Source organism: Roseovarius halophilus (ex Wu et al. 2025), assembly GCF_047086965.1.
On record NZ_JBKOTX010000023.1, the window covers coordinates 1 to 47,972 of the forward strand.

General features: G+C 64.7%; 42 protein-coding genes and 1 pseudogene. 30 read left to right on the top strand and 13 right to left on the bottom strand.

Features of this window, described 5'->3' with window-relative positions; all coding sequences use genetic code 11:
* From ACH107_RS06825 to ACH107_RS06870, 10 genes are all read left to right on the top strand, one after another.
* Positions 1–2,755 (top strand): indolepyruvate ferredoxin oxidoreductase family protein (locus ACH107_RS06825; RefSeq protein WP_412505201.1); only part of this gene is annotated, 2,755 nt, incomplete at its 5' end.
* 80 nt (positions 2,756–2,835) lie between these two features.
* Positions 2,836–3,699 carry a lysophospholipid acyltransferase family protein gene (locus tag ACH107_RS06830; protein WP_412505202.1) on the top strand — a complete coding sequence of 288 codons (864 nt, stop codon included), beginning with the start codon at positions 2,836–2,838 and terminating at the stop codon, positions 3,697–3,699.
* A 21-nt stretch (positions 3,700–3,720) separates the two neighbouring features.
* Positions 3,721–4,533: a glutamate racemase gene (locus ACH107_RS06835; protein WP_412505203.1), complete on the top strand. Its 813-nt coding sequence runs from the start codon at positions 3,721–3,723 to the stop codon at positions 4,531–4,533.
* A gap of 107 nt (positions 4,534–4,640) precedes the next feature.
* On the top strand, positions 4,641–5,669 hold the full coding sequence (gene argC, locus ACH107_RS06840) for an N-acetyl-gamma-glutamyl-phosphate reductase (protein WP_412505204.1): 1,029 nt from the start codon (positions 4,641–4,643) through the stop codon (positions 5,667–5,669).
* Between the two features lie 18 nt (positions 5,670–5,687).
* Positions 5,688–6,134, top strand: a complete 447-nt coding sequence (ccmE, locus tag ACH107_RS06845) for a cytochrome c maturation protein CcmE (RefSeq protein ID WP_412505205.1) — start codon at positions 5,688–5,690, stop codon at positions 6,132–6,134.
* A gap of 67 nt (positions 6,135–6,201) precedes the next feature.
* Positions 6,202–6,810, top strand: a complete 609-nt coding sequence (locus ACH107_RS06850; protein ID WP_412505206.1) for a holin-associated N-acetylmuramidase — start codon at positions 6,202–6,204, stop codon at positions 6,808–6,810.
* Positions 6,804–7,373, top strand: coding sequence for a holin family protein (locus ACH107_RS06855; protein ID WP_412505207.1), 570 nt, complete (start codon positions 6,804–6,806; stop codon positions 7,371–7,373). Before ACH107_RS06850 ends, ACH107_RS06855 begins: the two co-directional genes overlap by 7 nt.
* Before the next feature lie 81 nt (positions 7,374–7,454).
* Complete coding sequence (locus ACH107_RS06860) at positions 7,455–9,425, top strand: heme lyase CcmF/NrfE family subunit (RefSeq protein ID WP_412505208.1); 1,971 nt, start codon at positions 7,455–7,457, stop codon at positions 9,423–9,425.
* Entirely contained in the window at positions 9,422–9,880 is a 459-nt protein-coding gene (locus ACH107_RS06865) for a cytochrome c-type biogenesis protein CcmH (protein WP_412505209.1), read from the top strand. The genes ACH107_RS06860 and ACH107_RS06865 overlap by 4 nt, the downstream gene beginning before the upstream one ends.
* A gap of 95 nt (positions 9,881–9,975) precedes the next feature.
* A complete protein-coding gene (locus tag ACH107_RS06870) occupies positions 9,976–10,755 on the top strand; it encodes an enoyl-CoA hydratase-related protein (RefSeq protein WP_412505210.1) in 780 nt (259 codons plus the stop codon).
* A 124-nt stretch (positions 10,756–10,879) separates the two neighbouring features.
* On the opposite strand, the gene gltA is transcribed toward ACH107_RS06870, so the two are convergent.
* A complete protein-coding gene (gltA, locus tag ACH107_RS06875; protein ID WP_412505211.1) occupies positions 10,880–12,175 on the bottom strand; it encodes a citrate synthase in 1,296 nt (431 codons plus the stop codon).
* A 75-nt stretch (positions 12,176–12,250) separates the two neighbouring features.
* Complete coding sequence (gene gltX, locus ACH107_RS06880) at positions 12,251–13,660, bottom strand: glutamate--tRNA ligase (protein WP_412505212.1); 1,410 nt, start codon at positions 13,658–13,660, stop codon at positions 12,251–12,253.
* Positions 13,661–13,842: 182 nt separating this feature from the next.
* On the opposite strand from gltX, the gene ACH107_RS06885 reads away from it, so the two are divergent.
* Positions 13,843–15,744 carry a ComEC/Rec2 family competence protein gene (locus tag ACH107_RS06885; protein ID WP_412505213.1) on the top strand — a complete coding sequence of 634 codons (1,902 nt, stop codon included), beginning with the start codon at positions 13,843–13,845 and terminating at the stop codon, positions 15,742–15,744.
* Here the strand turns inward: ACH107_RS06885 and lexA are convergent.
* Positions 15,738–16,439, bottom strand: coding sequence for a transcriptional repressor LexA (gene lexA, locus ACH107_RS06890; RefSeq protein WP_412505214.1), 702 nt, complete (start codon positions 16,437–16,439; stop codon positions 15,738–15,740). The genes ACH107_RS06885 and lexA overlap by 7 nt on opposite strands.
* A gap of 168 nt (positions 16,440–16,607) precedes the next feature.
* On the opposite strand from lexA, the gene ACH107_RS06895 reads away from it, so the two are divergent.
* Positions 16,608–17,816 carry a hypothetical protein gene (locus ACH107_RS06895; RefSeq protein WP_412505215.1) on the top strand — a complete coding sequence of 403 codons (1,209 nt, stop codon included), beginning with the start codon at positions 16,608–16,610 and terminating at the stop codon, positions 17,814–17,816.
* The gene (locus tag ACH107_RS06900; protein WP_412505216.1) at positions 17,813–19,177 is read left to right on the top strand and encodes a cytochrome P450; all 1,365 of its coding nucleotides are present in this window, start codon (positions 17,813–17,815) and stop codon (positions 19,175–19,177) included. The genes ACH107_RS06895 and ACH107_RS06900 overlap by 4 nt, the downstream gene beginning before the upstream one ends.
* 7 nt (positions 19,178–19,184) lie before the next feature.
* Here ACH107_RS06900 and tyrS read toward each other — a convergent pair whose 3' ends face one another.
* On the bottom strand, positions 19,185–20,438 hold the full coding sequence (gene tyrS / locus ACH107_RS06905; RefSeq protein ID WP_412505217.1) for a tyrosine--tRNA ligase: 1,254 nt from the start codon (positions 20,436–20,438) through the stop codon (positions 19,185–19,187).
* Between the two features lie 63 nt (positions 20,439–20,501).
* Between tyrS and ACH107_RS06910 the strand changes: the two genes are divergently transcribed.
* From ACH107_RS06910 to ACH107_RS06930, 5 genes are all read left to right on the top strand, one after another.
* Positions 20,502–21,617: an anhydro-N-acetylmuramic acid kinase gene (locus tag ACH107_RS06910; RefSeq protein WP_412505218.1), complete on the top strand. Its 1,116-nt coding sequence runs from the start codon at positions 20,502–20,504 to the stop codon at positions 21,615–21,617.
* Positions 21,614–22,357: an aspartate/glutamate racemase family protein gene (locus ACH107_RS06915; protein WP_412505219.1), complete on the top strand. Its 744-nt coding sequence runs from the start codon at positions 21,614–21,616 to the stop codon at positions 22,355–22,357. Before ACH107_RS06910 ends, ACH107_RS06915 begins: the two co-directional genes overlap by 4 nt.
* Entirely contained in the window at positions 22,350–23,498 is a 1,149-nt protein-coding gene (locus tag ACH107_RS06920) for a trans-sulfuration enzyme family protein (protein ID WP_412505220.1), read from the top strand. Before ACH107_RS06915 ends, ACH107_RS06920 begins: the two co-directional genes overlap by 8 nt.
* 128 nt (positions 23,499–23,626) lie before the next feature.
* Positions 23,627–24,262, top strand: coding sequence for a DUF6778 family protein (locus ACH107_RS06925; protein ID WP_412505221.1), 636 nt, complete (start codon positions 23,627–23,629; stop codon positions 24,260–24,262).
* Between the two features lie 144 nt (positions 24,263–24,406).
* Positions 24,407–24,955: an RSP_2648 family PIN domain-containing protein gene (locus tag ACH107_RS06930; RefSeq protein ID WP_412505222.1), complete on the top strand. Its 549-nt coding sequence runs from the start codon at positions 24,407–24,409 to the stop codon at positions 24,953–24,955.
* Between the two features lie 368 nt (positions 24,956–25,323).
* Here ACH107_RS06930 and sucD read toward each other — a convergent pair whose 3' ends face one another.
* The 6 genes from sucD to ACH107_RS06960 form a co-directional block, all read right to left on the bottom strand.
* Positions 25,324–26,205, bottom strand: a complete 882-nt coding sequence (gene sucD, locus ACH107_RS06935; protein WP_412505223.1) for a succinate--CoA ligase subunit alpha — start codon at positions 26,203–26,205, stop codon at positions 25,324–25,326.
* A complete protein-coding gene (locus tag ACH107_RS06940; RefSeq protein ID WP_412505224.1) occupies positions 26,205–27,392 on the bottom strand; it encodes a malate--CoA ligase subunit beta in 1,188 nt (395 codons plus the stop codon). The genes sucD and ACH107_RS06940 overlap by 1 nt, the downstream gene beginning before the upstream one ends.
* An 11-nt stretch (positions 27,393–27,403) precedes the next feature.
* Positions 27,404–28,345: an HpcH/HpaI aldolase/citrate lyase family protein gene (locus tag ACH107_RS06945; RefSeq protein ID WP_412505225.1), complete on the bottom strand. Its 942-nt coding sequence runs from the start codon at positions 28,343–28,345 to the stop codon at positions 27,404–27,406.
* Between the two features lie 390 nt (positions 28,346–28,735).
* The gene (locus ACH107_RS06950; protein WP_412505226.1) at positions 28,736–28,963 is read right to left on the bottom strand and encodes an N-(5'-phosphoribosyl)anthranilate isomerase; all 228 of its coding nucleotides are present in this window, start codon (positions 28,961–28,963) and stop codon (positions 28,736–28,738) included.
* Between the two features lie 38 nt (positions 28,964–29,001).
* Positions 29,002–29,970, bottom strand: a complete 969-nt coding sequence (locus ACH107_RS06955; protein ID WP_412505227.1) for a 2-hydroxyacid dehydrogenase — start codon at positions 29,968–29,970, stop codon at positions 29,002–29,004.
* Positions 29,967–31,172 carry an aminotransferase class V-fold PLP-dependent enzyme gene (locus ACH107_RS06960; protein WP_412505228.1) on the bottom strand — a complete coding sequence of 402 codons (1,206 nt, stop codon included), beginning with the start codon at positions 31,170–31,172 and terminating at the stop codon, positions 29,967–29,969. The genes ACH107_RS06955 and ACH107_RS06960 overlap by 4 nt, the downstream gene beginning before the upstream one ends.
* Before the next feature lie 261 nt (positions 31,173–31,433).
* Between ACH107_RS06960 and ACH107_RS06965 the strand changes: the two genes are divergently transcribed.
* The 3 genes from ACH107_RS06965 (at position 31,434) to ACH107_RS06975 (ending at position 36,611) form a co-directional block, all read left to right on the top strand.
* Positions 31,434–32,090 (top strand): LuxR C-terminal-related transcriptional regulator, encoded by a 657-nt coding sequence (locus ACH107_RS06965; protein ID WP_412505229.1) that lies wholly within the window; start codon positions 31,434–31,436, stop codon positions 32,088–32,090.
* A 252-nt stretch (positions 32,091–32,342) separates the two neighbouring features.
* Entirely contained in the window at positions 32,343–33,482 is a 1,140-nt protein-coding gene (locus tag ACH107_RS06970; RefSeq protein ID WP_412505230.1) for an efflux RND transporter periplasmic adaptor subunit, read from the top strand.
* Positions 33,483–33,506: 24 nt separating this feature from the next.
* A complete protein-coding gene (locus tag ACH107_RS06975) occupies positions 33,507–36,611 on the top strand; it encodes an efflux RND transporter permease subunit (protein ID WP_412505231.1) in 3,105 nt (1,034 codons plus the stop codon).
* A gap of 30 nt (positions 36,612–36,641) precedes the next feature.
* Here ACH107_RS06975 and ACH107_RS06980 read toward each other — a convergent pair whose 3' ends face one another.
* Positions 36,642–39,434 carry an Ig-like domain-containing protein gene (locus ACH107_RS06980; RefSeq protein WP_412505232.1) on the bottom strand — a complete coding sequence of 931 codons (2,793 nt, stop codon included), beginning with the start codon at positions 39,432–39,434 and terminating at the stop codon, positions 36,642–36,644.
* A 272-nt stretch (positions 39,435–39,706) separates the two neighbouring features.
* Between ACH107_RS06980 and ACH107_RS06985 the strand changes: the two genes are divergently transcribed.
* The 6 genes from ACH107_RS06985 to ACH107_RS07010 are packed head-to-tail and all read left to right on the top strand — an operon-like array spanning position 39,707 to position 45,672.
* A complete protein-coding gene (locus ACH107_RS06985; RefSeq protein ID WP_412505233.1) occupies positions 39,707–42,571 on the top strand; it encodes a monovalent cation/H+ antiporter subunit A in 2,865 nt (954 codons plus the stop codon).
* A gap of 1 nt (position 42,572) precedes the next feature.
* Positions 42,573–42,968 carry a Na+/H+ antiporter subunit C gene (locus ACH107_RS06990; RefSeq protein ID WP_412505234.1) on the top strand — a complete coding sequence of 132 codons (396 nt, stop codon included), beginning with the start codon at positions 42,573–42,575 and terminating at the stop codon, positions 42,966–42,968.
* Entirely contained in the window at positions 42,965–44,521 is a 1,557-nt protein-coding gene (locus ACH107_RS06995; RefSeq protein ID WP_412505235.1) for a monovalent cation/H+ antiporter subunit D, read from the top strand. The genes ACH107_RS06990 and ACH107_RS06995 overlap by 4 nt, the downstream gene beginning before the upstream one ends.
* Positions 44,522–44,524: 3 nt before the next feature.
* Entirely contained in the window at positions 44,525–45,016 is a 492-nt protein-coding gene (locus tag ACH107_RS07000) for a Na+/H+ antiporter subunit E (protein ID WP_412505236.1), read from the top strand.
* The gene (locus ACH107_RS07005) at positions 45,013–45,282 is read left to right on the top strand and encodes a K+/H+ antiporter subunit F (RefSeq protein ID WP_412505237.1); all 270 of its coding nucleotides are present in this window, start codon (positions 45,013–45,015) and stop codon (positions 45,280–45,282) included. Before ACH107_RS07000 ends, ACH107_RS07005 begins: the two co-directional genes overlap by 4 nt.
* A 9-nt stretch (positions 45,283–45,291) precedes the next feature.
* Positions 45,292–45,672 (top strand): Na+/H+ antiporter subunit G, encoded by a 381-nt coding sequence (locus ACH107_RS07010; RefSeq protein ID WP_412505238.1) that lies wholly within the window; start codon positions 45,292–45,294, stop codon positions 45,670–45,672.
* 11 nt (positions 45,673–45,683) lie between these two features.
* Here ACH107_RS07010 and ACH107_RS07015 read toward each other — a convergent pair whose 3' ends face one another.
* Together ACH107_RS07015 and hpt are read right to left on the bottom strand one after the other, a co-directional pair.
* Entirely contained in the window at positions 45,684–45,839 is a 156-nt protein-coding gene (locus ACH107_RS07015) for a hypothetical protein (protein ID WP_412505239.1), read from the bottom strand.
* Positions 45,840–45,859: 20 nt separating this feature from the next.
* Positions 45,860–46,402, bottom strand: a complete 543-nt coding sequence (gene hpt / locus ACH107_RS07020; RefSeq protein WP_412505240.1) for a hypoxanthine phosphoribosyltransferase — start codon at positions 46,400–46,402, stop codon at positions 45,860–45,862.
* A 73-nt stretch (positions 46,403–46,475) separates the two neighbouring features.
* On the opposite strand from hpt, the gene ACH107_RS07025 reads away from it, so the two are divergent.
* The 3 genes and pseudogenes from ACH107_RS07025 to ACH107_RS07035 all read left to right on the top strand — a co-directional run.
* A complete protein-coding gene (locus ACH107_RS07025) occupies positions 46,476–46,922 on the top strand; it encodes a type II toxin-antitoxin system RatA family toxin (RefSeq protein ID WP_412505241.1) in 447 nt (148 codons plus the stop codon).
* On the top strand, positions 46,915–47,076 hold the full coding sequence (locus tag ACH107_RS07030; RefSeq protein ID WP_412505242.1) for a hypothetical protein: 162 nt from the start codon (positions 46,915–46,917) through the stop codon (positions 47,074–47,076). The genes ACH107_RS07025 and ACH107_RS07030 overlap by 8 nt, the downstream gene beginning before the upstream one ends.
* A gap of 380 nt (positions 47,077–47,456) precedes the next feature.
* A pseudogene (locus ACH107_RS07035) lies at positions 47,457–47,972 on the top strand (AAA family ATPase); the annotation flags it as partial.

Here is a 47,972-nt window from a genome sequence, read left to right on the forward strand (position 1 = left end):
CCTGCCGGACTTCGACATGCCCGATGGCGGGTTGAACATCCGGTTGAACGACCACTGGGTTCCGCAGGAAGCGCGAATGATCGACTACAAGAGGTTCGCCGCTGAAGCCTTTGCCCATGCGAATAAAATAGACAAGCGAATATGGGGCAAGCCGGGCGCCCGGATCGGTCTTGTCGCCGCCGGCAAGAACTGGCTCGACCTGTCCCACGCGCTTGACCTGCTGGGCATTGATGCGAGTGAGGCGGAAAGGCTTGGGGTCACGACGTACAAGATCGGTCAGACCTTCCCCATGGACATGAAGGGCTTCCATGACTGGGCCGAGGGGCTGGACCTGATCATCGTGGTCGAGGAAAAGCGCAAGCTGATCGAGGTGCAGATCAAGGAGGCGATCTTCGACGACCGACGGGGCCGTCGCGTCTATGGCGCGTACAAGGGTGGTGCGGGGTCGCTGCATCTCGAAGAGCTGTTCCCGGCCCGCATGGCGCTCGATCCCGTGATGATCGCCGAGAAGATCGCGCACATCCTGATCGAGGAAGGTCGCGGCACCGATGCCATCAAGGCCGGTCTTCGGGATATCCAAGACGCAAGAAAGCAGGATGACGAAAGCGATATCGCGGCGCGCTTGCCCTATTTCTGCGCCGGCTGTCCGCACAACAGCTCGACAAAGCTGCCGGACGGGGCGCGTGCCTATGCCGGGATAGGTTGCCACATCATGGCGCTGTGGATGGACCGGGAAACCTCGGGCTACACGCATATGGGCGGGGAAGGCGCGAACTGGGTCGGCGAGGCGCCTTTCTCCGGCCGGCAGCACGTTTTCCAGAACATCGGCGACGGCACCTACAATCATTCCGGCATCATGGCTATCCGTGCGGCGCTGGCGGCAGGCACCAACATTACCTACAAGATCCTGTACAACGACGCCGTCGCGATGACCGGCGGCCAAGGCAACGACGGCGCGCTGACACCCGATCGGATCGCTCGCGAACTGCTGGCGATGGGCGTCAGGGAGGTGGCCGTTGTCTTCGACCCCAAGGAAGAACCCGATCGCGCCCAATTCCCGGCGGATGTTGGTTGGCACGAACGCTCGGAACTGCCGAGTGTTCAGGAAAAGTTTCAGCAGATCAAAGGTGTATCCGCCATAATTTACGTTCAGACCTGCGCCGCCGAGAAACGGCGCCGGCGCAAGCGCGGCACCTTCCCGGACCCTGACAAACGTGTCTTCATCAATACCGACGTCTGCGAAGGCTGCGGCGATTGCGGCATCCAGTCGAACTGCGTGGCCATCGTGCCGGTCGAGACCGAGTTCGGCCGCAAGCGGGCCGTCGACCAATCGAGCTGCAACAAGGATTTCAGTTGCCTCAAGGGGTTCTGTCCGTCCTTCATGACGCTGGAAGGGGCAACGCCGCGCAAGGAGGCGGCCGAGGACCTTGAGCTGCCGGCACTGCCCATCCCGGACTTGCCGCGGATCCGCGGCACACACAACGTGGTCATTACCGGTGTCGGCGGCACGGGCGTCGTCACGATCGGGGCGGTGATCGCGCAGGCCGCGCAACTGGATGGCAAGGGCGCAGGCATGATGGAAATGGCCGGGCTCGCACAAAAAGGCGGTGCGGTGCACATTCATTGCCGATTGTCCGAAAAGCCCGCCGATATCAGCGCGATCCGTGTGGCTCTCGGCGAAGCCGACGTGCTGATCGGCGGTGACCTCGTGGTCAGTGCGGGGGCCGCCACGCTTGGATTGACCCGTCCGGGCCGGACCGGCGCGGTCGTGAACAACCATGAAACGATGACGGGCGAGTTCACCCGCGATACCGAGTTCAAACTGCCCAAGGAGGGTCTGGAACTAACCCTCGAACGGCGTCTCGGTGACGGGTTGCTGTGCTTCGACGCCAACGAGCTGGCGAAATCGACGATGGGTGACTCGATCTTTTCCAACATGATCGTGTTCGGCGCGGCATGGCAGCGCGGCTTGATCCCGCTGAGCCGTGAAGCCATTGCCGGGGCGATCGAGATGAACGGGGCGGCGGTGCAGAAGAACCTGCGTGCCTTCGACGTGGGACGCTGGGCGGCGGCCTTTCCGGAGCAGGCCGAGAGACGCCTCGCCCCGAGCAGTGCCAAGCTGCCGAAATCACTGGACGAAAAGATCGCCGATCGCGCCGATCACCTGACGGCTTACCAGGGCCCACGCCTTGCCAAGCGGTACCGGGCGATGGTGGACAGCATTGATGACCCCGACATCAAGGGCGCCATCGCCGAAGGGTACCACAAGCTGTTGTCCTACAAGGACGAATATGAGGTGGCCCGCCTTCTGCTGACCAGCCGCGACAAGGCGCGGGAGGAATTCGGGGGCGATTTCCGGATGAGCTTCCACCTCGCCCCGCCGCTTCTGGCGCGCGAGGGGCCCGACGGGCGCCCGCAGAAGCGGGCGTTCGGACCGTGGCTCGAGCGGCCGCTCCGGGTGCTTGCCCGCTTGCGAGGGCTGCGGGGAACGCCGTTCGACCCCTTCGGATATACGGCCGAGCGGCGGATGGAGCGCGCCTTGATCCGCCAATACGAAAAGGACATGGCCGAAGTTCTGCCCACGCTGGATGCCGCCACGCGCGAACCGATCAGGGCGCTGGCCGAACTGCCGCTTGCCATTCGCGGTTTCGGTCCGGTGAAACAGGCCAACGCGGCGCAGGCGGCGCGGCGGCGCGGGGAGCTTATGGCAACGATCCGCGCGGGTGGTCCGCAGGTGACCCGCGTGGCCGAGTGAGCGTCATGAAACCTTCATCCTCGCTGGTCACAAGCATCGGACAGGCTCGGTAAACTCGCGAATCGGATGAGGTTTTGACAATGCTGCAGGAACGCCAGATCGCGCGTGACATAAGTTATGCGTATTCGGCACAGACACGCGGCGGGCGGGCGGTGATCCGTACCATGGAGAATCTGACCGGCCGGATGCGGCTGATCAATAGGGCACAGGGCTACGAACGCGAGATCGCGGACGGGCGTGACTTCTGGCAGGTGATGGTCGAACGCTACGGCCTGACGCTCGACGTGATCGGCGGAAGCCTCGCGAACATTCCGCGAGACAGGCCGCTCATCCTCATCGCCAACCATCCCTACGGTATTCTGGACGGGCTCATGATGGGCCACATCCTCAGTGAGGCGCGCGGCGATTTCCGGATCCTCGCGCATCAGGTCTTCCGAAAAGCCGAGGACCTGAACCGGATAATCCTGCCGATCAGTTTCGATGAAACGCGCGAAGCACGGGCGCTCAACCTGCAGACCCGCCGGACCGCGCTGGAGTATCTGGGGCAGGGCGGCGCGATCGGCATTTTTCCCGGCGGCACCGTCAGTACGGCGGTCAAACCCTTTGACCAGCCGCTCGATCCGGGCTGGCGGGGCTTCACGGCGCGCATGGTGGCGAAATCCGAAGCGACCGTCGTGCCGGTTTTTTTCGATGGTCACACGAGCCGTCTTTTCCAGCTTGCCAGCCATCTGCACTACACCTTGCGCATGGGCCTGATGCTCAAGGAATTCGGCAAGCGCGTCGATACCTCCGTTCGGGTCGTGATCGGCGACCCGATACGGCGTGACGCGCTAAATGCGCTCCGGGGAGATCCGAAATCGCTGATGGCATTTCTGCGCCACAAGACGTATGAACTGTCCCCGAGGCCGGTCGACCCGGCCGAGACCGGATTTGAATTCGAGTAAGGGCGTCAAGCGCAAAAGCCGATGGCAGTTGGACTCTTCGACAGCGGGCTGGGCGGGCTGACCGTCTGGAGGGCGATCCGCGAGCAGTTGCCCGACGTGCCGCTCGTCTATCTGGGCGACAATGCGCACGCACCCTACGGCGTACGTGATGCCGAGAACATCCACGACCTGACACGGCGACATGTCCACACGCTTTGGGATGCGGGGTGCGACCTCGTGATTCTCGCCTGCAATACCGCCTCGGCGGCGGCGCTGCGCCGGATGCAGGAGGACGGCGTGCCGCCCGGCAAACGGGTTCTGGGCGTTTTCGTGCCGTTGATCGAAGCGGTGACCGAACGGCAGTGGGGCGACAATTCCCCGCCGCGCGAGGTTGCCGTCAACCATGTCGCGCTGTTCGCCACGCCGGCCACGGTCAGCAGCCGTGCCTTCCAACGCGAGCTTGCCTTCCGCGCCATCGGCGTGGATGTCGAGGCGCAGGCCTGCGGTGGCGTTGTGGACGCCATCGAGGACGGCGACATGATCCTGGCCGAGGCGCTGGTGCGTTCCCATGTCGATGCGCTCAAACGCAAGATGCCCCGGCCCCAAGTGGCCGTTCTGGGCTGCACCCATTACCCGCTGGTGCAGGAGGCTTTCCAGGCCGCGCTCGGAAACGACGTCAAGGTTTTTTCGCAGCCTGATCTGGTCGCCGCCTCTCTGGCGGATTACCTCAATCGCCATCCGGGGATGAAGGGAAGCGGCGCCGAGATGCGGTTCCTGACAACGGGCGACCCGGGCCGAGTGTCAGACCGGGCGACGCAATTCTTGCGACGCGAAATCAGCTTCACGGCGCTTTAGACACCCATCCGGGTCTGATCCCCCGCGTGGCTGAGCAACAGGGTCGCATTGCGGCATGTGCTGATTCCACCTACACAACTCCGAGACAGCAACGAAAGAGGTCTCGCATGACCCAGAAAATCGCCATTCTCGGGGCATCGGGCTACACGGGCGCCGAACTGGTCAGGCTGATCGTCACGCATCCCGGAATGGAGATCGCGGCGCTTGGCGCCAATTCGAAGGCCGGGCAGCAAATGGCACAGGTCTTTCCCCATTTGCGCCATCTCGACCTGCCCACGCTGGTCAAGATAGATCAGATCAATTTCGGCGCCGTTGACCTCTGTTTCTGCGCCTTGCCGCACAAGACCAGCCAGGAGGTCATCAGCGCCCTGCCGAACGACCTCCGCATCGTGGACCTTTCCGCCGATTTCCGCCTGCGTGACCCGGCGGAATACGAGAAATGGTACGGCAACCCGCACGGCGCCGTGGACTTGCAGAAGCAGGCTGTCTACGGGCTCACCGAATTCTACCGCAACGAGATTCGCAATGCGCGGCTGGTGGCCGGCACCGGCTGCAATGCCGCGACGGGGCAATACGTGCTGCGCCCGCTGATCGCGTCGGCCGTGATCGGCCTCGACGATATCGTTCTCGATCTGAAGTGCGGTGTTTCCGGGGCCGGTCGGTCGCTCAAGGAGAACCTGCTTCATGCCGAGCTTTCGGAAGGCTACCATGCCTATGCCGTGGGCAGCACGCACCGGCATCTGGGCGAGTTCGATCAGGAATTCTCGGCGGTTGCGGGGCGCGATGTGCGTATCCAGTTCACGCCGCATCTGGTACCGGCCAACCGGGGCATCCTCGCTACCGGCTATGTGTCGGGCGAGGCTGACAGGATCCACGCAGTGCTGAAAGACGCCTACGCCGCCGAACCATTCGTGGAGGTTCTGCCCTTCGGCGAGGTGCCAAGTACGCGCCACGTGCGCGGCAGCAATTTCTGCCATGTCGGTGTGGTCGCGGACCGTCTGCCGGGGCGCGCCATCGTCATTGGCGCGCTTGACAACCTGACCAAGGGCAGCAGTGGCCAGGCGTTGCAGAACGCGAACCTGATGCTTAATTTTGACGAAACCGAGGGCCTCATGCTGGCCCCCGTTTTCCCGTGACAGGATGGGGACACCATCATGAGATCCTTGAAGAAGAAAAGACGCGTCCAGATCATTTCGCTGGCGGCAGTGGCGTTGGTGATCTCGACCGGGCTAATCGGGTATGCGATGCGCGACGGTATCAATTTCTTCCGCTCGCCCAGCCAGATCGCGTCAGAACCGCCGCCACCGTCCGAAGTTTTCCGCATTGGCGGTCTGGTCGAGGAAGGCAGCTTGATACGCGGTGACGGCGAAGTGGTCAGGTTCAAAGTCACCGATGGCGGTGCGGCGATTCCCGTCACGTACAAGGGCGTCCTGCCGGACCTGTTCGAGGAAAACCAAGGCATGGTGGGCACCGGAACATACGAAGGCGGGATATTCAGGGCCACGGAAATCCTCGCAAAGCACGACGAGGATTACATGCCCAAGGAAGTCGTCGACAGCTTGAAAGAACAGGGCGTTTACGAGGCGCCGGGCGGCAGTTAAGGCACCTGTTAACGGCGATCAAAATTAAATCCGACCTCGCAGTCATATCTTGTCAAGAGGTCGGAAAATGTTGTCCGTAACTGAAATCGCATCTGAAATAGTCGGGCGCGAAGGCGGGTTCGTTAACGATCCCGATGATCCGGGCGGTCCCACCAAGCACGGGGTCACGCTGTCCACGTTGCGGCGTCTCGGGCTTGACCTGACCGGCGACGGCGAAATTGACATGACGGATTTGCGCGGCCTCTCGCGCAGGCAGGCGCGGGACCTGTTCGTGCGCCACTATTTCCATGCGCCGCGCCTGCACGAACTGCCCGATGCATTGCAGGCAAGCGTGTTCGACATGTACGTCAATTCCGGGGCGAACGCGGTACGTATCCTGCAACGCTTGCTGCGACAGATGGGTCAGGACATCACCGTCGATGGAATCGTGGGGCCGCAAACCATCGCCGCGGCCGCGGCCGCGTGCCGGGCCGCACCCGACCACATCGAGGACGCGTACGGCATCGCCCGTCGCAATTACTATTTCCGCCTCGCCGATGACAAGCCATCACTGCGAAAATTCGCCCGAAGCCGGACCGGTAAGAAGGGGGGGTGGATCAAGCGCGCGGAGGAATTCATCTCTCCGCGGTTCCACATGGGCGATGTCGAATTTAATGAAAGGGTTTCCGCATGGTGATCGATTTTCTCAAGATGCTGTTCGGCGGTGGGCGCAATGCCGTCGCGGATACGGCCGAGGTTTTCCGGGTGAATGCCGAGGCACGCGACTCGCGCGATGTCGCGTTGCGGCGCGATGCAATGGCCCAGCTTGCCGCGGAATTCGCAAGGCCGCCACAAGGCCCGTATGACCGCTTCATAGATGCCGTCAATCGCGTACCACGTCCTGCCATGGCACTTGGCACCCTGGCGCTTTTCGTCATGGCCATGCGGGACCCTGTCTGGTTCGGGGAACGGATGCAGGGCCTGCTCCTCGTGCCCGAACCGCTTTGGTGGCTCCTCGGGGCGGTCGTCAGTTTCTATTTCGGGGCGCGGCATCAGGCGAAAGGGCACGAATTCCGCCGGTCGCTCGCGGCTGTCATGGCCCGCGCACCCGAGGCCGTTGACAATATCGCGGCGCTGCGAAACCTCGATGCCCTGTCGCCCGGGGTGTCTGACACCGGCGCAGCCGCCAAGCTGACACTCGACGCCAACAGGCCCGGCGACAACCCGGCGCTGCAGGAGTGGCGAGGGCAATCGCGATAGAGAACCTGCCGCGACATTCTGATCGTTCGCGATGTTCGATTTCCATTGGCTTGGGCAAGGCTGGAAATTATACTCTTGTCCATGATTACAGAACTCGGCCACTTCGCGGTGATCCTCGCATTTCTCGTAGCCTGCTTTCAGGCTGTGGTTCCTCTTGTCGGCGCGCACAAGCGATGGCCGGGCTGGATGGCGGTGGCCGAGCCCGCCGCGACGCTACAATTCCTTCTGACAGCGCTCGCCTTCGCGGCGCTGACTTGGGCCTTCGTTACCTCAGACTTCTCGGTGCGCCTCGTCTGGGCAAACAGCCACTCCGCCAAACCCATGCTTTACAAGATAACGGGCGTTTGGGGGAATCACGAAGGCTCGATGCTGTTATGGGTATTGATCGTCACTTTGTTCGGTGGTTTTGCCGCGTGGTTCGGTGGCAATCTGCCGCCCACGCTCAGGGCGCGAGTGCTGAGTGTTCAGGCCATGATCGGCGCGGCTTTCTTCGCCTTCATCCTGTTCACGTCCAACCCTTTCCTGCGCATGGATGTGCCGCCATTCGACGGGCAGGATCTCAACCCGCTTCTGCAGGATCCGGGCCTCGCCTTCCATCCGCCGTTTCTTTACCTCGGGTATGTCGGGCTCTCGATGACCTTTTCTTTCGCAGTCGCCGCCCTGATCGAGGGGCGGGTCGATGCCGCATGGGGTCGCTGGGTCCGCCCGTACACCTTGGCCGCATGGATCTTCCTGACCATCGGCATCGGCCTTGGCAGCTGGTGGGCGTATTACGAACTGGGCTGGGGCGGTTTCTGGTTCTGGGACCCTGTCGAGAACGCGTCGTTCATGCCGTGGCTGATCGCCGCCGCCCTGCTGCACTCGGCCATCGTCGTCGAAAAACGCGAAAGCCTGAAAAGCTGGACAGTCCTGCTGGCGATCATAGCCTTCGGTTTCTCGATGATCGGGGCGTTCATCACGCGATCCGGCGTCATCACCTCGGTCCACGCATTCGCCAGCGACCCTGAACGCGGGGTCTTCCTGCTGCTGATTCTGGCCGTGTTCATGATGCTGGGGCTCACGCTATTTGCGGCCCGTGCCGGGGTCATGAAATCCAAGGGGGTTTTCGCGCTCGCGAGCCGCGAGTCGGTTCTGGTCGTGAACAACATCCTGTTGGGCGTCAGCGCGTTCGTGGTTTTCGTGGGCACCATTTGGCCCTTGGTGAGCGAGATGTTCTTTGACCGGAAGCTCAGCGTCGGGGCGCCCTTTTTCGATATGGCGTTCACGCCGTTCATGGTCGCGCTCGGCCTGCTGTTGCCCGTTGGTGCCATGCTGCCTTGGAAGCGCGCCAGGGTGGGCCGGGCCTTGCGGCAGCTTCGGTATGCCTTCGTGCTGGCGCTGGCCGTGGGCGCGCTCACATGGGCCCTGCAAAGCGGGCGGTCGGCGCTGGCACCCGTCGGGCTCTTCCTCGGCGCGTGGCTCGTCAGTGGCGCGGCAGTCGATCTTTGGGGGCGAACAGGGCGGGGTCGCGGCCGCATCCGCCGACTTTTAAGGGTTGCGCGGGCCGATTGGGGCAAGGCTGTCGCGCATGGTGGTCTCGGCGTGGTCATGGCCGGGATCGCCGCGATCACCGCTTGGGAGGTCGAGGATATCCGCGTTGTTCAGACGGGCGAAAGTTTTGATGTAGGGGGCTACACGTTGCACCTTGACGGTGTTCGGGAGGTGCAGGGGCCCAATTACATCTCGACCACGGGTGACTTCACCCTGTCGCGGGACGGGCGCGAAATCGGGCAGATGCACCCCGAAAAGCGCATCTACCCTGTCGCGAACATGCCCACGACCGAGGCGGCGCTTGATAACGGCTTCCTGCGCGACGTCTACGTCGTGATCGGTGATCCGCAGGACAATGGCGGGTGGGCCGTTCGCAGTTACGTGAAGCCGCTGGCAAACTGGATCTGGGGCGGTGCGATCCTGATGGCGATTGGCGGTGCTCTCTCGCTCAGTGACAGGCGCTACCGTATCGCCGCAGGCGCGCGGCACAGCACGACGCCGGCCGGGGTTCCCGCGGAATGAAACACCTGCTCGCCTGTCTCTGTATTTGCCTCTTCGCGCTGCCTGCGCTTGCCGTCCAGCCGGACGAAATCCTTGACGATCCGGTCCTCGAGGAGCGCGCGCGCGAAATATCATCCGGCCTGCGGTGCCTTGTCTGCCGCAACGAAAGCATCGATGACTCCAATGCAGAGCTTGCGCGGGATTTGCGGTTGCTGGTGCGCGAAAGACTGGTCGCCGGCGACAGCAACGAGGAAGTCGTGGACTTCATCGTTGATCGCTTCGGTGAATACGTGTTGTTGAAGCCGCGCACCGGCGGCAGCAACCTGATCCTCTGGCTGGCGGGGCCCTTGATGCTGCTGATCGGGGCCGGCATCGCACTGATCTACATAAGGGGGCGGTCAAACGCTCAAAGCAAGGCCGAGACGACGCTGACCGAGGCGGAAGCCGAGCGGCTGCGTGAAATCATGAACGAGTGACTCATCGGCAGTTGATGTCGACTTGACGCCCCGTTTCCCCTGGAACCGCGGCTTGGTCACGCTTTGAACCAGCCACCCAAGCAAGGGGCATTTTAATGAAAGAGTACCAAACAGTCACGTTGGACATCGCCGATGATATCGCGACACTGCGCCTTGACCGTCCTGACCGGATGAACGCGCTTAATACCCTCATGCGGGCCGAGATAACGGATGCAGCTGTCCATGCGGGGCGCGAAGCACGGGTTCTGGTTCTGACGGGCAACGGATCGGCGTTCTGTTCGGGGCAGGACCTGTCGGATGGTGGCAATGCCGCGGAGCTTGATCTGGAAAGGGTGCTGCGTGACGAATATGTGCCGATGGTGCGTGCCATCGGTGAATGCCCGGTTCCCACGATCAGCGCGGTCAACGGGCCGGCGGCTGGGGCAGGGGCCAACCTTGCACTGGCCGCGGATGTCGTGATCGCGACGGAAAGTGCCTATTTCCTGCAGGCGTTCACCCGGATCGGCCTCATACCCGACGCCGGGGGCACGTACTGGTTGCCGCGTCAGATGGGCGGTGCCAAGGCTATGGGCGCAGCCCTGTTCGCCGAGCCCATCACCGCAAGGCAAGCCGACGATTGGGGCATGATCTGGGAGTCCGTTTCCGACGCGGAATTCGACGCGCACTGGAAGGCCCGGGCGATGCAATTGGCAAAGGGCCCCACGATTGCGTATCGCCATCTGAAAACCGCGATCCGCCAAAGCTGGGAAAACGGGCTTGACGCGCAACTGAACCTCGAAGCGCGGCTGCAAGGGGCCTGCGGCACCTCGCGAGACCTCAAGGAAGGCGTGATCGCATTTCTGGAAAAAAGACCGGCCGGTTTCGAAGGGCGGTGACCGTCGGACGTTAATGCCGCATCCCGGCCGACGGGTGGATGACCGGGCAGCGTTGCGGGGATTATAGCGGCGGAGCCGGAAAATGGCGCTGCATGCAGCGCCATTTCCGATTGGCCCGTGGGCGTCAGCGGTCCTCGATATCCACGTAATTGCGCAGGGTTTCGCCGTGGTAAAGCTGCCGCGGACGCCCGATCTTCAGCTGCGGATCGGAAATCATTTCCTTCCATTGCGAAATCCAGCCGACAGTCCGGCTTACCGCGAAGATCGGCGTGAACATCGAGGTCGGAAAGCCCATGGCCTCAAGGATGATCCCGGAATAGAAATCAACGTTCGGAAACAGTTTCTTGTCGGTGAAATAGGCATCCGCAAGGGCGGCTTTTTCAAGCTCCTTGGCGACTTGCAGGGTCGGGTTGTCCTCGACGCCCAGAAGTTCGAGCACCTCGTCGGCAGACTGTTTCATGACCTTCGCCCGGGGGTCGAAATTCTTGTAGACGCGGTGGCCGAAGCCCATCAGGCGGAAATCATCGTCCTTGTCCTTTGCGCGCGCGATGTATTCCGGGATACGGTCCGGCGTTCCGATCTCGCGCAGCATTTCCAGACAAGCCTGATTGGCGCCCCCGTGTGCCGGCCCCCATAGGCAGGCGATACCGGCGGCAATGCAGGCAAAGGGATTCGCGCCGGAGCTTGACGCCAGACGCACGGTCGAGGTCGAGGCGTTCTGCTCGTGATCCGCGTGAAGCGTGAAAATGCGGTCCATCGCGCGGCTCAGGATCGGGTTGACCTCGTAATCTTCGGCGGGGACGGCAAAACACATCCGCAGGAAGTTCGAGGCATAGTCGATATCGTTGCGCGGATAGACGAAGGGCTGGCCGATGGAATACTTGTAGGCCATTGCCGCGATCGTCGGCAACTTGGCAATCATGCGGATCGACGCGACCTCGCGCTGCCACGGATCTGAAATGTCGGTGCTGTCATGGTAGAACGCGCTCAGCGCACCCACGACCCCGACCATGATCGCCATCGGATGCGCGTCCCGACGGAAGCCGCGGAACAGGAAATGCATTTGTTCGTGCAGCATCGTGTGGTTCGTGACGCGGCTTTCGAAGTCTTCCAACTGCGCGGCCGACGGCAACTCACCGTAAAGCAGCAGGTAACACACCTCTAGAAAATGGGATTTTTCCGCAAGCTGATCGATGGGGTACCCGCGATGCAGCAGTTCGCCCTTGCCCCCGTCGATAAACGTGATCGTGCTGTCGCAACTTGCTGTGGATGTGAACCCAGGATCATAGGTGAAGACCCCTGTCTGCGCGTACAGCTTGCGAATATCGATGACTTCGGGGCCGGCGGTCGGTGTGAAGATCGGCAGCTCGAAGCTGTTGCCGTCTATCTCAAGCTTGGCCTTCTTGTCGGACTCTGCCATGGGGTTCCTCGCTCATCATCTGGCCCGCTTTCGTTTCAGGTCGGGCCGCACGTTACGGTCAGCCTTTCGAGACGGTCAACCATTCTCGCAGGCGGCATCGTCGAGCCGGGCGAGGCTTTCGTCCCGCCCGAGCACCAGCATCATGTCGAACACGCTCGGTGTCGCGGTCCGGCCGGCCAACGCAGCCCGCATCGGGCCGGCCAGCTTGCCGAATTTCATGCCGTGGTTTTCGGCAAACTGCATCGCAGCGGCCTCAAGCCCTTCCCGTGTCCATTTAGCATTTTGCAACTGCGGCGTCAATTCGTTCAGTATACCGCGGGATACAGTGTCGAGCATCCCCGCCGCCCTTTCGTCGGGCGCGACGGGTCGGTCGGAAAGGATAAAATTCGCCTTTTCAAGGAGTTCCGGATATGTCTTGGCCCGCTCCTTGAGGCAGTACATCCCCTTTTCAAGCAATTTCACAGTCGTGTCCGACACTGGCGGCTCCCCGGTGAATTCCATGTATGCCAAGACATCATGCAGCAGCGCAGCATCAGGCGTGGCGGCAATGTGCTGGCCGCAAATATTTCCCAGTTTCTTGAAATCGAAGCGTGCCGGAGATTTCCCGATCCCGTCAAGCCCGAACCAGTCACGCGCCTGCGCGTCGCTGAAGAACTCGTCGTCACCGTGACTCCAGCCCAGACGGGCGAGGTAATTCCGTATCCCGGCGGCGGGATATCCCATCCGGCGGTACTCGTCCACGCCAAGGGCGCCGTGACGCTTGCTCAGCTTCTTGCCATCCGGCCCGTGAATGAGCGGGATGTGGGCGTGGACGGGCACCGGCCATCCCATCGCGTCGTAGACCAGCATCTGCCGCGCCGCGTTGTTGAGGTGGTCGTCGCCCCGGATCACGTGCGTCACGCCCATGTCGTGGTCGTCCACGGCAACGGCCAGCATGTAGACCGGGCTGCCGTCACCGCGCAGCAGGACCATGTCATCCAGTTGATCGTTGCGGATGCGCACATCGCCCTGAACGGCGTCGCGGATCACCGTCTCGCCCTCCAGCGGGGCCTTGATCCGCACGACGTACGGCCTGTCGGGGTGCTTGTCCTCGGTCGCGTCGCGCCACGGGCTGCGGAAAATGGTGGAACGTCCCTCTGCCTTGGCCGTATCCCTGAAGGTCTGGATTTCATCCTGTGTCGAGAAACACTTGTATGCCGTTCCATCAGACAGCATCTGTAACGCCACCTCCCGGTGGCGCTCCGCGCGCGCCGCCTGGCTTACCACCTCGCCGTCATGATCGAGCCCGAGCCAGCCCAGACCGTCAAGGATCGCCTGTGTCGCCTCGGGGCTTGATCTCTCGCGGTCGGTGTCCTCGATCCTCAGCAGGAAGACACCGTCACGACCCCGTGCGAAGAGCCAGTTGAACAGTGCGGTACGGGCCCCGCCGATGTGCAAAAAGCCCGTGGGCGAGGGGGCAAAACGGGTCACGACCTTCTGGGACATGGCAAACCTTAACCTTCTGGTAACCTTGCGGGGGATAAGACTAGCGCCTCTCTATCGGCCCTCAACAGGGGAGACAAGCCTTGGGGCTCTTGCGGCACCTCCAGGCCGCGTGGTTGTACCAGAGCGGGCATCTTTTCCCTTGGGTGCCGGTCTTTCTCGGTTTGGGCATCGGGATCTACTTCATGCTGCCGTCGGAGCCCGGGCGGATGGCCATCGCCGGTAGTTGTGGGGGCACCCTGCTGCTCGCAGCGCTGGCTGCGCGGGGCGGCGGCGTCACAGGGCCGGTGCTGGCGGCGGCGATGCTGGTGGCGGCGGGCTTCAGCCTTGCCAGCTTGCGCGCCCACTACGTTGAGGCCCCCGTGCTTGGCTGGCGTTACTATGGCCCGGTCGAAGGCCGTATTGTCGGCATTGACAGGTCGACCTCGGATGCGGTGCGCCTGACGCTGGATCGTGTCGTGCTCGACGACGTGCCGCCCGACCGCACGCCGGCGCACGTGCGTGTCTCGCTGCACGGGGAACAGGGGTTCGTTACGCCCGAACCGGGCCTGACAGTCATCCTCACGGCCCACCTCGTGCCGCCCGGCGGCCCCGTGGAACCGGGCGGTTTCGATTTTCAGCGCCACGCGTGGTTCCAGCAACTCGGGGCGGTCGGCTATACGCGGACACCGGTCCTAGCGTGGGCACCTCCCGGCCAGGGCCAAGCGCTGTTCAAGGCACGGATGGCGCTTTCGCGTCATGTGCAGGACAGGCTGCCGGGCGATACCGGTGGCTTTGCCGCCGTGATCATGACGGGGGACCGCTCCAACATCGCGCAGGATACCCTGCAGGCCTTGCGCGTGGCAAACCTCGCGCATCTTCTTGCCATCTCGGGGTTGCACATGGGATTGCTGGCCGGGTTCGTCTTCGCCCTGTGCCGGGTCGGGCTGGCGGCCGTTCCCTATCTCGGGTTGCGCCTGCAGACCAAGAAGTTGTCGGCGGTGCTCGCCATCGTCGTCGCGGCCGGATATCTGGCGCTGTCGGGCGGCAACGTGGCAACGGAAAGGGCGTTCGTGATGGTGGGCGTCATGCTGGTCGCCATTCTGTTTGACCGGCGGGCGCTCAGCTTGCGCGCCGTGGCCGTCGCGGCAGTGATCGTGCTCTGCCTGCGTCCCGAGGCGATGCTGGGCCCGGGTTTCCAGATGTCCTTCGCGGCCACCACCGCCCTCGTGGCCGTCTTCGGTGCGCTCCGCGACACCAAGGCCAATCTCGGCCCGAAATGGGCGCGTCCGGTCGTGACCGTCATCATCTCCTCGGCCGTGGCCGGGGCGGCGACCGCGCCGATCGCGGCGGCCCATTTCAACCAGATCGCGCATTTCGGTCTTCTTGCGAACCTGCTCAGCGTGCCGCTGATGGGGGCGCTGGTCATGCCGGCGGCGGTTCTGGCCGCATGCCTGCTGCCGGTCGGGCTGGACTGGATAGCACTTCGCGTCATGGGCGCCGGTCTGGACTGGATACTTGGCGTGGCGCACTGGGTTTCTGGCCTCGACGGGGCGCGGGGTGCGGTGCTCAGCCCGGGCCCGGCGGTGATGCCGTTATTCGCCCTCGGGGCGCTCTTCGTGGTTCTCTGGCAGGGGCGCGCGGCCTGGGCCGGGGTCATTCCCGTGGCACTCGCCTTCGTGATCTGGGGCAGATCGGAGCGGCCGGATGTTCTTGTCTCCGATACCGGGCAACTGGTCGGCATCATGACGGAACAGGGCCGGGCGCTTTCCCGATCGCGCGGCGCCGGCTTCGTGGCAAGCAACTGGCTTGAAAATGATGGCGACACGGCTGATCAGGAAAAAGCCGCACAAAGATGGGCGCTTGTCGAACCATCTGTGCGTATATTCCCGATCCGGGGAAAACGCGCGGCCCGCAACCTCAGCGGCTGCGACCCCGACGATTGGATCGTTATGAATGTCGACCTGCCCAGGCCGCTGCCATGCAATGTCCTGCATCCCGGTACCTTGCGTGACACCGGTGCCGTGGCGCTGTTTTCCGGCGCCGACGGATACAGGGTTGTCACCGCGCGTGATATGTCCGGCAACCGGATATGGAACTCTCAGTAGGTCCGGATCAGCCCGACGAGCCTGCCTTGCACCCGAACCTTTTCTTCCGGCAGGACACGTGTTTCGTAGGCGGGGTTCGCCGCTTCGAGGGCAATCGCGTTGCCGCGGCGATAGAACTTCTTGAGCGTGGCTTCCTGATCCTCGATCAGGGCGACCACGATATCGCCGTTGTCGGCGCTCGATGTTTCCCGGATCACCACGACGTCGCCGTCGTTGATGCCGGCGTCGATCATCGAGTCGCCTTTGACTTCCAGCGCGTAATGTTCACCTTGTCCGCTCAGCATCGTGCCCGGCACGCCCACGTTGTGGCTGGCATGGGCGATCGCCTCGATGGGAACGCCTGCGGCGATCCGGCCCATCAGCGGCAGGTGCTCCGTCTGCGCTGTCTCGATGGCGCGCGCGCCGTCAGGTCTTTCTTGCCGGGACGCGCCGCCGTCGATCACCTCGGGCACGAACCCGCCGTCGGCCTGCGTGTTCAGGCTGTCGGGCAGTTTCACGATTTCCAGTGCGCGTGCGCGATGCGCAAGCCGCCGGATGAAGCCGCGTTCCTCGAGCGCGGTGATGAGACGGTGGATACCCGACTTCGAACGCAGGTTGAGCGCCTCTTTCATCTCGTCGAAACTTGGCGGCACACCGTCACGGGCGATGCGCCGGTTGATGAAATCGAGCAGGTCATACTGCTTCTGTGTCAGCATCTGGCGATCCTCCATCCGGGTTTTGTCCTGTATTGTTCTTAACATGTTCTTGGTTTGTGTCAACCGTCGCGCTTGGGCGGCCTGCCGGTTTCGACGCATCCGGTGGCATCCTATCGCCTTACTGTTGCCCAAGAAACCGGCTAGGGTGGTCGCATCAAGAGGTGAGGCATGGGCAGCAATACCGACGGTGCCGTATACGAGCGGCGCGTATTCTACATTCCGGGGTACGATCCGTTCCACCCACGGCGCTACCGCGAGCTTTATCGCAAGGAGAGCGCCGCGCAGGCGGACGTGTCGAGGTACGAGATCGCGCTGTCGCCCCGGCAGGGTACGGGGCGTTACGGCTGGCATGTGCACGCCACGATCGACGGGCAGCCAACGGAAACCGATTTCAGCGTTCTGGTCTGGTCGGACATCGTGCGTGACAGCATGGCGGCCGGGATTGTGGGCACCTACCTGCAACTGGCGCAGACCGCCCTTGCCTACATCGGCTCCGGGGCGCTTTTCCGGCTGGCCCGGCTGCGCAAGGGGCCGGTGATCGCGGCGCTTTACCCGGTGGGGTTCCTGTTGGTGCAACTGGCGGTGGCGTTGTTGCTGGCATGGGGGCTCGGCCGGCTGCTGGCGCTGATCGTCCCGGCGCTTTTCTGGGCCGGCTTCGCGGTCGTTCCCGTTGTGCTGGACTGGTTCCGTCGGCAGGATAACCGGTTCTTCGCCTATTACCTGATGCACGATTATGCCTATTCGGCACAGCACCGCGGCGCGAACCCGGCCGAGCTGGAGGCGCGCATGGCCGATTTCGCCGACGATATCGCCGCGGCGATGGCGCAGGACTGCGACGAGGTGCTGATCGTCGGCCATTCCTCGGGCGCGCATCTGGGCGTGTCCATCCTTGCCGACCTGATCCGGCAGGACCGGGTGCCCGCCGACGGGCCGGTCCTGTCGTTCCTGTCTCTGGGGCAGGTGGTGCCGATGGTGTCGTTCCTGCCACGCGCGCACAGGCTGCGGGCCGATCTGGCCTACCTGTCGCAACGGACAGAGCTGACATGGGTCGATGTCACGGCGCCCGGGGATGGCTGCGCCTTTGCCCTGTGCGACCCGGTGGCGGTGTCCGGCGTCGCGCCCGCGGGCAAGCGCTGGCCGCTGGTGATCTCGGCGGCGTTCACGCAAACGCTGAGCCCCGACCGCTGGCGCGCGCTGCGCTGGCGCTTCTTCCGCCTGCATTTCCAGTATCTCTGCGCGTTTGACCGGCCGGGCGACTACGATTATTTCCGCGTCACGGCCGGGCCGCTCACACTCGCCGCACGGTATCGTGACCGCGCGCCATCGCCCAGCCGGATCGAGGCGCCGGTTTCCGGGTATCGGAGCGTGACCGCATGACACACCCCCCGAAACCGCCCGCGCGAAACGGCCGCGTATCGCTCTGGCGGTACCTGAAGCTTTTCCGTCAGGACATCCTGTCGGCGCAGCCGGCGCGGCTTTACCGCGCGTGGATGGCGGAGTTTCGAACGCCCTTCTTCCGCTCCTACCTGTGCAACCAGCCCGATCTTGTGGACCTCGTGTTGCGGCAACGCCCGGACGATTTTCCGAAATCCGACCGTGTCCGCGAAGGGCTGACGCCGCTTCTGGGCAACTCGGTTTTCGTGACCAACGGCGAAACATGGAAGCGCCAACGCCGCATCATCGACCCGGCCTTCGAAGGCGGGCGCCTGCGAGACACGTTTCCGGCCATGCGCGCGGCCGGCGACGCGGCCGTGGCACGGCTGCGGACACAGGCCGATGGTGTGCCCACGGAAATCGAGTCGGAAACAAGCCACGCGGCCGCCGACGTCATCTTCCGAACGCTGTTCTCGATCCCGATCGAGCACGAGGTCGCGGGCAGGGTGTTTCACGAGTTCCGCGAACATCAGCGGGCGCAACCGGTGGTGAATCTCGGCGCGCTGCTGCCGCTGCCACGCTGGTTCCCGCGGTTCCATGGCCGTCGCACGCGCCGCACGGCCCGGGTGATCCGCGGCCTGATCGGTGGTCTGACGGCGGACCGCATGGCCGAGATCAAGGCCGGCACCGCCCCCGACGACCTCGCCACCAAGATCATGACCACCGCCGACCCCCGGACAGGCGCGCGTTTCGGGGCGGATGAAATGGTCGACCAGGTGGCGATTTTCTTTCTCGCGGGGCATGAAACAAGTGCCTCGGCGCTCGCATGGGCGCTTTATCTGCTGGCGTTGTACCCTGACTGGCAGGACAGGCTCGCAACCGAGGCGGCCGAGGTCATCGGTCCCGATGGTCCGGTATTCTCGGACATGGGAAAGCTGCGCGTGTCGCGGGACGTGTTTCGCGAAACCCTGAGGCTTTACCCGCCCGTGCCCATGATGGTGCGCGAGGCGGCGTGCCCGGAACGCTTCCGTGATCGCGAGGTGCCGCGCGGCGCGCAAGTCGTGCTCAGCCCGTGGCACCTGCAGCGCCACGAACGGCTGTGGAACAATCCCGACGCGTTCGATCCCGCGCGCTTTGACACCGAGAACGGCCGCGCCTGCCTGCGCGACGCCTACATGCCGTTCTCGGCCGGGCCGCGTGTCTGTACCGGCGCGGGGTTCGCCATGATCGAAGGGCCGCTTCTGCTGTCGATGCTGGCGCGGGCCTTCCATTTCGAAACAGTGCCGGACAGATCGCCCATGCCCGTCGCGCATCTGACCGTGCGCGGGGCCGATGGCATCTGGCTGCGCGTGCGGCCGCGCTAGTGGGGGGTCAGCCCGCCAGCTTGACCAGCGCGTGCCGCTTCTTGCCGGCGGACAGCTTGATGGGTGTGGACAGCGCGGCGGCGTCGATCATCAGGCCCGGGTCGCTCAGCGGCGCATCGTCGATCCGCGCGCCGCTCTCGGCGATCAGGCGCTTGGCCTCCTTGCCCGATTTCGCAAGCCCGGCCTTCACGATCAACTGCACAACAGACACCCCCTCACCAAGGTCTGCCGCGCTCATCTCGACGGTGGGCAGGTCGTCACCGACACCCCCCTTTTCGAATACCTCGCGCGCGGTTGCCTCGGCCGCGGCGGCGGCCTCGGCGCCGTGCAGCAGGGCCGTCACCTCGTTGGCCAGCCGTATCTTGGCCTCGTTGATCTCCGATCCCTGCAGGGCGCCCAGCCGGTCGCATTCGTCCACCGGAAGCTCGGTGTAGTATTTCAGGAAACGCCCCACGTCCGCATCCAGCGTGTTGCGCCAGAATTGCCAGAATTCGTAGGGCGACAGCATTGTCTCGTTGAGCCATATCGCGCCGCCCGCCGACTTGCCCATTTTGCGGCCATCTGCCGTCGTCAGCAGCGGCGAGGTAAGCCCGAAAACCTCCGCGCCCACGACACGGCGGGTCAGGTCGATCCCGTTGACGATGTTGCCCCATTGATCCGAGCCGCCCATCTGCAGGATGCAGCCGTAGCGGCGGTTCAGCTCCAGAAAGTCATAGGCCTGAAGGATCATGTAGTTGAATTCGAGGAAGGACAGCGATTGCTCGCGATCCAGCCGCGACTTGACCGATTCGAAACTCAGCATCCGGTTGACCGAGAAATACCGCCCGATATCGCGCAGGAACTCGATGTACTTCAACTCGTCCAGCCACTCGGCATTGTCCAGCATCAGCGCCCCCGGCGCTTCCTGCCCGTAGTCGAGGTACCGGGCGAAGACCTGCCGCATTCCCTCGATGTTCTCGGCGATCTGCGTGGCGTCCAGCAGCGGGCGCTCGTCCGAGCGGAAGGACGGATCGCCGACCTTCGTCGTGCCGCCGCCCATCAGCGTGATCGGTCGATGGCCCGTCTTTTGCAGCCAGCGCAGCATCATGACGTTCAGCAGATGCCCCACGTGCAACGATTTCGCCGTGGCGTCGTACCCGATATAGGCCGTGACCGTGCCCGCCGCGAGGCTTTCGTCCAGCGCCTGGAGGTCGGTGCAGTCCGCGATGAAGCCGCGCTCGGTCATCACGTTCAGGAATTCTGACTTGGGGTGGTAGGTCATATCGCTTGTCCCGGCCTGATTTGCGCGGCATGTATAGGGACGTAACCGGTAAAGGAAAAGGCCATGCTGACGGCGCAGCCGCTTTGGGCGCTCGGCGCGATGTCGGGCACATCGCTGGACGGGGTGGATGCCGCCATGCTTCGCACGGACGGCGAGGCGATCCTTGATTTCGGGCCGACCGGATACCGACCCTATACCGCCGGCGAACAGACGGTGCTTTCGGCCGCCCTCGGCAGGTGGCCGGGTGAGGACGTGGCCGAGGCGCTGAACGTGGTTCAGGATGCGCATCAGGCGCTTCTGTCGCGATTCACCGGGGCCGATATCGCGGGCTTCCACGGTCAGACCCTAGCGCATGAGCCGCGCGGCCGTGGCACGCACCAGATCGGCGAGGGCGGTGCCCTGGCCGCTGCGCTCGGGGTGCCGGTCGTCTGGGACTTCCGCAGCGCCGACATCCGGCTGGGCGGCGAAGGCGCGCCGCTGGCGCCGTTTTTTCACTTTGCCTGCGCGAAGTGGATGGCCGCGGGCGAGCCGCTTGCGTTCCTCAATCTTGGGGGGGTGGGGAACCTCTCGTGGGTGGATCCGCGCCTTGACCGGCCCGAAGACCCCGCCGCGCTGCTTGCGTTCGACACGGGGCCGGCGAATGCTCCCGTCAACGATCTGGTCAAGGCCCGGCGCGGTCTGTCCTTTGACAAGGACGGGGCGATGGCCAGGCAGGGCGAGGTGGCGCAGGGTGCGCTGGAACTTTTTCTTGAAGATCCGTACTTTGCCCGCATGCCGCCCAAATCGCTTGACCGGGATGCTTTCGAGGACACGTTCGAACTGGTTAATGAACTCGGCGACGCCGACGCGGCGGCGACCCTGACGGGCATGAGCGCGGCCGCTGTCCTGCGCGGGCTCGAACACTGCCCCGCCCCGCCGGCGCGGCTGCTGGTGACCGGCGGCGGCCGCAAGAACCCGGTGATGATGGATATGTTGCGCGCCGCGCTGGATTGTCCCGTCGAGCCTGTCGAGGCGGCAGGTCTGGACGGTGACATGCTGGAGGCACAGGCATTTGCCTTTCTGGCGGTCCGCGTGGCAAGGGGGCTGCCGACATCCTGCCCGGGCACCACGGGCGTGAGCGCCGCCGTGTCGGGTGGCACACTGAGCCGGCCCGTGCCGGAGAAAGGGAAAACCGCATGAAGTACGACCTCGACGCCGGGGCAGGTGACGGGCTGCGCCTCGGGCTCATCGTTCTGAGCACCGATGAAACGCTGGAATTCGAGGCGCGCAAGATCCTTTGCGGCCGGCCGGCGAACATGATGCACACGCGCATTCCGTCCGCGGCTGACGTCACGCCGGACGATTTGCGCAGCATGGCCGACAGCATGACCGAGACGGCGGCACGCCTGCCGGCTGATCTGGGGGCCGTCGCCTATGCCTGCACGTCGGGCGCCACCCTGATCGGACCAGGCGAGGTCGAGCGACTGGTGCAGACAGCGCTGCCGGACGTGCCTGTCACGAACCCGATGAGCGCGGTGATCGCCGCGCTGAACGCATTGGGGGCGCGGCGGATCGGGATGGTGACGCCCTACGTGCCCGAGGTCGTCCGCCCGATGCAGGATCACTTGGCAGCAAACGGGATCGAAACGGTGGCAGAGGTCAGTTTCGGCGAGAAGGACGACCGGACGGTGGCGCGCATCAGCGAGCAAAGCACGCTGGCCGCCATGCGCGAAGCCGCGTCAGAAAACGTCGACGCCGTTTTCGCAAGCTGTACGAACCTGCGCACGTTCGACGTGATCGAGCAGGCCGAGAAAGAGCTGGGTCTGCCGGTCATCAGTTCCAACTCGGCCCTTCTGTGGCATCTTCTCCGGCGTGCAGGCGCCGAGACCGATGGCTGGGGGCCGGGGCGGCTTTTCACTCCCGGAGGCGCACATGGCTGATCGCGACTACCTGACCGACACGGTCGCGGCGCAAGCGACGGGCGTTTCCGGGACGGGCGGACCGGGCGTCGTGGCCGGGATCGAGCCTGCCACGACCTTCCTGCGCGGGCCTGACAACGCCCTGTTGGACCCGGCAAGCACGTACGGCCGGGACGACAACGCCAATGTCCGCGCCGCGGAGGAGGTTCTGCGACAGTTCGAGGGCGCGGCCGCGACCTTGTTGTTTCCGTCCGGCATGGCTGCCGTCGCCGCCGTTTTCCGGACATTGCCAGTCGGGGGGCGCGTCATCGTGCAGTCCGGCATCTACTGGGGCGTGACGAAATGGGTGCGCGATTTCTGCGCGCGCCGCCATATCAGGCTGGAAGAGGTCGATACCGCCGATCTCGACGCGCTCGCGTCCGCCTGCGCGACGCCGGCGGATATCGTCTGGATCGAAACCCCCTCGAACCCGTGGCTCAGGACCACGGATATCGCCGCCGCGGCCGATCTGGCCCACGGGGCGGGGGCCCTGTTGGCCGTGGATGGCACGGCGGCCACACCGATGCTGACCCGCGCGCTCGATTTCGGGGCGGATATCTCGATGCATTCGGGGACCAAGGCGATCAACGGTCATTCCGATGTGCTGGCCGGGGTCCTGTCCTGCCGCGATCCCGAAAGCCCTGTCTGGGCCGCGATCAAGGAAGATCGTCATGACGCGGGCGCCATCCTCGGCCCGTTCGAGGCTTGGTTGCTGCTGCGCGGCATGCGCACGCTGCCGCTCAGGATGGACCGGATCTGTGCAAACGCGCAGCGGGTCGCGGCCTTCTTGAGCGGTCACCGGGCGGTCGAGGCGGTCTGGTATCCCGGCCTGCCGGCCCATCCGGGCCATGACGTCGCGGTGCGGCAGATGACGGGCGGGTTCGGCGGCCTCGTGTCGATCCTCGTGCGCGGCGGGCGAGAGGATGCGCTGGCCGTTGCGGGCCGGCTGGACCTGTTCCACCGTGCCACGTCGCTCGGCGGGACGGAAAGCCTCGTCGAGCATCGGCAGACGATCGAGCCGGATACGGGGATCCCGGAGAACCTGTTGCGGCTTTCCGTCGGCATCGAGGCGGCATCCGATCTCCTGGCCGACCTTGATGCGGCCCTGACAGTCGCACTGTAACTTGACGCGGCACCGCCGCTTGTCCCGGGAAGACCACACGAAGGAACCGGTATTGTCTAAAATGCGCCTGATTTTGAGGGGACCATCGTTCCGGAAAGATCATTGGACGTACGTGTCAGGAGGACAGCATGAGACGATTTCGGTTGGTTGCGGCAGTAACGATGGGCTTGGGCGTGAGTGCTTGCGCCACTGTCGAAACGGCGACCCGGAACACCCCGCTCGATACAACCCGTATCCAGCCCATCGGTGCGTCCTTCGACGTGCAGGGCGTCACGGTCCAAGTGCCGCGCGCACTGGAAGTCTCGGAGGCCAATCGGTACTATCCCGGTGGTGACATTGTCTGGCGCGAGGATCCCGTCGGTGACAGGCATGAACAGGTCAGGGCCATCTTCGAGGAGGCCATGAACCGGGGCGTCGACACCATGCCGGATGGCTCGGTGCCCGCCCGGCTCGATATCGAGGTGTCGCGCTTCCATGCCCTGACCGAGAAGGCGCGATATACCGTCGGCGGTGTCCACGCGCTGCAATTCACGTATGTCCTGCGCAACCCGGAAACCGGTGAAGCCTACGGCCCGCCGAAGAAGGTCAAGGCCGACCTCAAGGCCTATGGCGGCGCCCGCGCGATCGCGGCCGAACGCGAAGGTGTCACGCAGAAATATCGCATTACCAACCATCTGGCCGAGGTGATCCGGCGCGAACTCGGCGATCCCGAGGGCTACACGGCGGCCAAGCTCGGGCTGATGGGCGCCATCAACCAGATATGATCTTTCCGGCCGGGCGAAAACGGCCTAAGGGGGAGGTATGCAATCACCCCTTGGGCCAGTTTCATGTCCGCCCCCGGTTGAACCGGCCGCTGATCGGATTGCGCGTTCGGCGAACCAGATCAACCCGTTGTTCCTGCGACCGGAATGAAGGTTCTTCTGGATAGCTGCGTGATCTACCCCACGGTGATGCGTGAGGTGTTGTTGGGGGTGGCCGGGAAGGGGGCTTTCACGCCGCTCTGGTCGGCCCGGATCGTCGAGGAATGGCGCCGCGCGGCGGCTGCCCGTCTCGGCCCGTCGGGTGCGGCGCAGGCCGAACGGGAGGCTATCGCGCTGGCGCGGCAATGGCCCGATGCCGAGGTCACTTGGCCGCCGTCGCTGGAGGCGCGGCTCTGGCTGCCTGACCCGGCCGACATACATGTGCTCGCCGCGGCGGTGGCCGGATCGGCCGATATCATCATCACCCTGAACGCCAAGGATTTTCCGCGCAAGACACTCGCCGACGAGGGGCTGAGCCGCGCCGATCCCGACAGCTTTCTTCTTGGTATCTGGCAGGCCCAACCCGGGCTGGTATCCGACGTGGCGCAGGACGTTCTCGATACCGCGAACCGCCTGTCGGGCGAGACGTGGCAGATGCGGGCATTGATGAAGAAGGCCCGGCTGCCGCGTCTGGGCAAGGCGCTCGTCACGACCTGATCGGGCGGGAACGCCGGAAGATGTTTCGCGTCGGTACCCGGTTGGTAATGCGACGGTCCCCGTTTGTGCTACAGTCGGACGTCAGAGGCGGGGCAGGGCGCATCTGGACCACGGGCAGGACTGGTGAAAACCCGAGCGCTGGCATGGCTCAACCATCTCGGCACACCAGATACGCCGCCTCTGCCGGTGCCGCCGTCACGCGGCCCGACAAAATGGCATATCCTTGCAGCGATGTCAGGGTATCTTGCGGCGGGGGGGGGGCCATGGCGCGCCTGTTTCCCGGGTGACAGGGCCGCGCCCGGGACGTCACGGGATGCCCCGGCGCCCTGTGGGCGCCGGGGCGTAAAAGTCGAGCCTGCCGGCCGCGGTCAGGCGACCATCTTGTGCACCACGTCGCCGAAGGAAGACGGTGTCGGAACGATCGTCACGCCGGCATCGCCGAGGATCTCGACCTTTTCCTGCGCCGATTCTCCGAAGGCCGAGACGATCGCCCCGGCATGGCCCATGCGCCGGCCCTTGGGCGCCGACAGCCCCGCGATGTAGGCGGCCACCGGCTTGGTCATGTGATCGCGGATATAGGCGGCCGCGTCGGCCTCTTGCGGGCCGCCGATCTCGCCCACCATCACCACCGCGTCGGTGTCCGGGTCGTTCTCGAACAGTTCGAGGATGTCGCGGAAGCTCGATCCGTTGATCGGATCGCCCCCGATCCCGATCGAGGAACTGACCCCGACGCCGTGCTCCTTCATCTGGCTGGCGGCCTCGTATCCCAGGGTGCCCGAGCGGCCGATGATGCCGACCCGGCCGGGCAGGTAGATATGCGGCGGCATGAGCCCGGCAAAGGCCTGCCCCGGGGTGATGATGCCCGCGCAGTTGGGGCCGATAAGGCGCATCCTCTTCTCGGCCTTGTAGCGGCGCATGTAGCGCTTGACGCGGATCATGTCCTGCGCCGGGATCCCGTCGGCAATGCAGACGCATGTCCGGATGCCGGCATCGGCCGCTTCCATGATCGAATCGGCCGCGAACGGGGGCGGGACGAAACAGATGGCCACGTCGGCGCCGGTTTCGCGCACGGCCCCCTTGACGGTGTTGAAGACCGGCAGCCCGTTATGCTTGCCGCCGCCCTTTCCCGGTGTCACCCCGCCCACGACGTTGGTGCCGTATTCGCGCATTTCCTCGGCGTGGAAGCTGCCGATACGGCCGGTCAGCCCCGTCACGAGAACCTTGCTGTCTTTGTCGATCAGGATTGCCATCAGACTGTCTCCGCTTGCTGTTCCGCGCTTTTCCATGCGCCGACGACCTTTTCGGCAGCCTCGGCGAGGGTGTCGGCGGTGGCGATGTTCAGGCCACTGTCGGCCAGCAGTTTCTTGCCTTCCTCGACATTGGTGCCCGACAGGCGCACCACGAGCGGCAGTTTCAGGTCCAGTTCCTTGACCGCGCGGATCACGCCTTCGGCGATCCAGTCGCAGCGGTTGATGCCCGCGAATATGTTGACGAGGATCGCCTCGACATTGCGGTCGTTCAGAACCGCCTTGAAGGACATCAGCACGCGTTCGGGGCTGGCGCCGCCGCCCACGTCAAGGAAGTTGGCCGGTTCCCCGCCCGACATCTTGATCATGTCGAGCGTGGCCATGGCCAGCCCCGCGCCGTTGACGATACAGCCGATCTTGCCGTCGAGGCCGATATAGGAAAGACCGCGATCCTCCGCGAAGGTTTCGCGGGTGTCTTCCTGGCTCTTGTCGCGCAGTTCCGAAATGTCGGGATGGCGAAACAGCGCGTTGTCGTCGAAGCCCAGCTTCGCGTCGAGCGCCACGATCTCGTTCGAGGCTGTCACGACCAGCGGGTTGATCTCGACCATGTTGGCGTCGGTTTGGTCCATGAGCCGGTAGCACCCGGTGATGCACTTGACCGCCTGCGGAATCAGCCCCGCGTCGAGCCCGAGCGAGAACGCGATCTCGCGCGCCTGGAAATCCTGCATGCCGACGGCCGGGTCCACGACGGATCGCACGATCGACTCGGGCTCCTTGGCCGAGATCTCCTCGATCTCCATCCCGCCCTGCGCCGAGGCCACCACGACGACCCGCTCTTCCTTGCGGTCCATCACGAAGCCGAGATAGATTTCCTGGGCGATGTTGGTGGCCTCCTCGACATAGAGGCGGTTGACCAGCTTGCCCTGCGGACCCGTCTGGTGCGTGACGAGCCGGCGGCCGAGCATCCATTGCGCCGCATCGGCGACCTCCTCCTCGGACGAGCAGACGCGCACGCCGCCGGCCTTGCCGCGGGCGCCGGAATGGATCTGGGCCTTGACCACCCATTTGTCGCCCGAAAGCTCGTGCGTGCGGTAGACGGCCTGTTCGGGGCTGTAGGCGATGCCGCCGCGCGGGACGCTGACGCCGAAGCGCCGCAGCAGTTCCTTGGCCTGGTATTCGTGGATGTCCATCTGGTGGCTCCTTATCCCTTGGCCGCGATGGCGTCGGCCACCGCGATGACGTTGTTGGCCATGCGCTCGGACGCGGCGTCGATCATCTTGCCGTCGAGGCTGGCGGCGCCGCGGCCCTCGGCCTCGGCCGTCCTGAGCTCCTCGATGATGCGGCGGGCACGGGTCACCTCGGCCTCGGGCGGCGAGAAGACGTCGTGGGCAAGCGCGACCTGGCTTGGATGGATGGCCCATTTGCCCTCGATCCCGAGGGCGGCAGCCCGTTTTGCCGAGGCGCTGTAGGCCTCCGGATCGGAAAAGTCGCCGAACGGGCCGTCGATGGCGCGCAGGCCGTAGGCGCGGCAGGCCACGGTCATCCGCGAGAGCGCGAAATGCCACTGGTCGCCGGGATAGTCGGGATTGAGCCCGCCGATGACCACCGTGCGCGCGCGCGTCGAGGCGGCGTAGTCGGCCACGCCGAAATGCATCGCTTCCAGCCGGCCCGGCGCCGCCGCGATCGTCTCGACATTCGCCATGCCGAGCGAGGTCTCGATCAGGGCCTCAAGTCCGATCTTGTGGGCGAGGCCTGTTGCCTCCTCGATCTGGGAGACCATCGTTTCGACGGTGTAGAGATCCGCCGGCACGCCGACCTTGGGCACGAGGATGGTATCAAGGTGCTGCCCGGCCTGCTCGACGATCTCGACCACGTCGCGGTACATGTAATGGGTATCCAGGCCGTTGATGCGGATCGACATGGTCTTGCCCTTGGCTTTCCAGTCGATGTCGTTGAGTGCCTGTATGATGTTGGCGCGCGCCTGCACCTTGTCAGGCGGCGCGACCGCGTCCTCGAGGTCGAGGAAGATGTAGTCGACATCCGACTCGGCGGCCTTGTCGATCATCGCGGGGTTCGAGCCCGGAACGGCCAGTTCGGACCGTTGCAGGCGTTGTTTCTTGAGGGGGTGCAGCGTGTAGCTCATGTCTTTCCTTCCTCCCGCCGGCACGCCGGGGTGGCGGCCGTTTGGTGTTGACCGGTCCAGTCTGCCGTGGGGGGCGCCGCCGCGATACTTTCGCGCGGGTAACAAAGGCCGCCCGGGGATGGGGGCGAGACCGGAACGGGTAGGGCGCGACTACCCGCGCCGGCCCGGCCGGAATGCTGTTGCATTCCGCCGTGAAACATAATTAGCGTAAGGAAAACAAGCGTTTACGATAGGAAACGCGGATCCCGAAAGGATCGGGCCGGCAGATGCAGCAAGGCGTGCAACAAGATCGCAAACCGTGTTCCCGGTAGCGGCCGGTTGCCCGGAATTTATTGAAATTCCGGGCTCGGAAAATGGGAATTTTCCGAGTTACTTTCCGCGGGAAAGTAACTAAAGCACCACCCGGATTGGTTCCTGGTTGCAGAAGATCACCAGTTGCCCGGCGTTCTCGACGGCATGGTAGCCCCGGCGGGCAAGCTCGGCTTCGAACCGCGCGCGCCCCACGAAACGCTCGATGTCGCGCAGTTGGCGCCGGATAACGCGCCCCTCCCGCGCGGCGCGCGACGAGAACAGCTTGCCCATCCACTGGGCGGCGGTGATCGGGCCGTGATGTGTCATGGCCCGATCATGCCGCACGCTTTGTTAAGTAAGGGTTATCAGGTCACCAGGTCGGGCGGCTTGTCGCCGGCCAGGAACGCCGCGAGGTTGTCGATGGCGCGATGGCCCATGGCATCGCGCGTACCATCGGTGGCGCTGCCAAGGTGCGGGGCGAGAACAATATTGTCATAGCTCAGGAACCGGGGGTCGAGCGCGGGTTCGTTATGATAAACATCAAGCCCCGCGGCCGTCAGGTTTCCGCTGTCCAGCGCGTCGAAAAGCGCGTCCTCGTCGATAACGTCGCCACGGGCCGAGTTCACGAGGATCGCGCCGGGTTTCAGGGCGTCGAAGACATCGCCGTTTATCATCTTGTAGGTATCGGCACCGCCCGGGCAATGAAGCGACAGGAAATCGGACTGAGCGGCGACCGCCGTCACCGAGGCCAGCTGCTCGGCATTGCCGCAGGCGGCCTTGATGTCAGCCGGCACTTCCCATGCATCCTGAAAGACCACCTTCATGCCGAACCCGAAATGCGCCCGCCGGGCCATGGCCTGCCCGATCCGGCCGAACCCGATGATCCCGAGCGTGGCGCCCGAGACCTTCTTGCCGATCATGTGGGTCGGGCGCCAGCCCGCCCAGTTGCCGGCGCGGGTTTCGCGTTCGCCTTCACCGATACGGCGCGCGGCCGCCAGCAGTAGTCCCATCGCGAGGTCGGCGGTGCAGTCGGTCAGTACCTCGGGCGTGTTCGTGACCGCGATGCCGTTCTCGCGCGCGGCGTCGATGTCGATGTGGTTGAACCCAACGCCGTAATTCGCCATCACCCGCACCTTGCCCTTGGCGGCGGGGTAGAACGCGGCCGGTATCTTGTCCGACACGGTTGGCATGATCACGTCGCAGGTTTCCGCCGCGGTCATCCATTCCTCGGTCGTCATGCGTGTATCGGGACGCCGCAGCGTCACGTCGCCCATGGATTTGAGCCTCTCCTCCGGCCCGTCGGGCCATGCGCGGGTCACGAGTATTCGTGTCATGATGCACCCCCTTGCCCGGCCGTCGGTGTCGTGTCGCGGTAATGGGCCTGCGCGGCGGCCACGCCCGAGCCGGGTTCGATCCGGGCGCCGGCATCGACCAGCGCCATTTCCGCCGCCGATATCGCCCCGCACAGCATCACCGGGTTGAGCGAGCCGAGGTGTCCGATGCGGAAGGCGCGCCCGGCCAGCTTGTTGAGGCCCGATCCCAGCGACGTCTGGTACTTGTAATACGCGCCCGAGATCACGTCGCGCGCATCGATGTTCTCGGGGGTGTAGATTGCCGAAACGGTATCCGATTCCCAGTCCGGGCCGCGCGCGACGAGTTCGCACCCGTCCCACGCCGCCACCGCGGCGCGCACACCGCCGGCGAGGCGCTCGTGCCGCGCCCAGACGTTTTCCATCCCGTCCTGCAGCAACATGTCGAGCGACACGCGAAGCCCGCGCAACAGCTGGGTGGCCGGGGTGTAGGGGAAATAACCCGTGTCGTTCAGCTTGATCATGTCCTCGAAGCTGAAGTAGCAGCGGTTCATCCCGGCATTCGAGACGGCCTTGTTGGCCTCCAGCGCCTTGTCGGACACGCCGAGGATGCCGAGGCCCGCGGGCAGCATGAAGCCCTTTTGCGAGCCGGACACCGCGAGGTCCACGCCCCATTTTTCCATCTCGAACTCGATCGAGGCGATGGAGGAGACACCATCGACGAAAAGCAGTGCCGGGTGGCCCACCTCGTCGAGCGCGGCGCGCAGCGCGGCGATGTCGGATGTCACGCCCGTGGCGGTCTCGTTCTGCGTGGCGAACACGGCCTTGATCTCGTGATCCTTGTCCGCGGCGAGTTTCTGCTTGTACTCGGCGACGGGCACGCCCTTGCCCCATTCGACCTCGCAAAGGTCGACATCGAGCCCGAGACGTTGGGCCATGTCGGCCCACAGCAGCGAGAACTGCCCGAACCGCGACATCAGCACGCGGTCGCCCTCGTTGAGCGTGTTCTGGATGGCCGATTCCCACGCCCCGGTACCCGAGGAAGGGAAGACGAAAACGCGGCCACCCTTCATGCGATAGGCCTTCTTGAGGTCCTCGAGCAACGCCGAGACGAACTCGCTGAAATCGGGGGCGCGCATGTCCTCCATCGGCAGGTTCATGGCCTGCCGGACGGGTTCCGGTACGTTGGTGGGTCCGGGAACAAACAGATGCTGGTAGCCGTTCATCGCTATCCTCCATTGGATTTTTTCCATGTATCGGCGGGAAGCGCGGCCGCCGTAACGCCCGAGTGAATACCCGTGCGGATCGAAGGCGGAGGGGGATCACCGAACGGGTAGGGCGCGCCCACCCCATCGGGTATTCGCGGGCCGTGAGATGGCCTGCATACGGAGGCATACAAAATTTTCCTTTGATTTCATCGGTTTCCGGCGATCATTTGTCGCAATTCACGCGCGCCCGGCGGCGGAGAACTGGTTTATGGTAGCGGAATGACCCGAACCCAGATAGCCGCCCCGATGTCCGCAGAGCCAACGCAGCACCGCCCCGAGGTGATCGTCGCCGACCGGCAGGTCATCGTCTGTCAGGGCATCGGCAGCCTCGTGGCGCAGATACCGGAGGTCGATCTGGGCCAGTTCGCGACCGACAAGGCAAGCCTGCGCAAACTTCTGGCGGAGGCAACGGGCCCGACCATCCTGATACTGGGCGTCCGCCTCGCCGACGGTGATCTCACGCAGGTGCTGGATATGGTTCGCCGCGAATATCCCGGCGTGATGGTCGTGGTGGTTGCCGAGGACACCGAGTTCGCCTTCATCCGCACCGCGATCAAGAGCGGCGCGAATTCCGTGTGCATGATGAGCCAGATCCTCGTCAGCCTGCCGAAGATCCTCGGCAAGCTGGTCGAGGGGCACTCGATCGTGCCAACGGACATCCTGCGCAAGCTGACGAGCGAGAACGCCGACAGCCTGTCCCGGCGCGAGCACGAGATCCTTGCGCTGCTGGTGGACGGGCTGACCAATTTCCAGATCTCCGCGCGGCTGGGGCTGAGCGAGAACACGGTGAAATATTATCTCAAGGCGATCTACCAGAAGCTCGATGTGAACTCCCGCGGTGCGGCGATCGCGAAATACGTGGCCGGCAATTATTGACGCACCCGCGGCATGGCGGGTTTCATCCCGGTGAAACATTTGCCTGCACAAGGGTTGTGCGATTCCGGCCAAGCCGGATTTTCCGGTTTAAACACGGGTAAAAGGGTGGTGGAGTGCGGGCGGTGACGGGCACAGGGGATGGGCGCCGGGGTTGTCAACGGCAGACGGCTGCTATTTAACCTTCGCAAGGCTGACGGTCACGCCGGGCAGGGCCCGCCGCCACTCTCCGAAAGGATCAGTATGCGACATTTCATGCCTCGACCCTGCCGCACCCTGCTGGCGGCCCTTTTCCTGCTTGGCGGCTCGCTGCCGGGCGCGGCGCAGCAACAGGGCGGCCCCGCGCCGGTCACCGTGGTCACGGTAGCGCCCGAGACGGTGACCCTGACCTCGACACTGCCGGGCCGGGTCGCGGCCTCCGCGCAGGCGGAGGTGCGGCCACAGGTCGACGGTATCATCACCGAACGCCTGTTCCGCGAGGGCGGGGAGGTGGCGGCGGGGGACCCGCTTTACCGGATCGATCCCGACAGTTACGAGGCGGCGCTGCAGCAGGCGCGCGCCTCGGTCGCGCAGGCGGAGGCCGAGCTTCGGGCCGCGCAGCGTGCCGCGGAACGACAGTTGGAGCTGCAATCGCGCAACGTTGCCAGCGAGCAGGCGCTGGACAGTGCGCTTGCCGCGCGAGATTCCGCGCGCGCCGCGCTGCAACTGGCCGAGGCCCGCGTCAATGCCGCGGAGATCGAACTGTCATACACCACGATCCGCGCCCGGTTGTCGGGGCGTATCGGCCTGTCGCGGGTAAGCGCCGGCACCCTGGTCACGGCGAGCCAGGCTACGCCGCTGGCGGTGATCCGCAACATCGACCCGGTCTATGTGGACGTGACGCAATCCGCGGCCGATCTGTTGCGATGGCGCCGCGGCCAGACGGAAAAGGAACTGGCCGATACCGAGGGAATCGTGTGGCTGACCCTCGCGGACGGCACGGAGTATGACCAGACGGGTCGCCTGCGCGCGGCCGAGCCCGATGTTGACCCGCAGACGGGTGTCGTGACCCTGAGGTTGCAATTCGACAACCCCGAGACCCTGCTGCTGCCGGGAATGTACGTGCAGGTCGAGATGCCCGTCGAGGTCGTCAAGGACGTGTTCCTTGTGCCGCAGGAAGGCGTCGTGCGGGACCGGCGGGGGCGGCCCGCGGTCTGGGTTGTCGGCAGCGACGGCACGGTGGAGGAGCGGTCGATCTCGATCCTGCAGGATCGTGGCAGCGACTGGGTGGTCGATGACGGGCTGTCGGACGGTGAGCGGGTGATCGTGGCGGGGTTCCAGAAAACCTCTCCGGGCAGCACGGTGAGCCCTGAAGAACGCGGGGCGACCGCCGACCCGGCCGGGGACGACGAATGAACGCGGGTCTCGGGGGTATCTGACATGGCACGATTTTTCATCGACCGCCCCGTTTTCGCCTGGGTGATCTCTATCCTGATCATGGGGATCGGCGTGCTGGCGATACGGCTGCTGCCCGTTGCCCAGTATCCGCAGATCGCGCCGCCATCCGTGACGATCACGGCAAATTATCCCGGCGCGTCGGCGAACACCGTCGCCAATACAGTCACGCAGGTGATCGAGCAGCAAATGACGGGGCTGGACGGGCTCAGGTATTTCTCGTCGAGTTCCACGTCGTCCGGTCGTGTCGAGATCGAACTGACCTTCGAGACGGGCACGGATGCCGACATCGCGCAGGTTCAGGTCCAGAACAAGCTGTCGCGGGCCACGCCACTCCTGCCGGAGATCGTCCAGCGGCAGGGCGTGAGCGTCGAGAAATCCTCGGCGGGGTTCCTGATGGTCGTGGCGCTGATCTCGGCGGACGGGCAGCTCGAGCAGGTCGACCTTGCCGATTACATGGAAACCAACCTCGTCGACGAGTTGAGCCGGATCGAGGGCGTGGGATCGGTCGACGTGTTCGGGGGCCAGTACGCCATGCGCATCTGGCTGGACCCGGCCAAGCTGGCCGCGTTCGAGCTGACGCCCTCGGACGTGGTGGCGGCGGTGTCGGCGCAGAACGCGCAGATATCCGCCGGGGCCTTCGGGGCGCGGCCCACGGTTGACGACCAGCAATTGAACGCCACGATCACGGCGCAATCGCTGCTGAGCACGCCCGAGGATTTCCGCCAGATCGTTCTGCGGGCCGAGACCGACGGCGGGCTGGTGCTGCTGGACGATGTCGCCCGTGTCGAGATCGGGGCGGAAAACTACGCCACGATCGCGCGCTTCAACGGGGACCCGGCGTCGGGCATGGCGATCCGTCTGGCCCCCGGGGCCAACGCGCTGGACACGGCAGACGCGGTAAAGGAGCGGATGGCCGGGTTCGCGGAGTTCTTTCCGGAAGGCGTGGAGTACGTGATTCCCTATGACACGACGCCCTTCATCGAGATATCGATCAAGGAAGTGGTGAAGACGCTGTTCGAGGCCATCGGGCTGGTCTTTCTGGTGATGCTTCTGTTCCTGCAGAACCTGCGCGCGACGCTGATCCCGACGCTTGCGGTGCCCGTCGTCCTGCTGGGCACGTTCGGCGTTCTTGCAGCGGCCGGGTTCACGATCAACACGCTGACCATGCTGGCGATGGTGCTGGCGATCGGGCTGCTGGTGGACGACGCCATCGTCGTCGTCGAGAATGTCGAGCGCATCATGTCCGAGGAGGGGCTGCCCCCGCGCGAGGCCACGCACAAGTCGATGGGCCAGATCACCGGCGCACTGGTGGGCATCGCGATGGTGCTGTCCGCAGTCTTCGTGCCGATGGCGTTCTTTCCCGGGTCAACCGGCGTGATCTACCAGCAATTCGCGATCACGATCGTCTCGGCCATGGCGCTGTCGGTCGTGGTGGCAATCACCCTCACGCCGGCCTTGTGCGCGTCCCTGCTGAAATCGGGGGATCATTCCGCACGGCGCGGGCCTTTCGCGTGGTTCAATGCGGGTTTCGGCGCGGTGAGCCGCGGGTATACCGGCACCGTGCGCTGGAGCGTGCGCCGCCCGGTTCGGGTGGGGATGATCTATCTGGGGCTGGCGGCGGCGATGGTCGTTCTCTTCATGCGCACACCGACCGGGTTCCTGCCGGAAGAGGACCAGGGCATCCTTTTCACCCTGATACAGACACCGACCGGCGCCACGGCCGAGCGCACGCTGGACGTTGTAAAGCAGACCGAGGACTATTTCCTGAACCAGGAGGCGGACGTCGTCGACTCGATGTTCGGCGTCGTCGGGTTCAGCTTTGCCGGGCGCGGGCAGAACATGGGGCTAGCCTTCGTCCAGTTGAAGGACTGGAAGAAGCGCCCCGAGCCGGGCCAGAGCGTGCAGGCGCTTGCCGGACGCGCGTTCGGCGCGTTCAGCGGCATACGCGATGCGCAGGTCTTCCCCGTCGTGCCGCCCTCGGTGATCGAGCTCGGCAATGTCTCGGGCTTCGATTTCTACCTGCAGGCCCGCGGCGGGCAGAGCCACGAGGCGCTCCTGGAGGCGCGAAACCGGCTTCTGGGCATGGCGGCGCAGAGCGATCTCATCGCCTCGGCCCGGCCGAGCGGGCTTGAGGACGCGGCGCAGTTCAACCTCGAGATCGACTGGCGCAAGGCCGGGGCCATGGGGCTGACCCCCACGGATGTGGGCGAGCTGTTGCAGATCGCCTGGGCAGGCACCTACGTCAACGATTTCATCGATCAGGGCCGTATCAAGCGGGTCTATGTCCAGGGCGAGGCCGCTGCCCGCGCGACACCGTCGGATATCGACAAGTGGCGGGTGCGCAACGCGAGCGGCGGGCTCGTGCCGTTTTCCAATTTCGCCGAGGGCAACTGGGATTACGGGGCGCAAGGGCTCTACCGCTACAACGGTGTGCCGTCGATGCAGATCCAGGGGTCGCCCGCGCCGGGTGTGACGACCGGCGAGGCCATGGCCGAGATGGAACGCCTCGTGGCCCAACTGGGCGGGGGCTATGACGCGGCGTGGACGGGCCTGTCGCTTGAAGAGCGGCAATCGGGCAGCCAGGCCCCGCTTCTCTATGCACTTTCGCTGGCGGCGGTATTCCTGTCATTGGCCGCGCTTTACGAAAGCTGGACAATTCCCTTCGCGGTGATGCTCGCGATGCCCATCGGGGTGCTGGGCGCCCTTGCCGGGGCTTGGCTCGGCGGGTTTGAAAACGGCGTCTTCTTCCAGGTCGGCCTGCTGACGGTGATCGGCCTGACAGGCAAGAACGCCATTCTGATCGTCGAGTTCGCGCGGGACAGGCATGAACAGGGCGAACGGTTGCTCGATGCCGTGAGCGAGGCCGCGCGCCAGCGGTTCCGGCCCATCATCATGACCTCGATGGCGTTTTCCCTCGGTGTCCTGCCGCTGGTGCTGAGTTCCGGGGCCGGGTCCGGCGGGCGCACCGCCATCGGCTCGGGCGTGCTGGGCGGCACGCTGTCGGCCACGGTGCTGGGCGTCATTTTCGTGCCGCTCTTTTTCCTGATCGTGGTGCGGATGTTCCGCCGGGGCGGCCGGGGCGCGTGACCGCGCGCCCAAGCCGGTACCCTTACGGACTCAGATGAACTGGAAATCGTCCAGCGTCAGGTCGGCCGCCGCGACGTTCTCGATCGTGACGATATGGCCGTCCACGGTCATCTGCGCGCCGTCGCCGGTGTCGGTGATGTTCAGCGCGTCGAGGAAGCCGCCGAGCCCGTTGCCGCCATTGTCGATGTTGGGCGTGCCGTCCAGCGTGCTGACCGTGCGGATCAGGAAGCCGTCTACCCCGTCCTCGAAATCGGTGATGATGTCGGCATCGCCGTCCTTGAAGAAGTTGAAGACGAACAGGTCCTCCCCGTCGCCGCCGGTCATGGTGTCGTCACCGTCGCCGCCGTTGATCGAGTCGTTGCCGGCGCCGCCGTCGATGACGTCGTCGCGCCCGCCGCCGGCGAGGAAGTCGTCGCCGTCACCGCCCGCGATCTCGTCATTGCCTTCGCCGCCGCCGACGCTGTCATTGCCGGCCCCGGCATCGACGGTGTCCTGCCCGGCGCCGCCGCCCATGTCGTCATCGCCGTCGCCGCCGTTCACGACGTCGTTGTTGAAGCTGCCGCCCATCGTGTCGTTGCCGGTGCCGCCGTCGAGCGTATCGTCGCCCGGTCCGCCATTGACCACGTCGTCACCGTCGCCGCCATCGACCGCGTCATTGCCCTGGCCACCGCCCATGAAGTCGTTGCCGCCGCCGCCATCCATGGTGTCGTTGCCCGGGCCACCGCCCATCCGGTCGTCACCCGTATCACCGTTGACGACATCGGCGCCCTCTGCCGCGGCGATGTTGTCATCCCCCGCGCCGCCCGACAGCGTGTCGTCACCGGACCGGCCCAGAACGGCGTCATTGCCATCCCCGGCATCTATGACGTCGTCACCCTCACCGGCATCAAGGAAATCGGCCAGCGGACCACCGAACAGGATGTCATCACCGTCGCTGGCCGGGCGGGGCAGGACCGGGTCGGCGACCGTCTGTTCCACCATCTCCGCGCGGCCGGCGTCGTCAGCATAGCTCACCCGGATGCCGATGACCGCGCCGATATCGGCAGGCTGAAGCGTGTACGATTCCGTGGCGGCATCGGGGATCGCCACGCCGTCGCGGATCCATTGATAGCTGACCTGTGCCAGACCGTCGGGATCGGACAGCGCGGAGATGTCGACCGTCAGCGTCTCGCCCGACTCGGGGGTGCCGAGAATGGCGATGTCGCCCTCGGCGGGGTCGTTCACATCGGCGACGACGATCTCGACTTGCTGACTGTCCGTGGCGCCGAACCCGTCATCGGCGATGATCTCGATCTCGTAAACGTTGTTCGCGTCCGCGTCCGCGGGCGCTTCGAAATCGGGTGTCGCCGCGAAGGTGAGCGTACCCGTCCCGGGATCGATTTCAAGCGCGTCGGCATCCGGCCCCGCAAGCGTGTAGGTCACCGTATCGCCATCCGCATCGACGGCTTGGGCCGTCAGGATGTCGCCCTGCACGCCTTCGTCCACCGTGCGCGGACTGACGATGCCGGCAAGCTCCGGGTCGGAGAAAGCCGTTGTGCTGGTGTCCAGGACCCGGCCGAAAATACCGTCGCCCCTTTCATAGGGATTGGTGAAACTGGACTCGAATTCCCAAGCCAGCGCCACATCCCCGTTTTCGAGCGCGTCGACCGTCGGGCGCCAATGCGTGCCGCTTGTGATGCTGTCGGGCAGCTCCTCTACGTAGAGCTCGCCCCCCAAACGGGTCCCGTCCGCATCGAAGAGTTGTGCCACGATCTCGTCGTCGCCCACGGTGTCATACCACGCGACCATGAAGCCACCATCGGGCGTGGCGGCGACCACGGGGTATTCCTGGTTGCCCGCCACCGTGGTGTTGACCCTGAATTCTTCCCCCACGGGCGTGCCGTCATTCGCGAAACGCTGTCCGTAGACGCCCCATTCGTTGAAATCGCTGTCTTCGTCGTCGTCCTGTTCCTCCGACTGCCAGACCACGACGAAGCCGCCGTCATTCAGCGCCGCGACCGAGCCGTCGCCTCCGGAAACGGAAAAGGACTGGCTGTCCTCGGTATAGGTGTTGACCTGAAAATCGCCGGTGACGGGTGTCCCGTCAGGTTCAAAGATGCGCGCATCTATATCGCCCGGACCGTCCCAGACCGCAACGAGATTTCCATCAGAAAGCGACACGATTTCAGGGTATTGCTGATCGAAATCTTCTGACTCATTAAGCCGCACGGACTCACCCCGCGGCGTCGTGTCCGCGTTGTAGAAGCGCGCATCGACGCTGTTGGTGTAGGCACCGAGTCCGAAACCGGTCTGATAATCGGGATCCCATTCCGAGTTCCCTTGCCAGCTGATGACGAACCCCCCGTCCGCGAGACCGGCGACATGCGGATGGTCCTCGGAAACGTAGCGGCTGCCGTCATCATTGATCAGCGGCACGGACTGCTGAGCGACGACGAACTCCTCGTCCAAGGCTACACCGTCCGCCGAAAAATGTCGTGCCATGATATCCCGCGAGTCGGTCTCGGGGTCGTCCGGTACGGGATTGGAGCGCACCCAGCTTACGACAAAGTTGCCGTCGGCGAGTCCGTCCACTGAAGCGCGGGCGAAACTCTGGGCCGGCCCGACGAGAATGTCGTCCGAAACCGGTGTTCCGTCGGGCGCGTGCACGCGGGCATAAACGCCACGGATCAAATCCACATCGTCGAAGTCGAACGGGCTGTTTTCCCAGACTGTGACGAAGCCGCCGCCGGCCAGCGCGGCAACGTCCGGACGCTCTTGCGATCCGCTGATTTCGTCGTTCGCGTGGAATTCGCTCCCGGCCGGGCGAATGAAGGTATCGGTCATGTGGCTGCCCTGTTCTGCGCTGGGTGTTCAAGAATGCGACCGAAGCCGTAGCATCGTGTGTCGGTGCCATGCCTTGACCTAGGTCATGCCGGCTTGCCGCGGTCGCAACAGGCTGTTTCGTCATGCGCCGCTGCGGCTCTCGGCGTCTGCGCGTGTGCGGGACGGCACCGGGGCATGCGGGCCAAAGTTCGTGGTTTTCACAAGAAAACCCTTGTTCCACGAAACGTGATTTCGCATTAACTGTTAAACTGTATTTGTGAAACAGGGTGGACATGACCAACAGCAGCGGGCTCTTGCCGATCATCGCGCTTCTGCCGTTTCTCGGGGCGTTGATACCGGGTGTGATGATACGTGCGGGGCGTACCGCCTGTGCGACGTTCACCGCCGTTCCGACGGTGCTCGCGCTCGTGTTCCTTGGTGTGTTGGCCCCGGATGTCATGCGCGGCGAGGTGATACAGGCGGAAATAACGTGGTTGCCGCAGCTGGGGCTGTCGGCCGCGTTCTTTCTTGACGGTCTTGGGCTGCTTTTCGCCTGCATGATCCTTGGCGTCGGGCTGCTGATCACGCTTTATGCGCGGTATTACCTGTCGGGCGAGGACCCGGCGGGGCAGTTCTATACCTACCTGCTGCTTTTTCAGGGCGCGATGCTGGGCATCGTCGTGTCCGACAACATCCTGCTGTTGTTGATTTTCTGGGAGCTCACCAGCCTGTCGTCCTTCCTGCTGATCGGGTACTGGAAGCACCTGCCCGAGGGCCGGCAGGGCGCGCGCATGGCGCTGGCCGTGACCGGGGCCGGGGGGCTTGCGATGATCGGGGGGATGCTGATCCTCGGCAATATCGCGGGCAGCTACAACCTGACGGATATCCTGACCGCGGGCGAGGCGATCCGCGCGTCGGATTGGTACATGCCCGCGTTGATCCTGATCCTGCTGGGGGCGTTCACCAAGTCGGCGCAGTTCCCGTTCCATTTCTGGTTGCCGCACGCGATGGCCGCGCCGACGCCGGTGAGCGCCTACCTGCATTCCGCGACCATGGTGAAGGCGGGCGTCTTCCTGATGGCGCGGATGTGGCCCGTATTGTCGGGGACCGACGCGTGGTTCTACATCGTGTCGATCACGGGCCTTGTCACCATGGTGCTGGGCGCGCTCATCGCGCTTTTCAAGGATGATCTCAAGGCACTGCTGGCCTTCTCGACGGTCAGCCATCTGGGCTTGTTGACCATGCTGCTCGGTTTCGGCACCGAGAAGGCCGCGGTCGCGGCGGTGTTTCACATCATCAACCACCTGACGTTCAAAGCCGCGCTGTTCATGACGGCGGGGATCGTCGATCACGAGACGCACACGCGCGACATCAAGCGGCTTGGCGGGTTGGCCAAGTTCATGCCGGTAACGGCGCTGATCGGCACGCTGGCGGCGCTGTCGATGGCGGGGATACCGTTCTTCAACGGCTTCCTGTCCAAGGAATTGATGCTCGAGGAGGCATCGCATACCGACTGGTTCGGCAATGGCTGGATCGTGCCGGTGCTGGCGACCGTGGGCGCGCTGCTGTCGGTCGCCTACAGCTTTCGTTTCATATTCCACGTGTTTGCAGGGCCGGCGCGGGATGACTATCCCGCGCATCCGCACGATCCGCCCTTCGGCATGTATGCCGCGCCCGCGCTGCTCTGCGTGCTGGTGATGTTGATCGGTATCCTGCCATGGGTGGCGGAACCGGTCGTGACCATGGCGGCCAATGCGGTGACCGGGGCTGATCTGCACCCGCATCTGAAAATATGGCATGGCGTCAAGCCGGCGCTGTTCATGTCGATCATCGCGGTCATTGGCGGGGCTGTGCTTCTGGGCCTGCACCGCGGCCTTGATGGCGCCTGGCAGGCCACGCCGCGCCCCGAGGCCAAGGTGATCTTCGATCGCCTGATTGCCGGGGCCGTGGGCCTGTCGTGCGCGGTGACGGAGGGGGTGCACAATGGCTCGATCAGCCGGTACCTAGCCATTTTCGTGGTGGCGACGGTGGGGCTGGGATACGTGGCGTTCAGCGGCGGCGGCCTGAGCCCGCCTGCCGGCGACCTGCTGCCGATCCCGCCCGTGGCGGCGGCGGGCTGGCTGGTCCTGATCGTGGCGACGGCGCTGGTCGTGATCAATCACCGCAACCGGTTCCGCGCGCTTGTCCTGATCGGGGTGATCGGGCTGATGATCTCGGCCGGGTTCGTCTATCTCTCGGCGCCGGACCTCGCGCTGACGCAAATTTCGGTGGAAACGGTCACGATCATGCTGCTGCTGCTGGCGTTGTATTTCCTGCCCAAGCACACCCCGCGCGAAAGCGGGCCCGCCCGGCGGCTGCGTGACGGTATCGTGGCGGTTGTCGCGGGCGGCGGGGTGGCCGCGCTGGCCATGGTGTTCCTCACGCGCGATTTCGAGTCGATCTCGGCCTTCCACCTCGCCAATTCCTACAAGGGCGGCGGGGGCACGAACGTGGTGAACGTGATCCTCGTCGATTTCCGGGGCTACGACACCTACGGCGAGATCATCGTGCTGGGCATCGCCGGGCTGACCATCTTCGCGCTGATGGAGGCGCTGCTGAACGGCCCGGCCGGCCGTCGGCTGCGCAACCGCGATTACAGGCAGGACCGTTCGCGCGACCGGCACCCGCTGATGATGGTGGTGGCCACGCGGGCAATGATGCCCATCGCGGTGATGGTAGGCGTCTATATCTTCCTGCGGGGGCACAATCAGCCGGGCGGCGGCTTCGTGGCCGGGCTGGTGATCTCGATCGCGCTGCTGATGCAGTACATGGCGTCGGGCTTCGCATGGACCCAGAACCGCAAGCGCATCGAGTATCACCTGATGATCGGCTGGGGCGTGGTGATCGCCGGCCTGACGGGGGCGGGTGCATGGCTGGCCGGTAAACCCTTCCTCACCAGCGATTTCGGCTATATCCACTGGCCGCCGATCGAGGAATTCGAATGGGCCACGGCAATGGCCTTTGACCTTGGCGTGTTCCTGACCGTGCTGGGGGCGGTGATGCTGATGCTCTACAGCCTGTCGCGCCTCGCGCGCCACGCGGGCGAGACGGTGAACGTGGAACCCATGGATTACGACCCCTCGCTGAAACCCAACAACAAGACATCGGAGGCCGAGTAGAATGGAGATCGTGGTGGCGAGTTCGGTGGGCGTGCTGACGGCAGCCGGGGTCTACCTGATCCTGCGCTTGCGCGCCTTCCCGGTCATCCTGGGGCTTGCATTGCTGTCATACGCTGTGAACGTGTTCCTGTTCGCGACTGGACGCTTGGCGATCAACGCGCCGCCGGTTCTGAACAAGTATGCCGACGTGAGCTATTCCGACCCGCTGCCGCAGGCGCTGGTGCTGACGGCGATCGTGATTTCCTTCGGGATGACGGCCGTGCTGGTGATGATCGCGCTTGGGGCGTATCTCGAAGCCGATGATGACAGCATCAACCTGGCCGGCGTGAACGCGGGCGAGGGCGACGACACGGCTGAGGACGGCGGCGCGACGGCCGGCAAGGCAGGCGGCGCATGAGCCACTGGATCATTGCCCCCGTCATCCTGCCGGCGCTGCTGGCGCCGGTCATCGCCTTCGTCATGCGCCACGACATCCCGCTGGCGCGGTCGGCCTCCTTTGCCGGGACGCTGGCGCTGGTGGCCATCGCGACCGGCCTGACCGTCGCCGCGTCGGGCGGCGAGACCTTCGTCTACCGTCTCGGGGACTGGCCCGCGCCGTTCGGCATCGTGCTGGTGCTGGACAGGCTGTCGGCGATGATGGTGCTGCTCACCTCGGTTCTGGCCTTCATCGTGCTGCTCCACGCCGCTGCCACGGGATGGGACGCGCGGGGGCGGCATTTCCATGCGCTGTTCCAGTTCCAGCTCATGGGGATCTCGGGCGCGTTCCTGACCGGAGACGCCTTCAACCTGTTCGTCTTCTTCGAGATCCTGCTGATCGCCTCTTACGGTCTGATGATCCATGGCGGTGGCAAGGCGAGGGTGCAGGCGGGTCTGCAATACGTGGTCATGAACCTTGCTGGCTCCACGCTGTTCCTGTTTGCGCTCGGTACGCTTTACGCCGCCACCGGCACGTTGAACATCGCGGATCTGGCGATGAAGATGCGGGCGCTGCCGGTGGAGGATGCCGGGCTGGTCCGCACCGCCGCGGTGCTTCTGATGGTGGTCTTCGCCATAAAGGCCGCGCTATTTCCGGTGCAGTTCTGGCTGCCCGCGACCTATGCCAACGCGCCGGCCCCGGTGGCGGCGCTGTTCGCCATCATGACCAAGGTGGGCGCCTACGCGATCATCCGCATCCACACGGTGGCATTCGGCCCCGACGTGGCGGTGACGGGCGGGTTGATCGGCACGTGGCTGATGCCTGCGGCGATCATCACGCTCGCGGTGGGTGCGCTTGGCGTTCTCGGGGCGCGGCGACTGATGCCGATGCTGTCCTTCGCCGTGGTGGGGTCGATGGGGACCATGATGATCGCGGTTGCGGCCTTCACGCCGCAGGCGACGACGGCCGCGCTGTACTACCTTGTCCATTCCACCTTCTCGGCGGCGGCGCTTTTCCTGCTGGCCGATCTGGTCGTCACAAGGCGGGCGGGCGGCGACGTGCTGTCGGCGCGGGCGCCGACGTTGCAGAACGGGCTTTTCGCCGCGCTTTTCTTCGCGGGGGCGATCGGCATGGCCGGGATGCCACCGCTCAGCGGGTTCCTCGGCAAGCTGTTGATCCTCGACGCCATGCAGGGCACGACCCAGATGGCGCTTGCGTTCACGGCGATCCTCGCCGGCTCACTGCTGATCATCGTCGGGTTCGCGCGGGCGGGGAGCACCCTGTTCTGGAAGTGCACGGCGCTGCCGCATCCCATGCCCGCCGCCGACGCGGTGCCGGACGTCGGGGACAGGCCGGACGAGGCGCCGGCGGCGGGGCCGTTGCAGGTTGCGCCGACGCTGGCCGCTGTCGTGATGCTTGCCCTGCTGGCGGTGTTCGCCGGTCCTGTCACGGGCTACATGCAAGCCGCTGCCGATCAACTGTTCGACAGCTCGGGGTACATCGATGCCGTTCTGCCTGCGGATGAGGAGAGCTGAGCCATGATCAAGCGCCTTTTCCCCCATCCCGTGCTCAGCGTCGTCCTCACGCTCGTCTGGCTGGCGCTGGTCAACAAGGTCACGGTTGGCAACCTGATTCTGGGCGGCGTGCTCGGGATCGTCGTGCCGTGGATCACGGCCCCCTACTGGCCGCGACGGGCCAAGATCGGGCGACCGCTGCGCGTGGTCGAATACGCTTTCATCGTGCTGTGGGACATCATCATCGCGAACGTGCAAGTGGCGTGGATCATCATCTTCAAGCGCAATGCGAACATCTGGTCACGCTGGGTTTGCGTGCCGCTGGAGCTGACTTCGCCCGAGGCGATCACGGTTCTGGCCGGTACCATCACAATGACACCGGGCACCGTGTCCGCCATGTTGTCCGCGGATGGCGGCAGCATCCTCGTGCACTGCCTGCACACCGACGACCCCGGGAAGGTGCGTGACACGATCAAGAACCGCTACGAGTGGCGGCTGAAGGAGATATTCCAATGATCACGACCGCGCTGATCTTCGCTTTCGGATGTTTCGGGCTTGGGCTCATCTTCAACCTGTGGCGCATCGCCACCGGGCCGGATGCCGCGGACCGGATCCTTGCGCTCGACACGATGGTCATCAACCTGATCGCGCTGCTGATACTCTACGGCATCTGGAAGGGCACGGCCGTGTATTACGAAGCCTCGATGCTGGTGGCGATGGTCGGGTTCGTCTCGACCGTGGCGTATTGCCGTTTCGTCCTTCGCGGCGACATCATCGAATAGGGGGCAGGCATGGAGCTCATGACGGAAATAATCGTCTCGTTCTTCCTCGTCGTGGCCGGGGTTTTCGGGCTGGTCGGGTCCTTCGGGCTGCTGAAGCTGCGCGAGACGATGCAGCGGCTGCACGCGCCGACCAAGGCGACGACGCTGGGGGTTGGGGGCGTTCTGCTCGCCTCGATGTTCTATTTCCTGCTGGTGAAGGGGACATTCTCGTTTCACGAGCTGCTGATCACCCTGTTCCTGTTCCTGACCGCGCCGGTCACTGCCCACTTCATCGCCAAGACCTTCATGCAGGGCAACGTGAGCAAGCGAGACCTGCCCGACACCGAGCAGGATTACGGCTGGTCTGTCTATGACGACCCGCCGATGCACGGCGAATCCGAGGACCGCTGAGCGGCGTCGGATCAGGGGCGCATGCGGCGCAGGCGCGGGTCCATCGACAGCATGTCGGGCCAGCCGACGAAATACTCGATGGCATAGACGATGAAGCAGACCGCGAAAATGGCCAGTACGAACTTGACCTTCTTCTTGTCGGGCGGGTTGCGGGCCCACCGGGCCATGCGGAGGAGCCAGCTTATGTTCATCGCTCCGTGAACCGTATCTTGCCGATATGGGGGAGGTTGCGGTTGCGCTGCGCATAATCGATGCCGTAGCCGACAACGAACGCGTCGGGGATCTCGAAACCGGTCCAGTCGGCGCGGATGTCGGCCTCGCGCCGTGACGGCTTGTCGAGCAGCGCGATGCTGCGCAGCCGGCGCGGCCGGCGGCTGGACAGCAGGGACATCACGTGGTCAAGCGTGTGGCCCGTATCGATGATGTCTTCCACCACCAGAATGTCGCGCCCCTCGATGTCGCCGCCCAGGTCCTTGAGAATGCGGACTTCGCGGCTCGACTCCGTGGCGTTCGCGTAGGACGAGGCTTCGATGAAATCCACCTCGACCGGCATGTCCAGTTCCCGCACCAGGTCGGCGATGAAGATGAACGACCCGCGCAGGAGTCCCACGACGACCAGTTTGTCGGTATCGGCGAATTCAACGGCGATCTCGGCCGCCAGCCCTTCGACCCGGGCGGCGATTTCCTTGGCCGAGAACAGCCGGTCGATCACATATGCGCGGTCACTCATGAGTCCCCTTGAATTCATCCGCCCAGTCTAGGAAATAGGGCGCCACTGTCACGTGAAAACCGGGCCGTCCCGAATGCCGAGCCACGCCGAATCCCGCCAGATGCCCTACAGCGCCCAGCAGATGTACGATCTGGTGGCGGACGTGGGCAACTACCCGAAATTCCTGCCGTGGACGGCCGCAGCGCGCGTTCGCAAGGTCACGCCGCAGGCGGACGGCTCCGAGGTGATGGAGGCTGATCTTGTCATCAGTTTCAAGGTTTTCCGCGAACGTTTCAGCAGTCGGGTCGTCCTGTGGCCGCGGGACATGCGGATCGAGACCGAGTATCTGGACGGGCCGTTTCACCACATGAAGTCCAATTGGCGCTTCGAGGATAACGACGCCGGCTGCATGGTGCATTTCGATGTCGATTTTGCCTTTCGCAACCGGTTGTTGCAGTCGGCGGCGGAACTTTTTTTCTACGAAGCGATGCGCCGGATCGTGAGTGCCTTCGAGAAAAGGGCGGCCGCGCTCTATGGCTGAAAAACTCGATAGAGTTCTGGCGCAGGCCCTTCGCCGCGCGCCGGAAAGCGCCCTGGCCGTGATGCGTCTGTCGCTGGCAGATTGGCTGGCGGTTGGGCTTGCCGGGCAGGACGAGCCGGTGTCGCAGCTGACGCGGGACATGGTGCTGGCGTAAGCCGGCAAGGGTTAGGCGGCCCTTTTCGGCGGCGGCAGGGTGCCCGCCCGCGCCGCGGCGCTGGCCAACGTGTAAATTCCCCCATACTTTTTCCATTATGGGGGATTTTTACCCCCCTCGTACCCCCTATTTTCTTCCACTGTCGCGTAACCCATTGAAAAATATGGAAGTGTACAATGCCGCTCCGGCAGGAGAGGTGTTTATGCTGCCGTGCGGCTCAGGCCTTCTCCCCGATTGACGAGCGTAGCCCCGCCGGTCAATCACAGCCCCCAAGACACCCGGGTTCTTTTCTTCCAACACACCTGCCGCGGCCCTTGGCCCCGGCGGGGCGGCGTGGCGGCTCTTGCCGTGCGCCGCTGCTTTCAGAAAAGGACAGTACCATGGCCGGAGAGCCCTTCCTCCTGACGCGCCTCGACAGCGACATCCCGCACCGCTCCGACATATCCTCCCGACTGCGCGAGCACCTGATGCGGCTGCGTGGTCACGAAATCGACGACACGGTCGAGATCTGGGACGATACGACCGGAGCGGTCTCTGAGCACGACCTCACCCGCATCCATCGCCGCGCCACGGCTTATGTCGATCGGCTCCGTGCGGCCAGCGGCACTGCCCACTTGAAGCCCGACGAGAAGGCGCGCCTTGCGTCGATCAAGGACGGGGTCCGGGCCATCACTATCAAGACCGAGGCCCGGGCCGACGAGATCGCCGCCGACATCCATACGCGGATGCCCTGGATGGCCCCGGCGACCGAGGTCGCCTGGCACGCGATGCGCCGTTGCGCGCAGGAGGGCGCGCCTGTCTTCCGCCTGCCGCCGATGCTGCTGATCGGCCCGCCGGGCATCGGCAAAAGCCACTGGGCGCGCGCCCTGGCCGCAGCGCTCGGCGTGCCGACCACG

Bases quoted from the DNA above. Each gene is read 5' to 3' on its own strand.
- ACH107_RS06920 (WP_412505220.1), top strand. From the start codon at position 22,350: ATGGCTGATCGCGACTACCTGACCGACACGGTCGCGGCGCAAGCGACG.
- ACH107_RS06865 (WP_412505209.1), top strand. From the start codon at position 9,422: ATGAAACACCTGCTCGCCTGTCTCTGTATTTGCCTCTTCGCGCTGCCT.
- ACH107_RS06900 (WP_412505216.1), top strand. From the start codon at position 17,813: ATGACACACCCCCCGAAACCGCCCGCGCGAAACGGCCGCGTATCGCTC.
- tyrS (WP_412505217.1), bottom strand. From the start codon at position 20,438: ATGACCTACCACCCCAAGTCAGAATTCCTGAACGTGATGACCGAGCGC.
- ACH107_RS06990 (WP_412505234.1), top strand. From the start codon at position 42,573: ATGGAGATCGTGGTGGCGAGTTCGGTGGGCGTGCTGACGGCAGCCGGG.
- ACH107_RS06930 (WP_412505222.1), top strand. From the start codon at position 24,407: ATGAAGGTTCTTCTGGATAGCTGCGTGATCTACCCCACGGTGATGCGT.
- ACH107_RS06830 (WP_412505202.1), top strand. From the start codon at position 2,836: ATGCTGCAGGAACGCCAGATCGCGCGTGACATAAGTTATGCGTATTCG.
- ACH107_RS06855 (WP_412505207.1), top strand. From the start codon at position 6,804: ATGGTGATCGATTTTCTCAAGATGCTGTTCGGCGGTGGGCGCAATGCC.
- ACH107_RS06885 (WP_412505213.1), top strand. From the start codon at position 13,843: ATGCTGCCGTCGGAGCCCGGGCGGATGGCCATCGCCGGTAGTTGTGGG.
- lexA (WP_412505214.1), bottom strand. From the start codon at position 16,439: ATGCTGACACAGAAGCAGTATGACCTGCTCGATTTCATCAACCGGCGC.
- ACH107_RS06965 (WP_412505229.1), top strand. From the start codon at position 31,434: ATGACCCGAACCCAGATAGCCGCCCCGATGTCCGCAGAGCCAACGCAG.
- ACH107_RS06835 (WP_412505203.1), top strand. From the start codon at position 3,721: ATGGCAGTTGGACTCTTCGACAGCGGGCTGGGCGGGCTGACCGTCTGG.
- ACH107_RS06895 (WP_412505215.1), top strand. From the start codon at position 16,608: ATGGGCAGCAATACCGACGGTGCCGTATACGAGCGGCGCGTATTCTAC.
- ACH107_RS06945 (WP_412505225.1), bottom strand. From the start codon at position 28,345: ATGAGCTACACGCTGCACCCCCTCAAGAAACAACGCCTGCAACGGTCC.
- ACH107_RS06970 (WP_412505230.1), top strand. From the start codon at position 32,343: ATGCCTCGACCCTGCCGCACCCTGCTGGCGGCCCTTTTCCTGCTTGGC.
- ACH107_RS07030 (WP_412505242.1), top strand. From the start codon at position 46,915: ATGGCTGAAAAACTCGATAGAGTTCTGGCGCAGGCCCTTCGCCGCGCG.
- ACH107_RS06940 (WP_412505224.1), bottom strand. From the start codon at position 27,392: ATGGACATCCACGAATACCAGGCCAAGGAACTGCTGCGGCGCTTCGGC.
- ACH107_RS06860 (WP_412505208.1), top strand. From the start codon at position 7,455: ATGATTACAGAACTCGGCCACTTCGCGGTGATCCTCGCATTTCTCGTA.
- ACH107_RS06950 (WP_412505226.1), bottom strand. From the start codon at position 28,963: ATGACACATCACGGCCCGATCACCGCCGCCCAGTGGATGGGCAAGCTG.
- ACH107_RS06960 (WP_412505228.1), bottom strand. From the start codon at position 31,172: ATGAACGGCTACCAGCATCTGTTTGTTCCCGGACCCACCAACGTACCG.
- ccmE (WP_412505205.1), top strand. From the start codon at position 5,688: ATGAGATCCTTGAAGAAGAAAAGACGCGTCCAGATCATTTCGCTGGCG.
- gltA (WP_412505211.1), bottom strand. From the start codon at position 12,175: ATGGCAGAGTCCGACAAGAAGGCCAAGCTTGAGATAGACGGCAACAGC.
- ACH107_RS07010 (WP_412505238.1), top strand. From the start codon at position 45,292: ATGGAGCTCATGACGGAAATAATCGTCTCGTTCTTCCTCGTCGTGGCC.
- ACH107_RS06925 (WP_412505221.1), top strand. From the start codon at position 23,627: ATGAGACGATTTCGGTTGGTTGCGGCAGTAACGATGGGCTTGGGCGTG.
- argC (WP_412505204.1), top strand. From the start codon at position 4,641: ATGACCCAGAAAATCGCCATTCTCGGGGCATCGGGCTACACGGGCGCC.
- ACH107_RS06870 (WP_412505210.1), top strand. From the start codon at position 9,976: ATGAAAGAGTACCAAACAGTCACGTTGGACATCGCCGATGATATCGCG.
- ACH107_RS06980 (WP_412505232.1), bottom strand. From the start codon at position 39,434: ATGACCGATACCTTCATTCGCCCGGCCGGGAGCGAATTCCACGCGAAC.
- sucD (WP_412505223.1), bottom strand. From the start codon at position 26,205: ATGGCAATCCTGATCGACAAAGACAGCAAGGTTCTCGTGACGGGGCTG.
- ACH107_RS06915 (WP_412505219.1), top strand. From the start codon at position 21,614: ATGAAGTACGACCTCGACGCCGGGGCAGGTGACGGGCTGCGCCTCGGG.
- hpt (WP_412505240.1), bottom strand. From the start codon at position 46,402: ATGAGTGACCGCGCATATGTGATCGACCGGCTGTTCTCGGCCAAGGAA.
- ACH107_RS07025 (WP_412505241.1), top strand. From the start codon at position 46,476: ATGCCGAGCCACGCCGAATCCCGCCAGATGCCCTACAGCGCCCAGCAG.
- gltX (WP_412505212.1), bottom strand. From the start codon at position 13,660: ATGTCCCAGAAGGTCGTGACCCGTTTTGCCCCCTCGCCCACGGGCTTT.
- ACH107_RS06910 (WP_412505218.1), top strand. From the start codon at position 20,502: ATGCTGACGGCGCAGCCGCTTTGGGCGCTCGGCGCGATGTCGGGCACA.
- ACH107_RS06985 (WP_412505233.1), top strand. From the start codon at position 39,707: ATGACCAACAGCAGCGGGCTCTTGCCGATCATCGCGCTTCTGCCGTTT.
- ACH107_RS06995 (WP_412505235.1), top strand. From the start codon at position 42,965: ATGAGCCACTGGATCATTGCCCCCGTCATCCTGCCGGCGCTGCTGGCG.
- ACH107_RS06955 (WP_412505227.1), bottom strand. From the start codon at position 29,970: ATGACACGAATACTCGTGACCCGCGCATGGCCCGACGGGCCGGAGGAG.
- ACH107_RS06975 (WP_412505231.1), top strand. From the start codon at position 33,507: ATGGCACGATTTTTCATCGACCGCCCCGTTTTCGCCTGGGTGATCTCT.
- ACH107_RS07005 (WP_412505237.1), top strand. From the start codon at position 45,013: ATGATCACGACCGCGCTGATCTTCGCTTTCGGATGTTTCGGGCTTGGG.
- ACH107_RS07000 (WP_412505236.1), top strand. From the start codon at position 44,525: ATGATCAAGCGCCTTTTCCCCCATCCCGTGCTCAGCGTCGTCCTCACG.
- ACH107_RS06850 (WP_412505206.1), top strand. From the start codon at position 6,202: ATGTTGTCCGTAACTGAAATCGCATCTGAAATAGTCGGGCGCGAAGGC.
- ACH107_RS07015 (WP_412505239.1), bottom strand. From the start codon at position 45,839: ATGGCCCGGTGGGCCCGCAACCCGCCCGACAAGAAGAAGGTCAAGTTC.